We start from the raw sequence: 55,154 nt of genomic DNA, 5'->3' as shown, positions 1-55,154 counted from the left end.
GTGTCCCGAGCTCGAACTTTCCATTCCGGTCGGCAAGGATTCGCTGTCGATGAACACCATCTGGCAGCAGGACGGGCAGGAGCAGAACATGATCGCTCCGGTGTCGCTGATTGTTTCCGGCTTTGCGCCGGTCAGCGACGTGCGCCGCCACGTCACGCCCGAGCTGCGTGCCGAGCCGGACAGCCGCTTGCTGCTGCTCGATCTGGGGCGCGGCCGTCTGGGGGGCTCGGCGCTGGCGCAGGTGTTCTCGCGCCAGCTCGGCGAGGTGCCGGATGTCGACGACCCGGCTCGGCTGCGCGCCGCGTTCCTTGCGGTACAGCGTCTGGTCGCGGCGGGGCTGGTCCTGGCCTGTCATGATCGCTCTGACGGCGGGCTGTTCACTGCCGTGCTGGAGATGGCGCTGGCCGGTCGCTGCGGCGTGGCGCTGGACCTGGGGTCGAGTGCGGTTGATCCGCTGGCGGCGTTGTTCAACGAGGAGCTGGGTCTGGTACTGCAGGTGAGCGCCGATCAGCTGGCTGCCGTGCAGGCACAGCTGGAAGCGGCCGGGCTGGCCGACTGCGTTTCGGTAGCGGGCCGTGTTGTCGACGAGCCGCGCTTGAGCGTGCGTGCCGGCGAGCGCGAGCTGTGCCGTCGCGAGCTGGCCGACCTGGCCCGGCGCTGGGGTGAAACCAGCTACCGCATGCAGCGCCTGCGTGATCATCCCGAATGTGCCGATGAGGAGTTCGCTTCCCTTGCCGATTTCTCGCGTCCGGGCCTGGTCTCGGAGCTGACCTTCACGCCGCCGGAGCCGGTGCACATCAACGGCGGTGCCAGGCCGCGCGTGGCCATTCTGCGCGAGCAGGGCGTCAACGGTCAGCGCGAGATGGCGCGGGCCTTCATGTCGGCCGGCTTCGAGGCCGTTGACGTTCACATGAGCGACCTGGCTTCCGGCCGCCAATCTCTGGCAGACTTTCACGGCCTGGCTGCCTGCGGCGGTTTCTCCTTTGGTGACGTGCTCGGGGCAGGGCAGGGCTGGGCGCGCTCGATTCTTTTCAACCAGCAGCTGCGCGACGCCTTTCAGGCGTTTTTCGAAGATCCGGCGCGCTTTGCGCTGGGCGTGTGCAACGGCTGTCAGATGCTCTCGGCGCTGCGCGAGATCATCCCCGGCAGCGAGCACTGGCCGCATTTTGTGGTCAACCGTTCGCGCCAGTTCGAGGCCCGGCTCAGTCAGGTGGCCATCGAAGACAGCCCGTCGCTGTTCCTGCAGGGCATGGCAGGCTCGCGGCTGCCGGTGGTGGCTGCGCACGGAGAGGGGCGGGCGCAGTTTGCCGCCGGGGCGAGTGCGCGCGCCGCCGTGGCGCTGCGCTTTGTCACTGCCGAAGGCGCGCCGACGGAGCGTTATCCCGGCAACCCCAACGGCTCGCCGGGCGGCATTACCGGCCTGAGCAGCAGCACCGGCCGAGTGACGATCATGATGCCGCACCCCGAGCGTTTGCTGCGGCGGGTGAACTACTCCTGGGCGCCGAAAGACTGGGGAGACCTTTCACCCTGGATGAAGATGTTTCACAATGCGCGGCTGTGGCTGGAATGAATTCGACACCATGAGCAGGACCGATCAACAGCAAGGCGAAAGCGAAACCGGCGGCAGCGAGTCTTTCGTGAACCCGGTCAGGGAGATGTTCTTCCTGGCCCTGCTGTATCTGCCGCTGGGGTTCTTCCTGTGGTTCTTTGCCGCCAGCCTGCTCATGTTTCCGACCCGGCTGATTCTGCAAACGCTTCTGGGCGTGCTGCACGGAGACGTGTTCGAGAAGATCTTTCAGGCCGGTTTTACCTTCGAGATTCAAACCGGCATAGTCGTTGACCATCAGCAAAGCGGCCAGAAGATGCCGCTGATCTGGGACGTCAATCCGATGATTTATGCTTGGGGCATGGCGCTGCTGTTCGGGCTGATCATGGCCACGCCGCTGAGCCTGTGGCGGCGGCTGATGCAGCTGGCTGCGGGGTTTGTTCTGGTCAGCCTGGTCACGGTGTGGGCCACCTACTGGGAAATCTGGCGCGACCTGGCCTTTCAGTTCAGCCAGCAGTTTCAGGGGCCGGTGGCCACGGTGGTTGCCAACAGCGGTTTGTCGCCTACGGCCATCGCCCTGTGCTACCAGCTGGGCTACCTGATGTTTCCCGGCGTGATCCCGATTGCGGCCTGGATTCTGATGAATCGCCCCTTCATCGAAAAGCTGGTGCAGAGTCGGCGGCGCTGAACCGACTCGGGGCCGGACTGTCTGTTTGAGGTATGAGTATGGAAACGGAAGCCCTGACTGCCACTGACGAAAGCGAGCTGCTGCCCAGCGTCAGCGATCATCTCGAGGATCGCGCCGCCGAGCTGTGCAAGCTGATGATCGAGCAGGAGCGCCTGCGCGAGGAAGATCTGCAGCGCGCCAAGGCTTATCGTGAGCAGCACGGCGGCAACCTGCTGACGCTGCTGGTTCGGCTGGGGCTGGTTTCCGAGCGCGACCTGGCGCGTGCCCAATCCGAGCTGCTCGATATCCCCATGGTCTCGGAAAAGGACTACCCCGAGTCGGCACCACAGATCGACTCGATTTCGGTGCGCTACATGAAACAGCAGCATCTGGTGCCGGTGGGCGTCGACGACGACACGCTCGAAGTGGTCATGGCCGACCCCTGCGACGAGTTCGCCCTGCGTGCGCTGGGCATGGCCACCGGACGCGAAGTGCTGCCGCGCGTCGGCGTGACCTCTGAAATCGACAACACCATCGAGCGCTATTTCGGCGGCGGCAAGTCCGCCATGGGCCAGATTGCCGAACATCTGGGCGGCGAAGGCGGTGCCGGTGAAGACGAGGAAGACGTCGAACACCTGCGTGACCTGGCATCCGAGGCGCCGGTCATCCGCGTTGTCAACCTGATTCTCCAGCGCGCGGTCGAGTCGCGCGCTTCCGATATTCACATCGAGCCGTTCGAGAATCGTCTGAAGGTGCGCTATCGCATCGACGGCGTGCTGCAGGAGGTCGAGGCGCCGCCGGCGCGCTCGACCGCGGCGGTCATCTCGCGCGTGAAGATCATGGCCCGGCTCAACATCGCCGAGCGCCGCTTGCCGCAGGATGGGCGCATCATGCATCGCGTCGGCGGCAAGGAGCTCGATCTGCGTGTCTCGACGGTGCCCACGGCGCACGGCGAGTCGGTCGTGATGCGTATTCTCGACCGCGAAGCCGTGGTGCTGGATTTTTCCAGCCTGGGCTTCGAGCCCGGGCTGCAGGAGCGCTTCGAGCACGAGCTGGATGTGCCGCACGGCATCATTCTCGTCACCGGCCCGACCGGCTCGGGCAAGACCACGACGCTGTATACCGCGCTGTCGAAGCTCAATACGCCCGAGCGCAAGATCATCACGGTGGAAGATCCCATCGAGTATCAGCTCGAGGGCGTCAACCAGATTCAGGCCAAGTCTTCCATCGGGCTGGATTTTGCCCGCGCGCTGCGCTCGATCGTGCGCCAGGACCCGGACGTGATCATGATCGGTGAAATGCGTGACCTGGAAACGGCCAAGATTGCCATCCAGTCGGCGCTGACCGGCCACCTGGTGCTGTCGACCCTGCATACCAACGACGCCGCCGGTGGCGTGACCCGAATGATCGACATGGGGGTGGAAGACTATCTGCTGACCTCCACGGTCAACGCCATCATGGCCCAGCGCCTGGTACGCCGGCTCGATCCGGAGACCATGCAGGCCTACGAGGTGCTGCCGGAAATGATCGATGAACTCGGTCTCGACAAACTCAGTGATGAGCGGCCGCTGCGTCTGTATCGGCCCGGCAGCTCCGAGGCCAGCCCCACCGGCTATCGCGGCCGTACCGGCATTCACGAGCTGTTGGTGCTGTCGGAAGAAATTCGCCGGTTGGTGATGAAGCACGCGACCGCGACCGAGATCGAAAAGCAGGCACGCGCCGAAGGCATGCTGACCATGTACGAAGACGGCCTGATGAAGGCGCTCGACGGCGTGACTTCCGCAGAGGAAGTGCTGCGAGTCACGCAGGACGCCTAGGTCGATGCCGCTTTTTGAATACAAGGCCGTCACCCCCAGCGGTGAGACCACCACCGGCGAGATGGACGCCCCCAGCAAGGAGCTGGTGATTGCGCACCTTCAGGAGTCGGGCAATATTCCGGTTTCGGCCAGGGAGGTGGGCTCGGGCTTTCGTTTGTCCGCGCTGCTGCGCGGGCGTCGTGGGCTCAAGCAGGCTGAAATCGGCGATCTCACCCAGCAGCTGGCCACGCTGCTGAGCGCCGGGCTGCCGCTGGACCGGTCGCTGGGCATCCTCGCCGAGCTGGCCGAGAACGAGCGCGTTCAGGAGACGGTCGAGACCATCCGCAATCGCGTCCGCGAGGGCGGCGCGTTGTCTGAAGCCCTGGAAGAGCGGCACGGCGTGTTTTCGCGCTTTTACATCAACATGGTGCGCGCCGGCGAGATCGGCGGTTCGCTTGATCACACGCTCTCGCGCATGGCCGAGTACCTCGAGCGTTCCAAGGAGCTCAAGGATTCAGTTGTCTCGGCCATGGTCTATCCGGCGCTGCTGGTGGTGCTGGCGATTGGTTCGCTGATTCTGCTGATGGGCTACGTGATTCCGCAGTTCACGCCCATGTTCGAGGAGTTTGGCGGCGAGCTGCCCTTCCTGACCCAGATCGTCATGGCCGTCGGCTCGGCGCTGCAGAACTACTGGTGGGCGATGATCGCGGTGGTGCTTGTCGTCGCGCTGTGGTTTCGCGGGCAAATGCGGCGGCCGGCGTCGCGGCGTCGCTGGGACGGTCGTTTCTTGCGCCTGAAAGGCGTGGGTGATGTCATCGGCAAGATCGAGACCGCCCGCCTGGCGCGCACGGCGGGCACCCTGCTGGTCAACGGCGTGCCGCTGCTTTCGGCACTTTCCATTGCCAAGAATGTCATGAGCAATACCGTGCTCTCCGATGATGTGGGCGAGGCGGCCAGTCAGGTCAAGACGGGCACCCCCATGGCCACTGCGCTGGCGGCCAACGACAACTTTCCGCGCCTGGCGCTGCAGATGGTCAACGTGGGTGAGGAGACCGGCAAGCTCGACGAGATGCTGCTCAAGGTGGCCGACACTTATGATCGCGAGGTCAGGACCACCATTGACCGTTTGATGGCGCTGCTGGTGCCGGCGCTGACGCTGGGCCTGGCCGTGCTGATTGGTGTCATCGTCATGTCGGTGCTGATGGCTATTCTCAGTATCAACGAGCTGGTGGCCTGACGGCCTGGATGACTCGGAAATTGAATCAACGCATGCCCCAACGGGCCGGAGGAGAAGGAATGTACAAGGCTGGAAACAGTTCAGGTTTTTCTTTGATCGAGCTGCTGGTGGTGCTCATTATTCTGGGCCTGATTGCCGGCCTGGTGGTGCCCAATATCATGCAGCGCGGCGAGGACGCCAAGCTGCGCGCCGCCGATGCCGAGGTGCAGCGCCTGTCGATGGCCGTCGACGAGTACTACCTCGACAACGGGCGTGCACCCCGCGAATTGCGCGAGCTGGTCGAAAAGCCCGGGAATGCCAGCAACTGGAACGGCCCTTACGTCAACGAATCCAACCTGAAGGATCCGTGGGACAACGCTTACCAGTACCGCTATCCCGGCGAGCATCGGTCTTTCGATATCTGGTCGAACGGTGCCGACGGCTCGCCTGGTGGTGAGGGTCCCAACGCGGAAATAACCAACTGGGACTGACTTGCGCGCGCTGATCGGTATTCGTCGCCTGCCAGTCCGAACCCGCGATGGCGGGTTTTCGCTGTTCGAGCTGATGGTGGTGATGGTGCTGGTCTCGCTGCTGTTTGCCGTCATCGGCGTGTCGGTCAGCCGCTCGGTGCGGGGCGCTGAAATCCGCAACGCCTCGCGCGAGATCGTTGCCGGCATTCGTCATACGCGTGGCCAGGCCATCATTCAGCGCCAGCAGCAGGTCTTCCGCGCCGATGCCGATGCGCGCACCTGGACGGCGGCCGGGCGCGAGCCGGTAGAGCTGCCGGAGGGGCTCGAGATCATTCTCGAAACCGCGCGTTCGGAAATGACCGGTGAGAACGCCGGCGGCATCCGCTTCTACCCCGATGGCGCCTCGACCGGCGGCAGCGTCGAGCTGCTGGCCGGCGAGCGCAGCTGGGCGATCGAGGTCTCCTGGCTGACCGGTGAAGTGAGCATCAACCGGGACGCGGATGATGCGTGAGTGGCCAGCCATGCACAAGGGGCGAGGCCAAGTCGCTGTGCAGCACTTGCGGCGGCGTCCGCCAGGCCTTGGATCGGGATTCCTCTCCAGTAGGCGTCTGGAGACCGGTCGGGCAGGTCCCGGATCGGGGTCCGGGACGCCCTGTCGGCGTGGCCGACAGGGCGGCTTCACCCTGATCGAGGTGATGGTCGCCTTCATGGTCTTTGCGCTGCTGTTCGGCGTGGTGCTGCAGATTCTGTCCACCTCGGTCGGCAACACGCGCCTGTCGGGCGACTACACCCAGGCGGCGCTGTGGGCGCAGTCCCGGCTCGACACCCTGGGAATCGAGCGCATGATCGAGCCGGGCGTTACCCAGGGCCGCTTCAATGAGGAGTTCTCCTGGGTCATGGAGGTGAGCGAGACCGAGGTCATCGACGAACGCGCTCTCGACATGACCCAGGAGCTGCCGATCGCGCTGTATCACGTACGCTTGACCGTCGAGTGGGCCAACGGCCGGCGCCAAGCTGTTTTCGACACCCTGCGCTCGGTCGATGTGCATTGGGAAGAGCGGCAGATGCAGATGGGCGGCGGGCCGCGACCGTGACGGCCTTCCTGCCCTTAGGTTCAGGTTCGCAACTTCGTCGGGGAGGTCCCGGATCGGGGTTGCCCTCCGGTTCAAGCTTGCAGCTTCATCAGGGAGGTCCCGGATCGGGGTTGCCCTTCGGTTCAAGCTTGCAGCTTCATCAGGGAGGTCCCGGATCGGGGTCCGGGACGCCTTCGCGCGCGCCAGGCGCGCGCGAAGGCGGCTTTACTCTGATCGAGGTGCTGCTGGCCATCGCGCTGGTGTCGATCATCATGGCCATGGCCTACGGCGGCTTTCGCGCCAGCGTGCGCGCGACCAGTTCCGGCGAGGCCGTCATTGAACAAACCAATCGTCTGCGCGTGGTGCAGCAATTCATGCGCCGTCAGCTGATGCAGGCGCGCGCGCTCATCATCGAAGAGTTCGAAGACGGCGAGATCGTCCGCTTTGAGGGCGAGCGCCAGCGCCTGCGTCTGGTTTCGCCCATGCCGGGTTATCTCAGCTACGGCGGCCCGTATGTTCAGGAGTTTCGGCTCGAGCGCGGCAACGACGGGCTCGAGCTGGTCTATTACTACGCCATGCTCAACGGCTACGAACCCGGTGATCTCGAGCGCACCAGCGACGGCCGCGTGCTGATGAAGGATCTTGACGGCGGCGAGTTCATCTTTCTGGGCGAGGATCCCGAAACCGGCGAGACGTTCTGGACCGACTTCTGGGAAGAGCCCGAGCGCCTGCCGCTGGGCGTCGGTGTGCTGCTGGATCTGGGTTCGTCGCGCGGACTGGTCTGGCCGGATCTGATCGTGCCGGTGATGGTTGACTCCAGCGATCACAGGCGCACCCGCACCATTCAGCGCGCCAGCGACATGCTTCGGCCTCGGCAGGGGCGGGGTGCCAACCGATGACGGCCGGCATGGCAAGGCAGGGCGGTATCGCGCTGATTGTCGTCCTGTGGGTGCTGGTGCTGATGACCATCATCGTGGGCACCTATGCCGTGCTGGCCCGCACCGAGAGCCTGCAGTCGCGCTTTCTGTTCGACACCACCCGCGCGCGCTATGCCGCCGAGGCCGGTATTCATCGGGCAGCCTACGAAATGCGCAATCCTGATTTCGAAACCCGCTGGGTGCCTGACGGGCGCCCGTACGTCATCGGGTTCGGGGCCGCCGAGGTCGAGATCCGGGTCACCGACGAGTCCGGCAAGATCGATCTCAACAGCGCGGATCCGGAACTTCTGTCCAATCTGTTCATCTCACGAGGGATGGAAGAGACCGAGGCGTGGTATCTGGCCGATGCCATTGCCGACTGGCGCGACGAGGACGATCTGCCCCGGCTCTACGGCGCCGAGCTGGCCGAATACGAGTCAGCCGGGTATCCTTACGGCCCGGCCAACGAGCCCTTTGGCTCGGTTGACGAGCTGCAGCAGGTCATCGGCATGAGCTGGGATCTGTTCAAGGAGCTCGAGCCGATGCTGACCGTGGATTCCAGCGGGCGTTTCAACCCGGCCTTTGCCTCGGCCGAAGTGTTGGCGGCTGACCCCGAGATCGGCGTCGAGGAGGCCAATGCCTTTGTCGAAGAGCGCTGGCAGGTTCATCCGCGCGATCAGCAGGCGCTGTTGATGCCCGACGGCACGATGGTCAACTTGCAAGGGGGTGGGCGGACCTTTAGCATTCGCTCGCGGGCGGTGCTGGATTCCGGAACCTGGAGTGAAGTGCAGGCCACCATCGAGCTGGGTGGCAACCGGCGCGGCCGTCCCTTTAAAGTGCTGCGCTGGCGAGACAACGTCGAGGACCGATGAATCAGAGTGCCATCAACGACTACTGGGGCAGCCTGCTTGCCCGCTACCGGGCCGGGCCCCTGCCGGGCTTTCTGGCCTGGTGGCGCAGCGAGTTGGGCAGCCTGCTGCCGCGCAGCCTGCGCCGCCGGATGATTCCGCCGCGCCCCGAGCTGTGGCTCGAGCCGCAGCCCGACAGTCGGGGGCTGACCATCTGGGTGGGTGGCGACGAGCCGGCGCAGCGCGATTCGTTTGGCCATACCGAAGATGTGGGTCTGCTGCGTGACCGCTGGCAGGAAGTGTTCGCCGGCTTTGACGATGGGCCGCCGGAAATCCGTCTGTGCCTGCCGGAAAGTGATGTGCTGCGCTGCCCGGTCGAGCTGCCGCTGGCGGTGGAATCCAATCTGGACGAATCGCTGCGCTACCAGCTTGACCAGCTCACGCCCTTCAGTGCCGATCAGGTTTATTTCGACTACACCATCGTCGAGCGCGACGCCGAATACGGCCGCCTCAAGCTGGAACTGCGCCTGGCGCTGCGCTCGCGCGTGGATGAGTTGATCGAGCGCCTGCACGCCATCGGCATTCGTCCGCACGCCATTGACTGCCTGGCGCGCGACGCCGCCGCGCCGGCCTGCGAGGGCTTCAACATGCTGCCGCTGGCCGAGCGGCCCCGCTACATCTATCGACGGGCCCGCATCAACTGGCTGCTGGCCGGTGCCCTGGTGCTGGTGCTGGCCGTGGTGATGTTCGAGTCGCTTTACATGCATCAGCGCACCGTCGATCGCCTTGAAACCGAAGTGGAGGCGCTGCGCGGCGAGGCCGATCAGGTCATGGCGCTTCAGCGCGAGCTGCAGGACGCTCTTGCGGCCGCCAACTTTCTGGCCGAGCGCCGCCGCCAGCAGCCGGTCAGCGTCCAGGTGCTCGATGAGCTCACCCGCATCCTGCCCAATGATATCTGGCTGATGCAGCTGCAGATGCGCGGCAATGAGCTGCAGCTGCAGGGCCTGGCCGACCAGTCGCAGCGCCTGATCGAGCTGATCAACGAATCGGAGCTGCTCGCCGATGCCGAATTCCGCGGCCCGGTCAACATTGACAAAAGGAGCGGGCGTGAGCGCTTCAATGCGCGCGCGCGGATCACAAGCGGAGGAGGCGAGCATGCAGCTGCTGCCGGATCTGGAGAATAATCGCCCGCTGGCCATCGCCCTGCTGGTGATCGTGCTGATCGTGGTCTACTTCATCGGGTTTCACTGGTTCGTGGTGCGGCATCTGGAGGCGGCCGAGGAGGTTGATGCACTTGAAGAGCATGCGGCGCGCTTCAAGGCTGCCGTGGCCCGTCGGCCCGATCTGGAGGAGCGGCTCGACGAGCTTCAGGCCGAGCGCCTGGACAGCGCCCTGTTTCTGCCGGAGTCGAATTTCAACGTCGCGGCCGCCGGGCTCACGCGCCGGCTTCGGGATATCATCCAGCGCGAGGCCGACGATACTGACTTGTGCCGTATCGTTTCGACCACCAATCGCAGCGGCGACGGTGATGATGAGCGGTTCGAACAGGTCACGCTCAACGTGCGCCTGAACTGTCCGCTGCCGGATCTCACCCGCATTCTCTACCAGCTGGAAGACAACGTGCCGCTGATTTTTGTCGACAACATGATCATCAATCAGCGCACGCCCGCCGATCGTGCGGGGCGGCGCGGCAGCGACGGCTACGGCCAGCTTGACGCGCGCTTCGATATCTACGGCTTTTTGTCCGAGCAGGCCGAGGGCTGAGCATGTTCGATCTGCAGCGTAATCTGCTCACCACCCTGCTGGGCGCCGGCATCGGCACGCTCGCGTTTGCCGGCGTGGCCATTGCGCTGCTGATGGGCCGGCCCGATGTTGCAGCCATCCAGCCCAGGGGCGACACTTCGGCCCCCCAGGGGCAGGTTGACGCGCCCGAGACCGGCCTGAAGGAGTTTTCTGCCTACTCGGCCATCATCGAGCGGCCGGTGTTCTTCTCCGACCGTCAACTGCCGGTGGTCGAGGCGCCGTCCGAGCCGGAGCAGCTGGCCGAGCAGGAAGACGAGGCCGAGGAGATCTCGGACCTCGAGGCTGCGGTTGCAGGTATCGTGATCACGCCCGAGATGAAGCTGGCCATGATCACCGACGAGCAGGCCGGCAAGACCCTGGTGCTGCGCGAAGGCATGAGCCTGGAGGGCGAGCAGGCGGCCTGGAAGCTGGACGCCATTGAGCCGCGGCAGGTCAGCTTTGTTTCCGTCGACGGCCGACGCAGCGAACTTGAACTGAAGGTCAATACCAGCGGTCTCAAGGCCCCGGTGGTGGCGCAACAGTCCCGGGAGCGGGCCGCGGCCGAGCAGTCCGCCGCGGCCGAGGAAGAGGCCGAGCCCGTCAACCGCCAGCCCGAGGCCAGCGAAGAAGCGCGTGCCCGGGCCGAGGAAATCCGCCGTCGCGTCGCCGAACGCCGCGCCCAGCTGCGGGCCGAGGCCGAACGGCGCGCGCGTCAGAACGAGCAAAAACAGGACAATGATGGCTGAGCAAACCCGATATCCAGTGACCCGTTTCCGGCCCGCGCTGACGGCCCTGCTGCTTGCCAGCCTGGCGCTTGGCGGCTGCGCCGCCATGGGCGAGCGCAGCGACGACGCCGACCGCACCCGCCTCAAGCCCGGTCAGAGCGCCGTTGAGCCGCAGAATCGCCCGCCTGATCGCGAGGGCATTCAGCTCGGCATGGACGAGCAGCCGAGTGACGAGGAGGGCACGTTCGAGGCCACCGAGGTCTATCCCGGCGACGGCGTGTTCATCAACGAAAGCGCTGTCAGCCCGCGCGCCGAGCCGCCCGGGGCGGACGGTGAGATCACGCTGAACTTCGAAGGGCAGGGCATCCAGGAGGTCGTTCAGGCGATTCTGGGCCACATGTTCGAGGAAAATTACATCATCGCGCCGGGCGTCAGCGGCGAGGTCACTTTTTCCACCGCCAAGCCGATCAAGCGCGACCAGGTCATGCCCATCCTTGAAATGCTGCTGCGCTGGAACGGCGCCACGCTGATCTGGCGCGAGGGCAGCTACCACGTCGTGCCGATCTCGCAGGCGGTGGCCGGCAACCTGGTGCCGCGCTTCGACTCGGCCAGCCGGGCACGGGGTTACGAAGTGCTGGCGGTGCCGCTGGAATTCATTTCGGCCGGCAAGATGGCCGAGCTGCTGGAGCCCTGGGTCAAGGAAGACGCCGTCTTCAACGCCGACAATGCCCGCAACCTGCTGTTTCTGGCCGGCACCCGTTTCGAGCTCAGCAACTACCTGCAGATTGTCCAGACCTTCGACGTCGACTGGCTCGAAGGCATGTCCGTGGGCATTTTCAACCTCGAGCGTCTTGAGGTCGATGAGCTGCTGCCCGAGCTCGAGGGCGTGTTCGGCGAAGAGGGTGAGACCCCGCTGGCCGGCATGTTCCGTTTCATGCCGCTGGAACGCCTCAACGCCATCATGGTGATTACGCCCAGCGAACATTATCTGGATGAGGCCGAGAAGTGGATCAAGCGCCTCGATCGCTCCAGCGCTCAGGGCGGTGCGCGGCTCTACGTCTACCGCGTCAAGAACCTCGAGGCCGACGTGCTGGCCGGCTATTTGGGCGACCTGTTTGGCACGAGCGGGGGCGGCGGCCGGCGCTCGCGTGAATCCGGGGGCTCACTCGCGCCCGGCCTGGAGCGGGCGCAGGCGTCCAGCATCAGCGATTTTCAGCAGTCGCGTGCCGGTGGTCGCGACAACAACAGCCAGAGCAGCAGCCGGTCCAGCGCCGGCGGTATGTCGTTGGGCGAAGACGGCGACGTGCGCGTCACCGCGGTGCAAGAAACCAACTCTCTGCTGATCCAGGCCTCGCCCAGCGACTACGATGGCATCCTTTCGGCCATCGAGCGCCTCGACGAGGAGCCTCTGCAGGTGCTGATCGAGGCGCAGGTGCTCATCGTCGAACTCAACGATCGCCTGCGCTACGGCGTCAACTGGTTTCTTTCCGGTGAGCACCCCGATGGCGAAAACGGACCCAGCCTGCCGGACGGCTTTGCCGAGTCGCGCGACAAGAACTTCCTCCAGCTTGGCGGCCAGGAAACATCGGATGTGCTGGGGACCATTACCCGCCGCGGAGTCGGCCGCACCTTCGTTGCCGCCACTATTGATGCTCTTGAATCAGTCTCGAACGTGCGCACGATCTCTTCGCCCAGCCTGGTGGTGCGCAACAATTCCGACGCCACCATCAACGTCGGCGAGCAGGTGCCCGTCCAGTCGACCAGCTTTATCGGCGGCTCGGGCGATGGCAGCCGCTTCGGCAGCGTTCAGTATCTCAATACCGGCACCATTCTCGAGGTGACCCCGCGCGTCAATCCGGGTGGCCTGGTCTATCTGAGCCTCAGCCAGGAAGTGTCTTCACCGGGTGAGCGCCCTGCCGAAGGCAGCAACACCAATCCGCCGGTCAATACCCGCAATCTGCAGACCGAGGTCGCGATCCAGTCGGGCCAGACCATCATGCTGGGCGGAATGATTCGCGAAGAGACCAGCGACAGCCGCAGCGGCGTGCCGGGTCTGCAGCGCATTCCGTTTCTGGGCAGCCTGTTCCGAAGCACCCGGCGTGAAAGCATTCGCACTGAAACCCTGGTGCTGATCACCCCTACAGTGGTCGAGTCGACCAACCAGCTCAAGCGCGTCTCCGACGACGTGCGGAGCCAGTTCGAGGCGCTGCGCCCGTTACGTAACCTGCAGGGCCCCACGTCCGATGCCAACTGATCGTCGATCATGTCATACAAGCCAACCACCCAACGGGAGATCCTCAGCACCATGTCTTGTGCCGTCAAACGCAGTTATCGCGCGCCGCTGGCGCTTGTTGCCACCCTTGCTGCCCTGCTGCTCATCGCTTGCCAGCCCGAAGCGCCGGAGCCCGAGCTCAGCGACGAAGAAGTCGTCAGCCAGCGCGCCCAGGCCTGGTGGCAGGCCATGGTCGAGCGCGATTTCGAGCGCGCCTGGGAATACACCACCCCCGGCTTTCGCCAGGAAACCCCGAGCGAGCGCTACGCAGCCAGTCGCTCCAGTCGTCGCTTGCAATACCTTGACGCCCGTGTGGCCAGTGCCGAATGTGAGGGTGATCGTTGTGAGGTCGCCGTCGAGGTCACCTATCGCCCCGCCGGCGCGCCCGGTCCATTGTCGAATGCGAAGATGAAGACCACTAGCAAAGAACAATGGATTCGCATCGACAAGCAGTGGTGGCGGGTGATTTCGGGATAGGTTACAATCGCGAACGAGCGCCGGATGAGTGCGCGTCGAGGTTTTTCGTCGCGAAAGTCGCCTCCGGCATTGCTTTACATGAGGGCATCGTTTAGCATAAAATCCGAACTGTCCGGGTTCATGTCCGTAAACGGTCAGGCTCGGGCGTAAGTTCGCACAGAGCCCTGTGTCCAACAACTTTAGGAGTGTTGTAATGAAAAGAAATACCTTGACGACTGCAGTGCTTGCAGGTCTGACGGGCGTGGCGGGGATGGCCAGCGTAGCCAGCGCCGTCAACGTCAATCCCGATGGCCTGGGTCAAGTTCTGCTCTACCCGTACTACACCGCCCGCGCGGAAAATGACACCATGATCTCGGTGGTCAACACGACCAACTCGGTCAAGGCGGTCAAGGTGCGCTTCCTTGAAGCGCTGAACTCGCGCGAAGTCCTTGACTTCAACCTGTACCTGTCGCCCTACGACGTCTGGACGGCCGGGGTTACCGACCTGGGCGGCGGAACGCCGGGTATCCGTACCTTCGATACCTCTTGCACCGTGCCCTACTTCCAGGGCGGCACCCCTGGCGATGCCGGCGAACAGGAGTTTCTTGACTTCCAGTACACCGGTCCCAATGCTGATGGGGCTACCGGTGCCATTGAGCGTGCAGCTTCCGGCTACATCGAGCTGATCGAGATGGGTACGGTTGTTGACCCTGTCCTGGCTGCTGCAGCCACCCACGACTCCGCAGGTGTGCCGGCGGGTTGCGCTGGGCTCTCGGCGGCATGGAGCAGTGGCGGTGAGTGGGCAGGCGACTCCACCTACGGTATGGACGGCGCCAATGGCGGCCTGTTTGGTGCAGGCTCGATCATCAATGTTGATGAAGGCACGATGATCAGCTACAACGCTACGGCTTTGGATGCCTTCTGGGAACTGGGTGCGTTCAACCACACTGACCCGGGCAACCTCGCGCCTGACCTCAACTCCGGCACTCCCCAGAGCACCATCTTCTATGCCGGCGGTGCCGACACGCAGATCTGGTCCGCTGGTGGTTACGCCGTTGACGCTGCTCTCAGCTACGATCTGATGTACAACGAGTTTGTTGCGGATCCGGACGTGGGTGCCAACTCAGAGTGGGTCCTCACCTTCCCGACGAAGCGTTTTCACGTCGACAAGGCCCCCGGCAACCCCGCGCAGCTGGGTGACGTTGAGCCGTTCACCGACACCTGGACCAAGGATGCTCCGGGAGGCTGTGAAGTCTTCGCCTTTGACTTCTGGGATCGCGAGGAAGGTCAGCTTGCCCCAGGCGGCCCGATCGTATCTCCGCGCCCCCCCACTCCGCAGGGCTTCCAGCTTTGCCGTGAGGCCAACGTGATCCGCTTCGGTCATTCGGACGGGCCGGACAACACCGAGATCCTCAAGGAAGTGCAGCGTTCAGGTGCCTTGGGTTACGTCAACTTTGACCTGCCTGAAGGCTTTGATGAGGGCTGGGTGCGCTTCAATCTCGGCTACGACGACAGTAGCGGCGGCGATCGCCTGAGCGTGCCCGCGGCAAGTGGTGACCAGTATCGTGGTCTGCCCGCCATTGGTTTCTGGGCCAATACCGTCCAGAACGGCGAGCTCGCGGCTGGTGTGCTGAGCAACTACGGTGCGGCCTATCAGCACCGCGGCAGCCGCCACATCGTCACCTCGTAAGCAAGCGGCAACCTGTTGACCCCAAGTTGGGGGTCAATGATGCCAAGAAAGTCAAGGGCCACCCACCGGGTGGCCCTTTTCTTTCGCGGAACCAACAACCTGTATCCCGGTCTTAACATTGATTATGCTGTTTTCTAACGCAGCAGTTTGATAGACTTCAGCCTGAGCTTACAACCTAGCCGTCGGATCAGAAGCCATGAGAAACGCCCGCAAACGAGATCAGTACTGCAACATCGCCCTGAGGTCTTCCGGTGACCCCGATTGGCGCCTCGGTCGCTTGGCCGTCGCTGGAGCTCTCCTTTTATTCGCCGGACTTGCGTTCGCGCCGGCCGCTGCCCAACAGCTCATCGTCAACGGCGAGCCCGTCTGTCATTTCTCCGAACAGGGCACGGCTCATATCGACGGGGATCGCAACCTGGTTATCAACGATAGCGAGTGCGAGATTGAGCAGGGTGAGGCACCGTCGAAGCCTACGCTCACCGTCTCCCCCAGCAGCGTCAACCCCGGCGGTAGCGTAACCGTGGAATGGGGGTCGACCGACGCGAATAGTTGCCAGGCTGGGGGTGACTTGCCGGGCTGGGCCAGCGGCTCGCGCTCCGCTTCCGGCACTAAGATAGTGTCCGTTGCCGGCTCGACCGCGGCAGGCAGCTATGCGGTCAAGCTGCGCTGCAGCAATGCTCACGGCACATCTTCCTGGGCCAGCAAAGCTGTTACCGTAGTGGACCCCGGCGGCAGTCCGCCCGCCGAGTGCAGCAGTCGCAGCGCGCACCCCACTCTCGAGCGTCAATACGACGTCGAGTTTCAGAGCTCCACCCACCATACCTTCGACAGCCTGTTCGGAGAATGGCCGGGTACCATGAATACTAGGGAGCTCTACGTGCGCCGCGGCCATTACGGTGCGCTGGAATTCAATGCAGGCAACTTCAGTCCCAGTGACGGTACATACGTGATGTTTCAGGGGTTTTCGACTCAGTTTGGCGGCTATTCGATGGGTCAGGCCAACATGTTGGTAACCGTCTCCACTTGCCCCGGAGATTTCAACAAGCAGGCGATTGAAAATGATCCGAAGCTCGAAGGTAACTGCTTCTGGACGCCCGGTGAGAGTACTTCTGCCAGGGTATACGCAAAGCCTTACCCTTTCCAATGTGCCATCCAGCCAAATCAGACTTATTACTATAATTTTGTATCGATTCCGGACGAGGGCGCGGGCAGCAATCCGACGGAAAACGACGATCTGATCTGGGGATGTCCTGAAGAGAAAGACGCCTGTGGTGCCAGAATGCAGATCAATAGAGCTGGCGTGTGGTAAGGCAACTTATCGTGTTGATGGTTAAAATACTGCGCTCGCACTTCCGGTTGCGGGCCGGGACAAATTCCACCGGCCTGCGGCCGTTGCGCCGGTGGCCGGCCGCTATCGCTGCCTTGACGGCAGTGCCGATGCTGGCCGCCGCTCAGATCCAGCCCGGGCAGTCCATCGGTGAGATCAGGGTGCCCGACTCACCGGTGTTTGCCACTCTGGGCGAGGTGACGCTGACTCAAGCGGACGTCGATGCATTCATCCGCCAGCGCATTCCCGAGGCGGAGCGCACCGGTGTGCTGCGGGACCCCGAGCGTATCGCTCGACTAGTCGAGCAACAGTTTCTCGTGCTTTTGCTGGCCGAACAAGCCTTGCAACAGAACGTTATCGAGACCCCGGAAACGGAAGCCGATCTTTACCATTTGACCACCCGCTATCTGGCTGAGCGGGAGCAAGAGCGCTACATGGCTGCCAACCGGCTTGACAGCTACGAAGCCCAGGCGAAAGAGCTGCAAATCATGGAGCCTGATCTGGTGGGGCCGGACGAACGCGTCGATTTTGATCACTTCCTGATTTCGTCCGGTCGCGACCGCTCGGTAATGGAAACCACCCTCCTGGCTGCGGATCTGTATGAAAAGCTCGAGACGGGAAAATTGAGCCTTGATGAGCTTATCAAGGAGCATTCGGAAGACCCCGGGGCGGATGACAATCAGGGCCATTATCGGGACATTGACCCCGGTACCCTTGAGGATGCTGTTGCCGAGAAGCTCGAGGAGCTTGAAATCGGCGAGATCTCCCAACCTTTCAGTTCCCGCTACGGCTGGCACGTTGTTCGACTGATTGAGCGCAAGGAAGTACCCCTGAGCAAGGCTGATCGTCAAGAACGCTATGCCCGGATTGCGGAACAGCGCCATCTCAGCCGCCTGCGGGAGAACTACATGCGCAGCCTCCTGGATCAGCCCTTCGACATAGAACCCGGTGCCGTGCGCGACCTGATGGCTCGTTATGGCGCAGAAGTCGAGGACGTGGAAGCCTACAGTGAGCAGCTGGCGCCGGCAGACAGTCAGGCCAAGAGCGCAGGTGACAACGAGCGCTAGATCGGCATCCAGCGGCGTCCGCTCCGCGTCCAGTCTGCTTTCGCCCGACCTGTTCTTCTCGCTCACCGCGCGTGAGCTGCGGTCGCGATTCATCGGCAGCGCCAGCGGCTGGATCTGGCTGATTCTCAACCCGCTGCTGCTGTTGGCGGTTTATTCCTTCGTTTTCGGCGTGATTTTCCAGGCCCGGGTACCGCCGGGCCTGGATGTTCCTTTCGTTGCCTGGCTGGCCGTTGCGCTCTGGCCGTGGCTGATGTTTTCAGAAGGGGTGCTCACGGGTGCCAAAGCCATTCGTGACCATGCCGCGCTGATCTCGAAGGTCGCGCTTCCCAGAGAGTTGCTGGTGCTGGCATCGGTGTCAGCTGTTTTCGTGCTGCACCTCACTGGCTATCTGGCCGTGTTCGTGGTGCTCGCGCTTTTGGGCATCGAGCTGCACTGGTTGGGGCTTCCGAGGCTGCTGTTGGCGCTACTCAGTCTGTATGTGCTGACCACCGGGCTTGCCCTGGGGCTTTCGGCTATTCAGATTTATGTTCGTGACCTCGAGCAGGCGCTACCGACGCTGTTCATGTTCTGGTTCTTTCTGACGCCGATTCTGTACGCGCCATCGCTGCTGCCGGCAGAATATGCCGGCTGGCTGAACTACAATCCGATGACCTGGTTCATGGCGGAGATTCGCGCAGGCGTTCTTCATGGTCAGGCTGTGCCCGGCGGGCCCGCACTGATTCTGTTGGCGGGTGGGCTGCTGGTGGTCTGGCTGGGTCGGCAGGTCTTTCGCCGCCTGAGTCCGCACTTCGAGGACTTTCTGTGACTCGACCGCTCTTGCGCCTAGATAACGTTTCCAAGCACTATCCACCGACGGTCAATTCCGGCGAGCGCTTGAAGGCTTTCTGGCAGCTGCTGTGGCGCGGCCAGGCCGAAGGCGGTACCTGCGTTCTCGAAGACATCAGTTTCGCGATTCAACCGGGTGAGTCCATGGCGTTGATCGGCGCGAACGGAGCCGGAAAGTCCACCCTGCTCAAAATCATTTCCAGCGTGCTGGCGCCGACCAGCGGCCGCATCGAAAAAAATGGGAGCGTTGCCGCGCTGTTAGAGCTTGGCGCCGGGTTCGACCCCGAATACACCGGGCTGGACAACTTGCGCATGAACGCAGCCTTTCTCGGTTTGACGGCAAAACAGGTTGACGAGCGTCTAGACGATATATTGGCGTTTGCCGATATTGGCGAGTCGATTCACGAACCGATCAAGCACTATTCCTCTGGCATGGTTGTGCGACTGGGTTTTGCCGTGGTCGCTTCAGTCAAGCCCGATCTGCTGATCACCGACGAGGTGCTGGCGGTGGGTGACGAATCGTTTCAGAAAAAGTGCATTCGCTGGATCGAGAGCTATCTGGCCGACGGCGGCACCATGCTGATGGTCTCGCACAGCATGTATCAGGTGCAGAAGCTGTGCCGGCACGCGTTATGGCTCGACCGGGGGCGGGTGGCAATGTACGGTGATGTATTCGACGTGAGCCAGTCTTACCTGGCCTGGCACGAGCGCAAGGATGCTCAGGAAGCCGAACACGGCCGCAACACCAGCGCCGTCTACCGGATCCGGAAGATTGAACTGGGGACGGGTGACATACGTGAGCCGTCGCTTGCCGCCGGCGACACGCTGGACGTTCACTTGCAGCTGACAGCGCCCGACGGCCGCGCGCCTGAGGTGCTGGTCGGGATTGTTCGCGCCGACGGCACCCCGGTCTACGGTGTGGCCACCGACCACGATGAATTTCAGGTCGAAGTCACGGCTGATCAGGAGGTGAGCCTGCAGCTGCGCTTTCCGGATCTGGCGCTATTGCCCGGCGGCTACGCGGTGCGGGCGCATACCCTGGACCCCGAGGGCCTGCGCATACACGACACTCAGGAAAACCTGTTTACCGTGACCGGCCGCACCCGCGAGCTTGGCCTGGTGCGGCTGGCCCATCAGTGGCGGCAACCATGACCACCATCGTGGTTCCCGTATTCAACGCGCCCGAAGCCACGCGCCGCTGTCTGAAGGCCCTGGAGGAGACGGTGCCGGCCGCGCAGCCGGTCATCGTCATTGATGACGCCTCTGATCAGCCCGCCACCCGCGAAGTAATGGAGGATCTGCCGGAGCAATGGACACGGGTGCGCAACCAGCGCAATCTCGGCTTTGTTGCCACGGCCAATCTGGGAATGACGCTGGCATCCGGCCGCGACGTGGTGCTGCTCAACGCCGACACCGAGGTGACCCCCGGCTGGCTCGAGGCGATCGAGCGCTGCGCTGAATTCGACTCCACCATTGCCAGCATCACGCCGCTGACCAATAACGGCGAAATCGCCTCGATTCCGGAGTTTTGCCGGAACAATCCGTGGCCGCGAAAGCCGTACCGCTGGGCCGCGGCGTGCCGCCAGGCCGGGCCACCCGAGTACCCGGAAGTGCCAACCGGTGTCGGTTTCTGTCTGTATCTGCGCCGCCGGGCGATCGAGGAAGTGGGCCTGTTCGACGAGCCGGCCTTCGGGCGCGGCTATGGTGAAGAAAATGACTGGTGCATGCGCGCCATACAGGCCGGCTGGCGCCACGTGATCTGCGACGACGCCTTTGTCGCCCACGAGGGCGGTGCCAGCTTCAGCCCGCTGGGCATCGCGCCCGGCGCAGAAGCGATGGATGCGCTGCTGGCGCGCCATCCTGACTACATGGATCACGTGCGCGCCTTCATCGACGCCGACCCGATGGCCGCGCGCCGCGAGCGAATCATCCAGGCCTATCGCGCCGCAGAGGCCTGATATCAACCCGGCATTAAAGTAGATTGCATTCAGCCGGAGGCGGGCCTTGCCGATGAGCATGACTTGCGATCGACCCGACAACGCTGCGCCGATTCCTGCGCCAGCGGTTAAACTGGGCTGTGAACATCATCAACTCTTGAGCCATGTCCCAGCCATCCCTTGAATTCACTGGTGAGCGTTTCACCCCCGAATGCGTGCGTGAAATGGCCTATGAGCACTGGCACCGCTATGCCTGGGCCGCCGGGCTGGTAGACGGCCTCGAGGTGCTTGATGCGGCCTGTGGAGAGGGCTATGGCAGTTCCCTGCTGGCCGCCCGGGCGGCCGCGGTAGTCGGCCTCGATATCGGCGCAGACGCGGTGGCTCACGCCCGTGAACGCTACCCGCACGGCAACCTGCAGTTTGACCACGGTGATGCCACGCAGCTGCCCTATGCGGACCGCTGTTTTGATGCCGTCGTGTCGTTTGAAACGCTCGAGCATCTCGAGGCTCAGGAAACGCTGCTGGCGGAGTTCCGACGCGTGCTGCGTCCGGACGGATTTCTGATCATTTCCTCGCCAGACCGCAAGACCTATAGCGACCAGACCGGCTACAACAATCCCTATCACGTCCGCGAGCTCTACCGCGGAGAGCTCGAGGCTCTGTTATCCAGCGTGTTCCCGAGCTACCGTCTCTATGGTCAGAAGCTGATGTTTGCCTCGGCCATGTGGGATTTGAATGCCGGCCAGGGCAGCCAGTTTCTGCTCAACGACGACAGCGTCATCGAGCGCAGTGAGCTCCCCAGCCTGCCGCCGCTCTACTACATTGCCGTGGCGGCGCAGAACGAAGCCTCGCTGCCTGCCGCACCCGCGTTGTCGCTTTACGGCGACCGCGAGGAATCAGTCTACAGCCATTACAACGACGAAGTCGCCAGGCACATTCGTGCTGGTCACCTGCTGGCCGAGCGCGAAGCCGAGATCCAGCGCCTGAGAGCGCAGCTCGAACGCCCCTGGTGGCGGCGCCTGCTTGGCGGCTCATGAACGGCAAGACAGAGGCAATCGCACGCGTTACCGCGGTGATCGTCAACTACAACTCCGGCCGTTGGCTAGCACGCTGTATCGAAAGCCTGCGGGGGCCGGGTCGTTCGGCGCCGAGCGTGGTCGTGATCGACAACGCCTCGACCGACGGCAGCATCGATATCCTCGACGCCGCCGACGGTCTCACGGTGCGCCGGGCGCATCGCAATCTGGGCTTCGGTCGAGGCGTCAACCAGGCGTTGCGCAAGATCGATACGGAGTATCTTCTGATCATCAATCCGGACTGCCTGCTCACCCCCCACTCGCTGGCACGGCTGATCGATGAGCTCGATCATCACCCTGACGCCGCGCTGGCTTCGGGCCGGGTGTTCGACATGAGCGGGCGCGAGCAGCGGGGCAGCCGGCGACGCCTGCCCACCCGTCAGCAGATCCTTTCGGAGGTGATGCCGTTCAGCCAGGTCAACGGCATCGATCTGACGCACGAGCCCGTACCCGATCAGCCGGTGGATGTCGACGCCGTCTCCGGCGCCTGCATGCTGATGCGCACCAGTGCGCTGAAGAAGATCGGTGGTTTTGATCCCCGCTTCCACATGCATTTCGAGGATCTTGACGTCATGGCCCGTCTGCATGCCGCGGGCTGGCGCATCCGCCTGGTGCCCTCGGTTTTCGTCTCCCACGCCGGCGGCGTGTCGTCCCGGCGCCGTCCGCTGGCGGTGCTCTGGGCCAAGCATCAGAGTCTCTGGCGCTACCTCAACAAGCACTGCAGCGAAGACTGGAGCGGGTTCAGCCGCGCCCTGTGGTGGTTGTTCATCCAGCTGCACGCCATCGTGATGACGCCGGTCAGTATGATTACGCGAACATGAGTGACGCCGCAATCATCCTGCTGCTGGGCGCGAGCGGGTCCGTAGGGCAGTACTTTCTCGGCCGCACGGCCGATCAGAGCGTGCACACCATTGCCGTATCTCGGCAAGACCCGACTCGCTCTTGGCCGCATGTGACCTGGCTACAGCATGATCTGGAGCGAAATCCCGCCGACGCCAGGGCCGGCACGCTGGTCAGCTTCGGCCCGCTGGCGCATGCGCTGACCCAGGTGAGCCAGAGCATAGGCCTGGGCCGCGTGATCGCGCTGAGCTCGGCGAGCACCCTGTTCAAGAAAGGCTCGCCCGATCGCGGTGAGCGCCGCCAGATACAGGCACTGATTCAGTGTGAAGAGGCGCTGAAAAAAGTCTGTGGCGAGCGCGATATCGTGCTCACCTTGCTCAAGCCCACCATGATCTACGGCGGGCAGGATGCAAACGTCAGCCGCATCGCCGGCCTGATGTCCAGGCTGCCTTTTGTGCCTTACGCCGGACGTGGCCTGCGCGCGCCGGTCCACGCCGACGACCTGGCCCGGCTGGCCGTCGAATGCGCCATCTCCGGATCCAGAAGTGCTGGTACCTGGCTTCTGGGCGGCGGCGAGACCTTGACCTATCCCGCCATGCTCGGACGCGTTGCCGCCGCGGAGGGCCGCAATCAGCGCCTGTTGCGCCTGCCGACGGCCTTGATGAACGTGGTGATCCGCCTGGCGCACCGGACTGGCCGCATGACCGACATCAAACCTGCCATGATCGAACGCCAGCGCATGGATCTGGTGGTCGACGACACACCGGCGCGCGAGCAGCTCGGGTGGAATCCCAGGCCGTTTCGGCCCTAGGCGGGATTTGAACGTGGCGCAGGTCGGGGTGTTCTACGCGCCGGGTCGTGGGCGAGGCTGATGGCGCTCGGCACATTGTGGGTCTCGAGAATTCATAAAGTCAGAATTCAAAGTCAAAGGCGTTTCGCCCGCCTGCTTCGCAGGCTGATGGCGAGTGACTTTTTTCCAGAGCCAAAAAAGTAACCAAAAATCGCTCTTTAAGTTCAACGTCAAGATCCCACGCTTTGTTGTCTTGAGGATTTGCATTATGTGCGGGCTGGCCCCTCGGTGCAGGGGCTTTGCTATGGCCCGGCTGGTCGCGTGGTGCCCAGGCTATTTCTCGAAAGTGGCCATGGGAAGAATCAAGGGCTTTCGTTCCAGGCAGCAACCGCGCCTTGCGAGCCACCGGCACAACCTTGGCGCCAGCACCTGTAGGAGCGGTCTCCAGACCGCGATACGGCGCTGATCGAAGCCGGGTCGCCCTCTTGCGGGCTTCGTCCTATCCCGGCTATCGCCACCAGATCCACCGACCGAGCCCTCGCGAAGCCCGCTCCCCGAAGGGGCCAGCCACCTCCCGGTGCAAGTCCTGAAACCCCGAAACGTGGGATCTTGAAGTTGACTTTAAAGCGCGCTTTTTCGTGCCTTTTTTCGCGCAGGAAAAAAGGTACCCGCCCAAAGAGCTTGCGAAGCAAGCCGGGCGGAACGCCTTTGACGTGTCGAAGTCACCAAAGCAACCGGTGGCACCAACCTCTCAGCCAACCAACTCAGACCCCGCAGCCCCGGACTCGATCCGGGGCATTCTGGACGCTGGCGCCACTGGCAGGAAGATCCCGGCTCGCAGGCCGCGAATGCGGCAGCAAACTCCCAGCCAACCAGGGCCCGACTAACCTTTCAGCCGTTTGTATTTCATCCTGCGCGGGCCGGCCTGATCGCCGTGACGACGCTTGTAGTCTTTTTCGTACTCGCTGAAGTTGCCCTCGAACCATTCGACGTGGCTGTCGCCTTCGAAGGCAAGCACGTGGGTGGCGATGCGGTCGAGGAACCAGCGGTCGTGCGAGGTCACCAGTACGCAGCCGGGGAAGGCAAGCAGCGCTTCTTCCAGCGCGCGCAGGGTCTCGACGTCGAGGTCGTTGGTGGGTTCGTCGAGCATCAGCACGTTGGAGCCCGACTGCAGCACTTTCGCCAGGTGCACGCGGTTGCGTTCGCCGCCGGAAAGCTGGCCGATGCGCTTTTGCTGCTCCGAGCCCCTGAAGTTGAAGCGGCTGGCGTAGGCGCGGGCCGGAATGCGGTAGTTGCCGACGTGGATTTCGTCGGCACCGTCGGAGATTTCTTCCCAGACCTGGCGGTCGTCCTGCAGGCTGTCGCGCTTCTGGTCGACATAGCCCAGCTGCACCGTGTCGCCAACTTCAATGCTGCCGCTATCGGGCTGCTCCTGACCGGAGATCATGCGAAACAGCGTGGTCTTGCCGGCGCCGTTGCCGCCGATGATGCCGACGATGGCGCCCGGCGGCACCTTGAAGCTCAGGTCTTCGATCAGCAGGCGGTCGTCATAGCCTTTGTACAGGCCGTTGACCTCGATGACCTTGTCGCCCAAGCGCGGGCCCGGCGGAATATAGATCTGCTGGGTTTCATTGCGCTTCTGAACTTCTTTGGAATTGAGTTCTTCGAACTGCCTCAGGCGCGCCTTGGATTTGGCCTGGCGGCCCTTCTGGTTGGAGCGTACCCATTCCAGCTCGTGTTTGATTTCCTTCTGGCGTGCCTGCTCCTGCTTTTCTTCCACGGCCAGGCGGGCTTCCTTCTGCTCCAGCCACGAGGTGTAGTTACCTTCGAAGGGAATGCCGTGGCCGCGGTCCATTTCCAGGATCCAGCCGGCAACGTTGTCGAGAAAGTAGCGGTCATGCGTCACCGCCATCACGGTGCCGGGAAACTCGTCGAGGAAGCGTTCCAGCCAGGCTACCGACTCGGCGTCGAGGTGGTTGGTGGGCTCGTCGAGCAGCAGCATGTCGGGCTTGGAAAGCAGCAGGCGGCACAGCGCAACGCGGCGGCGCTCGCCACCGGACAGGACCTTGATCTTCGAATCCCATTCGGGCAGGCGCAGCGCGTCGGCAGCGACCTCCAGGGTGCGCTCGATCTCCCAGCCGCCGGCCGAATCGATCTTGTCCTGCAGCTCGGCCTGCTCGGCCAGCAGCTCGGTCATTTCTTCGTCGTCCATCGGCTCGGCGAATTTCTCGGCAATGTCCTCGAAGCGCTCGAGCATGTCGCGGAGTTCGCCGACGCCGTCCATGACCGCCTCGCGTACCGTCTGGTCTTCGGGCAACTCGGGTTCCTGCGGCAGGTAGCCGATGCGGATACCGGGCTGCGGCCGGGCTTCACCGTCGAATTCCTTGTCAACGCCGGCCATGATGCGCAGCACCGTGGACTTGCCCGCGCCGTTGAGCCCCAGCACGCCGATCTTGGCGCCGGGAAAGAACGACAGGGACACATCCTTGATCAGCGTGCGGTTGGGCGGCACCACCTTGGAAACGCGGTGCATGGTGTAGACGTACTGGCTCATTGTGCTCTGGGCTGGTTGGGTGCCAATTGAGGGATGTGGGGGCGAGTCGCTGGGAATGCCAGATGGTTATCGAGTGTAAAGTGCTCAGTGTGAAGTGTGAAGGAAACCCGAAACCCGCGTTACTTCATACTTCACACTTTACACTTCACACTCGGAGCATGTCCTTGATGCGAGTTCTGGTCACCGGCGGCGGCGGTTTTCTCGGGCGCGCGATCGTTCGCCAGCTTCTCGAGCGCGGCGATAGTGTCTCGTCCATCAGTCGTTCCGACTATCCGGAGCTGGCTGAGCTTGGCGTGATCTGCCATCGCGGCGACATGGCCGATCGCGAGGCGGTGATGGCGGCCGTTGACGGCGTCGAGGCGGTGATACACGTGGCCGCCAAGGCCGGCCCCGGCCTGTATTGCCCGGACTTTTTCGCGGCCAATGTCGACGGCACCCGGAACGTCATCGACGCCTGTCGGCACCACGGTGTGCGTTATCTGGTGCACACCTCCTCGCCCAGCGTGGTGCACGCCGGCGGCGATATCGAAGGCGGTGACGAGTCGTTGCCGTATCCGCCGGAGTTTCCGGCGCCGTACCCGGCCACCAAGGCCGAGGCCGAGCACCTGGCGCTGGCCGCCAACGGTGGTGACCTGAAGACCTGCGCCCTGCGACCGCACCTGGTCTGGGGGCCGGGTGACAACAATCTGCTGCCGCGCCTGGCCGAAAGAAACCGCACCGGAAGGCTGAAGCTGCCCGCGCCGGACAGGCTGATCGATACCGTCTACATCGACAACGCTGCTGAGGCGCATCTGCTGGCGCTCGACAATCTGACCGGTGCGGCCACGGCCGCGGGCAAGGCTTATTTCATTACCAACGGCGAGCCACTGGCCGTGGGTGAATGGCTCGAGCGACTGCTCGCCGCCAGCGGCGAGACGCCGCGACTGGGGAGAATCTCACCGCGCCTGGCCATGGCTGCGGCTACCCTGGTCGAAGGGGTCTGGCGGGGGCTGCGGCTCAAACGCGATCCGCCGCTGTCGCGCTTTGTCGTCGAGCAGCTGGCCACGGCGCATTGGTTCGATATCACTGCCGCGCGGCGCGACCTCGGTTACGCGCCGCGGGTGAGCATTGACGAGGGCATGCGACGTTTGGGCGACGCGTCATAACCCCCGCCGCCGCGCCCAGCGATTGATGCGCTCGATACGGGTGCGCCGTACCAGATGGCGGTCGAGTTTGTCGACCCGGTCGTAGCTGCCGTACTTGAGTTTGACCCAGCCGTTGAGGTCGATCTGGCGCAGGTAGTTGAACAGTCGACGGTTGAGGGGACGCCAGCCGGATCGTTGAACCACCGATGTGCCCAGATCAATGATGACCGGGCGACCATCGGCGGAAATCATCACGTTCTTGCGGCTTTTGAGGTCGCCATGGGCAACGCCACGGGCATGCATGGCCGCAAGAATCTGCTGCATTTCGTCGAAGAAGGTTTCCGGATCTGCGGGTGCCGCGTGCCGGAGCAGCGGGCCGTCGATGTACTCGAGCGCCAGGTAACACTGTCGGAACAGACCATGACAGCGCGGAAACCCGGCCAGCCCTTGAACATGGCGGTAGGCGTTGAATTCGCGCAACAAGGAAAACTGACGAGCGCGCCATACCAGGCCGCGGCCGCGCGGGGTTTTCACTGCCAGGTCAAGGCCGTTGCCGGTGACGCGCACCACTCGGCCCTGGTTGCTTTGCGCGACCAACGGCCAGTCTTCGGGGTTGAAATCCTCGAAAAGGCGCGCGAGCGCTGCGGATTCGGAGGCGGCCAACGACATGCGGCCATCATAGCCGAACCGCCGCCGCCTTCCGCGTGGATGGGCTGTCAGGCAGTTTGGCTCCCGGGGGCTCGAAAAGCAGCCGGAGGGGCCCCATTATACGCAGCATCAAAGTTGCCTCACTAGGGATTGATAGCAATGCCGATTTATGAATACCGCTGCCAGTCGTGCGGCCATGAACTCGAAGAACTGCAGAAGATGTCCGACCCGCCCCTGGTTGACTGCCCTGAATGCGATCAACCGGAATTGACCAAGCTGATCTCCGCAGCCGCGTTCCGCCTCAAGGGCAGCGGCTGGTACGAAACCGATTTCAAGAAGGACAATCGCCGCAACCTTGCCGGCGACGGCAAGCCCGAGACGAAGAAGTCCGACGGCGCGTCCGCTTCGAAATCCGGCGGCCAGCCGACAAAGCCCGGCGACAGTGGCGGTGCCGGCGCGCCGGCCGGACAGGCGACCTGACCGATGCGCTCTCACCTTTGTGGACAAGTCAACGAGACGCTCGACGGCCAGACGGCGACCGTCTGCGGCTGGGTCAACCGCGCGCGCAACCTGGGCGGCCTGGTCTTTGTCGGCCTGCGCGACCACGCCGGCGTGTTGCAGGTGGTGGTCGAACCCGACAACGAGCCGGCTTTTGCCGAAGCCGAGAAGCTCAGGAACGAGTTCTGCGTGCGTATCACCGGACGTGTGCGCATGCGGCCGGAAAGCCAGTGGAACGCCGACATGCCCACCGGCAAGGTCGAGATGGTGGCCGACTCGGTCGAGATCATCAGCGCGGCAGCGCCGCTGCCGCTGTTGATGACCGACGAAGACGGCGAGGAAGTGCGGCTCAAATATCGCTACCTGGATTTGCGCCGACCGCGGCTGCAGCGCAATCTCAGGCTGCGCTCGCAGCTTGTCGGTGCGATCCGGCAATTCCTCGATGCGCGCGATTTCATTGATGCCGAAACCCCGATCCTGACCCGCGCCACGCCCGAGGGCGCGCGCGACTATCTGGTGCCCAGCCGCGTGCAGACCGGCAGCTTCTACGCGCTGCCGCAGTCGCCGCAGTTGTTCAAGCAGCTCCTGATGATGGCCGGACTCGATCGCTACTACCAGATCGCGCGCTGCTTTCGTGACGAGGATCTTCGCGCCGACCGCCAGCCCGAGTTCACCCAGCTCGATATGGAGATGGCCTTTGTCGACGAGGCCGAAGTGCAGAACACGGCCGAAGCGCTGATCCGGCAGGTATTCAGGCAGGTGCTCGAGGTCGAGCTGCCCGACCCGTTCCCGCGCATGTCATACGCTGAGGCGATGTCGCGCTACGGCTCCGACAAGCCGGACCTGCGGGTCGATATGGAGCTGATCACCATCTGCAAGCAGGTCCGTCACGTCGAGTTCAAGGTCTTTTCCGGGCCGGCCAGCGATCCGGCCTCACGGGTGGCTGCCTTGCGCGTGCCCGGCGGTGCCAGGCTCACCCGCAAGCAGATTGACGGCTATACCGAATTTGTCGGCCGCTACGGCGCCAAGGGCCTGGCGTGGATGAAGGTCAACGATGCCACCGCAGGTCTTGAAGGCGTGCAGTCGCCAATCGCCAAGTTCCTAGACGAGCAGGCCGTCACCGGCATTCTTGAGGCCACCGGCGCTGCCGATGGCGACATCCTGTTCTTCGGGGCTGGTGAGAAGCCGGTGGTCAACAGCTTCCTGGGCGCGCTGCGGCTTGAGGTGGCCAAAGATCTCGAGCTGTACAACGAGGGCTGGAAGCCGCTGTGGGTCGTCGATTTTCCGATGTTCGAGTATGACGCCGAAGACGGTCGCCATTACGCCCTGCACCATCCCTTTACCGCCCCGGCGGTGGCCGACGGCGAGGCGCTGAAAGCCGAACCGGTCGAAGCGCTGTCGCGTGCCTATGACATGGTGCTCAACGGCTCGGAGATCGGCGGCGGCTCGATTCGTATCCACGATCCGAAGCTGCAGCAGGCGGCCTTCGACGTGCTTGGCATCGACGAGACAGAAGCAAAGGCCCGCTTCGGCTTTTTGCTCGAAGCGCTCAGATACGGCTGCCCGCCGCACGGCGGCATTGCCTTTGGTATCGACCGCATCGCCGCACTCATGGCTGGCGAAGACTCGATCCGCGAAGTGATCGCCTTCCCCAAGACCACCAACGCGTCGTGTTTGATGACGGGGGCGCCGGCGGCGGTGGAGGCAGAGCAGCTCAAGGAGTTGAAGCTGAAATTGCAGCCTTCCAAGACATGAACACCTTGGAAACGCAAAGCAGCGAAGCAGTAATGGGCGCTAAGTGAAATTCAATAATTTCTTTGCGTCCTTTGCTGCTTTGCGTCTTTGCGTTTTAAGGGTTTTGACTCTTGTTTGCGGAGATCCGGTTTCCGTTACCAAGCCGGAGGCGCCATGACGAGATCGGTGATACTCGTCCACGGCCTCTGGTGGGGTGCCTGGAGCATGGGGCTGCTCGGGCGCCGGCTCGAGCGGCGGGGCTTCTCGACGCGGGGATTTTCCTATCCGACCATGCGCCAGACCCTGGCGGCCAATGCGGCGGCGCTGCGTGAGTTCGTTGCCGGGCTGGAAATCGATCGGGTCGATCTGGTCGGTCACTCCCTCGGCGGGCTGGTGATCCTGCGTATGCTCGATGAGTACGCCGACCTGCCGCCCGGTCGCGTTGTGCTGCTGGGGTCTCCCGTCAACGGCTCGGCGGCCGGCCGGCGCGTGGCCGACAAACGCCTGCTCCGGCCGCTGGTGGGCCAGGCCCGCAGCGCCCTGGAGCAGGGTTTTTCGCACGCCCCTGCCGGGCGCGAAGTCGGCGTGATCGCCGGCAGCCGATCGGTCGGCGTCGGGCGAGTTTTCGGGTCGATGGCGCGCCCCAATGACGGCACGGTCACGGTCGCCGAATGCCGCCTTGAAGGCGCTGAAGAGTGCGTTCTGCCGGTGACGCATACGGGGCTGGTGACGGCGCCGTCGGTTTCGATGGCCGCAGCAGATTTTCTGGATTCAGGAAGCTTCGGGCAGTAGCGGGCTTTCAAATTCGAAGCGCCAACAGCAAATCCGAAACAGGGGCTTCGATAGTCGGTCAGGGATGGCAGCATTCGCTTCGGTTCGACGCGGTGGCGAGGCCTTCAGCGAACCCGCCCATCCCTGGCCGACCTGGCCGTGCCGTTGCGTTCAACCAGTCAACAAGCCAACCAGCATGCTCACTGCCACGGATTGCAGTCATACCCCGCAATCCGGATCAGCCGATCGGCCTCGAAGGATCCGGCGCCGAGGCCGCCTTCGTGGAAGTTGTAGCCCACCAGCAGCGTGTTGCAGTCCAGCGCCTCGATGGTCATGGTGCCGACCGAATACATGTCGACATCGTCCTCATCGTAGCTCCCCGGGGGGGCGGAGATGAACTCGCCCCCGTAAACCTCGAGCATATCGAGCGTAACGATGTCAAAGCCCGGATCCTCCTGGGCCAGCGAGCCGATCAACCAGAAGGGTTGGCCGTCAATGTAGGTAAACAGCAGCGCCGTGATCGAGTTGGTGTCGTCGCCGTGCGGGTTGAACTCCTCGCCGATCTGCAGCACCAGGCCGTTGTAGGGCATGCCCTCGATGGTGTATTGCCCGGACATGCGGCCGTGCAGGACGGGGTAATCGGACTGCGGCGGGTCGAGCTGAGGCGCATATTCGGGAATCCTCAACAGCAGATAGTCCCGGTCGGTGGCGCCGCTATAGTCGCCCCAGAACATTTCCAGCGTGAACTCATCGTTGTAGTCTGCCGGCCCGAAAGGACGCTCGCTGGCGGAGCCGGTAGCGTAGGGATCGACGGCGAGCATGTAGGTGGTGCCCTGTTCGGTGATTTCATCGGCCGAGGCGTCGACGCTGCCGACGGCCGGGTACTGGATCAGCCGGGCGACGTGCTCCGGCAAATCCACCACGCCCGAGTCGGCGAACACGCGCGGGGTCAGAACCCGCCCGCCACCGGTTTTTTTCAGACGCACCATGACCACCGAATAGCCCTCGTCGTGACAGCCGGTACGCCAGATCTGGACGCTAAGACGTGCTGCGGCAAAGCCCGGGTCCACCGACGGCACATGGATATTGCTCTCGTTGAACAAGTATTCGCCGCCGGGCGGCGGCGCCTGCGGCAGGGATACGGCCACGCAGCCCGGCGGGAAGGGCGAGTTCAGGTCGGTCAGCACGTTGATCTTGCCGGTGGCCGAGGCCTGGCCGACGAACGCAAAAGTCAGAGCAAGCAGCAGGTAACGCATGATTCGGCGGGTTCTTTGAGGTATGGCAGTTATTCTAGCGCCGGATTCTGAGCGGCGGCTGAATGGAACCGAAGCGAATGCCCGCGTCTTTTTTCGAAAGTGGCCATGGGAGGGATCCGGCGGCTTGCGCTCGCGATGGCTCCACCGCGCCTTGCGCGCCATCGGCGGGGCGTTGACGCCAGCACGTGTGGAAGGAAAGCGACTCGCATTGGGGGTGGGAGCGATCTCCAGATCGCGATACGGCGCTGATCGGAGCCTGCGGTCCGGCCGCCTGCTCACGGTCTGATACCCGTCTTTCAGCTTTTAAGCCGAGCAATTTCGTGCGGGCTTCGACCTTGATTTTGACGTGTCGACACCGCCGCAGCGCCCGGTAGCACCAGTCTTACCGACGCGGCTTGGCGCAAAAAATCGCGGCCTGGAGCCCCTTCCACAGCTCTTGCGCCAATCCAACCCATGCTGCAACGCGTGAAGCACCGCGAGATCAGAGGCGCCACTCGAAAAGGCAATACGTGCTGCAACCGGGTGATGGCATTCCGGGCGGCCGCAGGTCGAGGAGGCGCCCCGACGTGCGCGATCATCGATCGACCTGGGGCAGCCTTCGGTTAATATGACAGGTTGGTCATCACAACGGAGGTATGCCACTCATGGCCGGCCATAGCAAATGGGCCAATATTCAGCACCGCAAGAAGGCGCAGGACGCCAAGCGGGGCAAGATCTTTACGCGACTGGTGCGCGAAATTTCGGTCGCTGCGCGCGAGGGCGGCGGTGACCCCGACAGCAATCCGCGGCTGCGGCTGGCCATCGACAAGGCCAACGGCGCGAACGTGCCCAAGGACAACATCGAGCGCGCCATCAAGAAAGCCACCGGCGACCTTGAAGGCGCCTCCTACGAGGAGCTGCGCTACGAAGGCTATGCCCCCGGCGGCGTGGCGGTGATGGTCGACTGTCTGACCGACAATCGCAACCGCACGGTCTCGGAGGTGCGCCACGCCTTCACCAAGCACGGCGGCAACCTGGGCACCGAAGGCTCGGTGGCCTTTCAGTTCGAGCGCAAGGGCGTGATCACTTTCGCTCCCGGTACCAGCGAGGAGCAGGTGATGGAGGCCGCGCTGGAGGCCGGCGCCGAAGACATCGTCAACCACGACGACGGCGCGATCGAGGTATTGACCGAGCCGGAAGATTTCGAGGGCGTGCGCGACGGTTTCCGCAGCGCCGGGCTGGAGTTCGAGGAAGCCGAGGTCACCGAGCGTGCCAACAACCTGATCGAAGTCGATACCGACACCGGCAAGGCGGTGATCGCCTTCATCGACGTCCTCGAAGATCTCGACGATACCCAGAACGTGTGGTCGAACGCGGATATTCCCGCTGCGGCCTATGAGTGAGTTCAGCGGGTTGCCCGAGGGCCGGGTTCGCGCATGAGGATTCTCGGGCTCGATCCCGGCTCGCGCCGGACCGGTGTAGGCATCATCGAGGGGGAGAAGTTGATTCATGCCGAAACCCTGCGCCTGGGCGGCGGGCCCATGCCCGAGCGGCTGGGGCAGATCTTTTCCGACCTGAGCCGCTTGATTGGCGAGTATCGACCGCAGTTTGCCGCCGTGGAAACGGTGTTCATGAGCCGCAACGCCCAGTCGGCCATCAAGCTGGGCCAGGCGCGGGGCGTGGCCATCTGCGCGGCGGTGGAGGCGGGGCTGGAGGTGCATGAATACGCCCCCCGGGCCATCAAGCTGGCCATCGTCGGCCGCGGTGGCGCGGGCAAGGAACAGGTACAGCACATGGTCCGCGCGCTGATGAAGGTCGACGCCGACCTGGGCGAGGACGCCTACGATGCACTGGCCGCAGCGCTGTGCCATCATCACACCGCACAAACAGCCAGGCGACTGCCCAGTGGAGTGGTATTGCGATGATCGTTCGACTTGCCGGAACCCTTGTTTCCCGTCAGCCGCCGTCGCTGACGGTGGACGTGAGTGGCGTCGGCTACGAGGTCGAGGTGCCGCTCAATACGTTCGACCGCTTGCCCGCAGACGGCGAGGAGCTGGCGATCCTGACCCATCTGGTGGTCAGGGACGACGCCCACACGCTCTATGGCTTTCTTGCTGAAGCCGATCGCAAACTGTTTCGCGAGTTGCTCAAGGTGACCGGCATTGGCCCGCGCCTGGCTCTGGCCATCCTGTCGGGGGTCAGCAGCGACGATTTCGCGCTGATGGTCGAGGCCGGCGATACCAAATCGCTGACCCGGCTGCCGGGCATCGGCAAGAAGACCGCCGAGCGGCTGATTCTGGAAATGCGCGGCAAGGTCTCCGATCTGGGCAGCGGGGCCGATGCCGCGGGTGGCAGCGCGCTGAGCGCCGAAGGCGAGGCCCGCGAGGCGCTGACCGCGCTGGGCTATTCCTCGTCGGAGGCCCTGAAGATGATCCGTGCGGTGGCCACGCCGGACCAGTCGGCCGAGGCCCTGATCCGTGACGCGCTGAAGAAGAAGATGCAGGGCTAGTGCACCCCGCCGCCGATTCTGTAACATTCAGAGCGCGCCTGAGCCAAGAGTGCAGGGCGCTACCTGCAGTGAATGGTGCGCCCATTGCACGGGGCGCAACGCCGCAATGTCGGCTCTGGCGCGCTCCCGCAGAGCGAGCCGGAAAGCATTCATCTGCGGCGTTATGTTTCTTGACAAGGATGCTGCCATTGCCTGCGAAACATGCCTTGCAGCCAAATGCTTTCCGACTCGCTGAAGCTTGCAGAATCGGCGGCGGGGTGCACTGATGAGCGAAGAAAGACTGGTGACCGGAGAAGTGGATCAGGACGAGGCCCGCATCGAGGCCAGCCTGCGTCCCGGCCGCCTGGACGAGTACATCGGCCAGCCGGAAATGAAAGAGCGCCTGGGCATTTATCTGGAATCGGCCCGCGCGCGCCACGAAGCCCTCGACCACGTCCTGATTTTCGGTCCGCCCGGCCTGGGCAAGACCACGCTGGCCTACGTCATCGCCCACGAGATGGACGTCAACGTCCGCCAGACCTCCGGCCCGGTGCTTGAGCGCGCCGGTGATCTGGCCGCGCTGCTGACCAACCTCGAGCCCGGCGACGTGCTCTTCGTCGACGAGATCCACCGCTTGAGCCCTGTCGTTGAAGAAGTGCTCTACCCGGCGATGGAAGACTATCGCATCGACATCATCATCGGCGAAGGCCCGGCGGCGCGCTCGATTCAGCTCGATCTGCCGCGCTTTACCCTGGTGGGTGCGACCACTCGCGCCGGCCTTCTGACCTCGCCGCTGCGCGATCGCTTCGGCATTGTCGAGCGCCTGGAGTTCTATGCCCCCGGCGAGCTGGCCGAGATCGTGATCCGCTCGGCCGGCATCCTCGGCATCGAGGCCGACCGCGAAGGCGCGCTGGAAATCGCCCGCAGATCGCGCGGCACCCCCAGGATCGCCAACCGCCTGCTGCGGCGGGTGCGCGATTTTGCCCAGGTGCGCGCGGACGGGCGCATCAGCGAATCGGTGGCCGCCGACGCCCTGGAGATGATGCAGGTCGACGCACGCGGCTTCGACGCCATGGATCGCAAGCTGCTGAAAAAACTGGTCGAGGACTTCAGCGGCGGGCCGGTGGGCGTGGAAAGTCTGGCCGCGGCGCTGTCGGAAGAGCGCGGCACCATCGAGGACGTCATCGAACCCTATCTGATTCAGCAGGGCTTTCTCATGCGCACCGCCCGCGGCCGCATGGCCACCACCGCCACCTGGCACCATTTCGGCCTCAATCCGCCCGACCGGCCCGACGATCTGTTCGACAATCGTTCCGAGACATGACCGATACCGCTGTTGACTTTGCCGGCTTTTGGCGTGCAGGTTGCTGGAAGGGTCGATGATCAGATCCCCAAAAAATCCAGGCCCGGCATCCACGGAACACACGGAATACACGGAAGGTGATTGGAAAGCCGTCAACAGCGATGACTGCAGCGCCTCGGTCGGGGTGGGCAAGAGGCCATCCGCGCATTCCGCGGCTGCAGTGGTCTGCGGTTCTGGAGAGTCCAGCATGGCATGGCGGCACTCATGAGTGATCTGCCAGGGCAAGTGGAGAGTCCCTTCCGCTACCGCGTCTACTGGGAAGACACGGACGCCGGTGGCGTGGTCTATCACGCGCGCTATCTGGCGTTTTTCGAGCGCGCCCGGTCCGACTGGCTGCTGGCGATGGGCTTTCCCCAGGTGCCCATGCGCCGTGAGCAGAATCGCCTGTTCGTGGTGCGCCGGGTCGACACCCGCTATATCATGCCGGCCCGGCTCGAAGATGAACTCGAGATCACGATCGGCGTCGAACACCTGCGAGCGGCCTCGCTGACGTTCAGCCAGCGCATGGTGCGCGCCCGTGATGGCGAGCTGCTGGCTACAGCGCGGGTGGACGCCGCCTGCCTGGCCGCCGACCGTTTTGTTCCGGCGCGCATGCCCGAGGCGCTGCGTGCGGCCATTCAACGACAACAATACAAACAGGAAGCGCAATGAACGGCGAGTTGCAAGTCTGGGAACTCATCCATGGAGCCAGTCTGCTGGTGCAGGGCGTGATGGCCCTGTTGTTGGCGGCCTCGGTCGCCTCCTGGGTGATCATTTTCCGCAAGCGTCAGATGCTGTCGCGGGCCGAATCGCGGGCAAAGAAGTTCGAGGAGAAATTCTGGTCGGGCGCTGATCTCAATCAGCTCTATGATGCCGTTGCCGGGGGGCGGGAGCCGCGCGACGGAATGGAAAGCGTGTTCGAAGCCGGCTTTCGCGAGTTCAAGCGCCAGCGCGAAGAGCGCCAGCTCGATCCCGAGTCGATCACCGACGGTGCCCAGCGCGCCATGCGCGTGACGCTGACCCGCGAGCTCGATCGCCAGGAGCATCGGCTGAGCTTTCTGGCTACGGTCGGCTCGGTCAGCCCCTACGTCGGCCTGTTCGGCACGGTCTGGGGCATCATGAACTCCTTCCGTGGTCTGGCCGGATCGCAGCAGGCGACCATTGCCATGGTCGCGCCGGGTATCTCCGAGGCGCTGATTGCCACCGCCATGGGCTTGTTCGCCGCCATTCCGGCAGTGGTTGCCTACAACCGCTTCTCCAACCAGGTCGAACGCCTGGCGATCCGCTACGACAACTTCAAGGAAGAGTTCGCCTCCATTCTTCTCCGACAGGCGCGTCGGCTGCAGGAGAAGGGGTAGCCCGCCCATGTCCGACTCACCGTATATTCGCCGGCGCCGCAGGCACATGTCGGAAATCAACGTCGTGCCCTATATCGACGTCATGCTGGTGTTGCTGATCATCTTCATGGTTACCGCCCCCCTGATGAACCTGGGCGTCGAAGTCGAGCTGCCCAGCGGTTCGGCCGATCCGATCAGCGATCAGGGCGATCCGCTGATGGTGACGGTTACCGAATCGGGCGACATGTATCTGGATACCGGGGACGCGCCCGAGCTGATCGATGGCGAAACCCTGGTCGATACGGTCGGCGCCATCGTGGCCCGCAATCCGCAGCTGCAGGTCACCGTCAGCGGCGATCGCCGGGTCGATTATCAGCACATCTACCGCGCCATGGTGCTGCTCCAGCGCGCCGGCGTCGCCTCGGTGGGCATGATCGGCGATCCGGAGCCGGACAATCCGGACCAGAACTGACTCCGCCGGTCGCAAGGGCGCCCGTGTTGATTGCTGATTCTGAAATGCACCACGAAGGACACGAAGAATTCATGAATCCTTTTCTTTCCCTGTCACTTCTTCGTGATCTTCGCGCCCTGCGGGATTCGAAATGTGCTTGCCGACGGCTTCGGGTTGACAGGTAATCGTGCTCTCCTTGCAGCGAAAGCAGGCAATCAAGGACTTTCTGTCCGCCCTCGGGCTGGCGGTGGCTGTGCACCTGGGGTTCGTGCTGATCCTGATTGTGGGGACCTGGGACTGGAAGCCGTTCGAGCACCGGCCGGTGCCGGTACGCGTGACCCTGGTCGATCAGGGCGCGGTCGCCGAGCCCGATCGGGCGCAGGAGCAGGCCGCCCAGCAAGAAGCCGAGCGCCAGCGCCAGGCCGAGCTTGAACGCCAGCAGCAGGCGGAGCGGGCCGAGCGTGAGCGTCAGGCCGAACTCGAGCGCCAACGGGAGGCAGAGGCCGAACGCCAGCGCCAGGAAGAACAGCAGCAGGCCGAAGAAGCTGAAAGACGACGCCAGGAGCAGCTTGAGCAGCAGCGTCGCGAAGAAAAGCGCCGCCGCGAAGAAGAGGCCGAGCGCCGCCGCCAGGAAGACGAAAAGGCGCGTCAGGAGGCCGAGCGTGAGCGTCGTCGCCTTGAGCAGCAGCGGCGCGAGCGCGAGGAGGCCCGCCAGCGCGAGCTCGAAGAACTGCGGCGGCAGCGCGAAGAGGCTCAGCGCCAGCGCGAGGAACAGGAGCGTCGCCTGCAGGCGCTGGCCGACGAGCGCGAGCGTGAACGCCAGCAGGAACAAGCCGAGGAGGAGGCCGAGCGCCTCCGCCTGGCCGATGAGCGGGCCGCCGCCGATGCCCGGCGCGCCACGCTCAGAGAGGAATACGTGGGTACCATTCGTGAATTGGTGCGGCGCAACTGGATTCGACCGCCAACGGCCAATCCGGGCGTAGAATGCTCGGTTCGAGTCGTTCAGATTCCCGGCGGTGAAATCATTGATGCAAGCATTGTTTCTCCCTGCAACGCCGACCAGGCCACGCGCCGCTCGATCACCGCGGCGGTGATGCGGGTCGGCCAACTGCCCTACCAAGGATATGAAGATGTATTCGAGCGCCAGATCACATTTGTTTTTGTTTACGACGGTTAAGGGCTTTCTGAGAGGAATCCCCGGCATCGTGCTGCTGCTGTTGCTGGCCAGTTCGCCGGCGGCAGCGGATTTGCGCATCGAGATCGTCGACGGCGTCGAGGGTGCCATGCCGATTGCGGTCGCGCCGTTTGCCTGGAACGCCGAGATGCCCGAGCCCGAAGACGGCGTGGCCGCCATCGTCAGCGCCGACCTTCATCGTTCGGGGCTGTTCGACCCGATGGACGAGGCGGAAATGGTCAACCGCCCCTCCCGACCCACGGAAGTGCGGTTTGGCACCTGGCGCCTGCTCAAGGTCGATCATCTGGTGGTCGGTTCGGTGCGCGAGACCCACGACGGCATGGGCTATGAGATCGAATACCACCTGCTTGACGTGCACAGCGGCAGCGTCCTGTTTTCCAGGGCCATGACCGTGGGCCTGGGTGATTTGCGCTTTGGCGCCCACCGCGTGGCCGATGCCGTCTACGAAGCCCTGCTGGGCGTGCCCGGCGCCTTTGCCACGCGCATTGCCTACGTTGCCGTGCGCGAGGACGATGCCGGCAGCGAGTTGTTCGAGCTGGTCGTTGCCGATGCGGACGGCCACAGCCCCCAGACGGTGGTACGCAACAGCGAACCGATCCTGTCGCCGACCTGGTCACCGGACGCACGCAAGCTCGCTTATGTTTCTTTTGCCACGGGGCGCTCGCAGATCGTCGTGCAGGATCTTTATACCGGACAAAACCGAGTGGTCAGCGCCGATCGCGGCATCAACGGTGCGCCGGCATTCTCCCCCGATGGCCGCAAGCTGGCGGTCAGCCTGTCGCGCACCGGCAGCCCGGAAATCTGGGTGATCGACCTGGAAACCGGCCGCAGCGAGCAGATGACGCATCATTGGTCGATCAATACCGAGCCGGTCTGGTCGCCTGACGGCCAGCGTATCTATTTCACCTCCGACCGTGCTGGCCGCCCGCAGATCTATGCCATGGATGCCGCCGGCGGTGACCCCGAGCGGGTGACCTGGGAAGGGCGCTACAACGCCCACGCCAGCATGGGGCTGGAGGAACGCTACCTGGCGGTTATCTACAGCGAGGGTAACAATGACTACCGCATCGCAATCCATGATCGCGAAACGGAGCGTTTGCGTGTATTATCTGATGGTCGGCTGGACGAGTCGCCGAGTTTTGCGCCGAACGGCAGCATGGTTCTGTATTCTGCCCGCCGAAACGGCAGAAACGAACTGGCCGCCGTTTCGGCCGATGGTCGGGTTCGTCAGAGGCTGGTTCTGAGCGAGGGTGATGATGTTCGAGAGCCGGCCTGGTCGCCAATGATTCAATAAAAAGACTGAAGTTTGCCCCAACAAAATGCCTGTTTGATCCCCCAGGAGGTAGCATGAAGACTGCACTGCGTTTTATCGCCCTTGTCATGCTGGCTGCCATTTTGGCCGCCTGCGCGAGGGAAACGGTGGAAGAACCCGAAACCCCCGAACCGCCGCCGCCGGCCGAGCCAGCGCCCGAGCCGGAAACCCAGCGCCTTGATCCGCGTGACTTTTCCGACCCGCGCAACCTCGACAATGCCGACAGCTTGTTGAGCCAGCGCGTTGTCTATTTCGAGTTTGACCGCTCCAACGTGCGCTCGCAGTTTCGCCCCATCATCGAAGCACACGCTGAGTACCTGCGTTCCAACTCTTCGGCGCGGGTGATTCTCGAAGGCCATGCCGACGAGCGCGGCTCACGCGAGTACAACCTTGGCCTGGGCGAGCGCCGCGGCAATTCCGTACAGGATCTGCTGCGTGCCAACAACGTCTCTTCAAGCCAGATCGAGGTTGTTAGCTACGGTGAAGAGCGCCCGGTCTGCCGCGAAAGCAGTGAAGATTGCTGGCAGCGCAACCGCCGGGTGGAGATCGTCTACACGGCCCGGTAATGGCGTTGAAGACCTTCACCACAGCAGCAATGATCGCGGCGGTCGGCCTGGTGCCGACCGCCGTCACCGCGCCGGCCCAGGCGCAGGATGCCAGCGACACGGTCTATCAGGTTCAGGAGCTGCTCGAGGAAGTGCGTGAGCTCCGGGGCCAGACCGAGTCTCAGCAGCGCGAAATCGAGAACCTTCGACGCCGCCAGCGCGATCAGTATCTGGACCTCGACCGTCGTCTGCAGGCGCTGGAAAAGGGGGACAGGGCGCCTGCCCGCGACGACCGCAGCGAGCGCCCGGCAGACGAGTCCGGCAGCGCTTCCAGAGCGCCGGTGGCACCGGCCAGCGAGTCCGTGCCGCCGCAGCGGCCGGCCCGTGATGAGCCCGAGGTGCGGGCACCGATTGACGCTCAGCCCGAGGTCACCCCGCTGGCGAAGCCGTCATCCGGCCCGTCCCGCGATCTCGCTTCGGTGAGCGCAGAAGAAAAGAGCGCTTACGATCGCGCCTTCCGCGCCCTGCGCGAAACGCGTTACGCTGATGCTGCCGAAGGTTTTTCGAGCTTCCTCGACCGCTATCCCGACTCGTCCTACGCGCCCAACGCGCTGTACTGGCTGGCCGAGACCTACTACGTCACGCGCGATTTCCAGACCGCGCTGAGCTATTTCGAAGAGCTGCTGGAGCAATTTCCTGACAGCGGCAAGCAGGGCGATGCGCTGCTCAAGATCGGCTTCAGCCATTACGAGCTCGAACGCTGGAACGAGGCCCGCGCCGCGCTCGAGCAGGTGCGCAGCCAGCACCCCGGCACAACGCTCTCACGGCTGGCCGAAGGCCGCCTGCGCGACATGCGCCTGGCCGGACATTACTGATCGGCGGTTGGCGCGTTAGTTAATTGGTCAACTGGTTAGCTGGTTCGGTATCTGCCGATACTTGCGGAGTAGCTTCACCGCGATGCCATCCGAGCGCCTCCAGCGTTGCGGCCTGGTGAGGTTGATGCTGCCGGGCGCCAGGGTGGCCTCGACAAGTCAAAGGCGTTCCGCCCGGCTTGCTTCGCAAGCACTTTGGGCGGGTACCTTTTTTCCAGCGCGAAAAAAGGCACGAAAAAGCGCGCTTGAAGGTCAATATCCCACGCTCGGTTATCTCAGAAGATTGATGACTGCGGGGGGCTGGCCCCTTCGGTGGGCGGGCTTCGCGAATACCCGGCTGGTCGCGCGTTGGCCTGGATGGCTTCCGAAAGTGGCCATGGGAGAAATCATGGGCTTACGCCCGAAATCAGTTACATCGCGCGCACAGCGCGCGCCATCTGCGGGGAGCCGAGGCAGTAGAGCTGGAAGCTTGCCGCAGATCGCGAAGCGGACGTCCTCGAAACCAGCAAGCCAAGCGCGACCGCCGTGCAATCCAATGCCAAGGGATCGAAGCCGGGCCGTTTTGATGTCGGCATCGCCCCATTCCTGCTAGCGCCACCAGATCCTCCGACGGAGTATTCGCGAAGGTATCGTCGCGAAGGGGCCAGCCCGCACAGCAGGTAAGTCCTGAAACAATCGAACGTGGGACGTTGACTTTGAAGAGCAATTTTTGGTTACTTTTTTGCTCTGGAAAAAAGTTACCCGCCATCAGCCTGCGCAGCAGGCGGGCGGAACGCCTTTGACTTGTCGAGGCCACCCTAGCGCCCGGCAGCATCAACCTCACCAGACTGCAACGCACAAAGCGCCCGGACGGCATCGCGGCGCAGCCGCCCCGCCAACCCGTACGCGCCGAACCAGCCAACCAGCCAACCAGCCAACCAGTCAGGCAACATTATTGTCCTGCCCCTGATCCGGGATGGGCTACCATGGCCGTTTTGTGGCAACCTGGGGCACATCCACCATGATCGAAACCGTCGTCTTCCCCGTCGCCGGCCTCGGCACGCGGTTTTTGCCCGCCACCAAGGCCATCCCCAAGGAGATGCTGCCGGTGGTGGACAAGCCGCTGATTCAGTACGCGGTAGAGGAAGCCGTGGCGGCCGGCGCCCGCCGGCTGGTGTTTGTCACCGGGCGGACCAAGAGCGCCATCGCCGATCATTTCGATACCGCATTCGAGCTCGAAACCGAGCTTGAGCAGCGCGACAAGCACGAACTGCTGGCTCTGGCGCAGGCCACCGTGCCTGAAGGCGTCGAGTGCCTGTATGTCCGACAGCGCCAGGCGCTGGGTCTGGGCCATGCCGTGCTGTGCGCCCGATCCCTGGTGCCGGGCGCCGCATTCGGGCTGATCCTCCCCGATGATCTGATCGACAACGGCAATGATCCGGTGCTGGCCCAGCTTGCCCGCCACCACGCCGAGACGGGCGCGTCGGTGGTCAGCGTCGAGGAAGTGGAGCGCGAGAAGACCCGCGCCTATGGCGTGGTCGCTACCGAGCCCTTTACCGGCCGCAGCGGCCGCATTCACGGCATGGTGGAAAAGCCCGAGCCGGCGGATGCGCCCTCGAACCTGGCCATTGTCGGGCGTTATGTTCTCCACTCGCGCATTTTCGAGCTGCTGGAGCATACCGCCCCGGATCATCGCGGCGAGATCCAGATCACCGATGCCATTGCCGCGCTGCTTGAAGAGCGGGCAGTCGACGCCTACCAGTTCGAGGGCCGGCACTACGACTGCGGCTCCAAGCTGGGCTTCTTGCAGGCCACCGTCGATCTGGGCCGCAAACACCCCGAGCTTGGAGACAGCTTTTCCGCCTGGCTCGATGACCGTTGAAACGCAAAGCAGCGAAGCGGCAAAGGACGCAAGGAAAGCGCCAAGTTAGAATGGAAAACATCAAAACCACGGAAGACACGGAATCACACGGAACGAGATGGAAAAAAAGGCCGATCCTTATCTGAAACAGCTCTTTTATTCCGTGCCATCCCTTGTCTTTCGCGGTGAGCGGTCTTTATCTTTTTTCGTCGCGGTCTCTGCTGCTTTGCGTTTTGAAGATTTTGCCCGGGCTTTCCCTGCACTCAATCAAGCGACTATTCGAGAAAATTATGCAACTGAATGAAATGCTGCCTCGCGTGCGCGAGGCCGTGGCCGAAGCCGGCAAGGCGGTCATGGCCGTCTATGACGACCCGGCTGCAATCGAGGTCATCGCCAAGGACGACAAGAGTCCGCTGACCGAAGCCGACCTAGCTGCCAATCGCATCCTCGTCGAGCACTTGCAGAAGATTGCGCCCGATACGCCGATTCTGTCGGAGGAGCTGACTCAGGCGCCATGGTCCGAGCGCCGGCACTGGCAGGAGTTGTGGGTCGTCGATCCGCTCGACGGCACGCGTGAATTCATCAAGCGCAACGGCGAGTTCACCGTCAACGTGGCGCTGGTGCGCAACCATCAGCCGGTGCTCGGTGTTGTCTACGCTCCGGCGCTGGATCGCTGGTACTTCGCGTCCGTTGACGACGGCGCCTGGCGCCAGGACGATGATCGCGAGCCGGTTGCGATCGCGGCCGGGCAGAAACAGTACGACCGCCCCTGGCAGGTTGTGGGCAGTCGTTCGCACAAGACCCGCGAGGTGGAGGACTTCGTCGCCCGCCTGGGCGCCGCCGAGTTCGTGGCCATGGGCAGCTCGCTCAAGCTGTGCCTGGTGGCCGACGGCGCGGCCGACATCTATCCGCGGTTGGGCCCGACCTGCGAATGGGATACCTGTGCTGCCCAGGCGGTGGTCGAAGCCGCCGGCGCGCAGGTGGTCAACGCCGAAACCGGCGAGCCGCTTACCTATAACGCCCGCGAAGAACTGCTCAACCCCTGGTTCATCGTCTGTCGTGAGCCGCGCGAAGAGTGGTTCGCGCCAAGGGCCTGACAGCGACTGCGCGAGCGCCAGGCGGCGTCCGATGGCGCTTGATACCCATGCAAAGCCGGGAAGAGCCGGACATCAGCCTGCGGTTGATTTGACGCTTTTATCAAGCGTGCGGGCCAGGCCGGCGACCACGCCGCCGATGTCCGACAGCTCGGCCGGCAGGATCAGCGTGTTGGTTTCTCGCGCCAGGTTGCCGAACTCCTCGACGTATTGTTCGGCGATGCGCAGGCTGACCGCCTCGCTGCCGCCGGGCTGGTTGATCGCCGTGGCGATGCGCTCCAGGCCGGTGGCGGTGGCCTCGGCAATCAGCCGGATCTCCTCCGAGCGCCCCCGGGCTTCGTTGATCTGTTTCTGCATGTCGCCCTCGGAGACGTTGATGGTCTCCTGTTTCATGCCCTGGGAGACGTTGATCTTGGCCTCGCGCGCGCCTTCGGACTCTGCCACCACCGCACGCCGTTCGCGCTCGGCGCGCATCTGCTTTTCCAGTGCGTCGCGGATGGTTTCGGGCAGGGTGATGTCGGCTACCTCATAGCGCAACACCTTGATGCCCCAGGGCTCGGAGGCTTCAGACAGTACCTCGACCACCTTTTCATTGATGATCACGCGCTCCTCGAAGCTCTTGTCGAGTTCGGTCTGCCCGATCACCGAGCGCAGCGTGGTCTGCGCAAGCTGAATGGCAGCATAGCGGTAATCCTCGATGCCGTAGGAGGCCAGGCGCGGGTCGATCACCTGCATGTAGACCACACCGTCGACGTGGATCTGGATGTTGTCGCGGGTCACGCAGGCCTGCTGCGGCACGTCGATCGCCTCTTCCTTGAGCGTGTGCTTGTAGGCGACCTTGTCGATGAATGGAATCATCAGATGAAAGCCGGCATCGAGCACGCTGTGGAAGCGGCCCAGGCGTTCGACCACGTAGGCCGAGCGTTGTGGCACGATCTGGGCGGTCTTGACCACCGCGATGATGACGATCAGCAGTATGATCAGGGAAAGAACGGTGGCGAAGTCCATTGTGGGTCCCTCTGCAATGGGGTTTGCGGGAAGCCGATCAGCTCGCTGTCTGATCGTGTGGATATTCAGGGCGGCTGGCCGATACCAGCAGCGTGATGCCGCGATGGCCGATGATCCAGGCGGTGTCTCCCTCCTGCAACTGGCCGTCCTCGCATTCAGCCTTCCAGTCGGCGCCGCTGAGCCGAACCCGGCCCACGCCGTTGGCAAAGCTTCGCGTGACCGTGACGCGCTCGCCGCGCGATGCGATCAGGTCCTGGTCGCCGTCCCAGCGATCGGACACGTTGCCGCGAAACCACACCTTGATGCGCTCGCGGGCGAACAGCAGGCTGCCCACCGACAGCACCGCGAAAGTAATCACCTGCTCGGGCAGGCTGGCGAGCAGGCCCAGGGCCGTGGCGATGCCGACAAGCATGGCGCCGGCGCCGAAAAAGATGGCGACAATGCCGGTCATGAAGAATTCGGACAGGACCAGCAGGGCCCCCAGAATCAGCCAGAACCAGGACTGCTCGATCATGTGGTGCTCCCTCTCGCCGGTAACGCCCGCCCCGGGGCGACACCGGATTATAGCCTGAACTCCGATCACAGGCCCCGACGCGCCTGTTCTGTGGCCGCCGGGATTATCCGCTCACGCAGCGGCGCGGATATTCCTTACAATCATTGTTTCCCTTGATGCTTGGGCCGCCAGGCCCGATCCCCCATGCCCCTGATTTCAATCCGCAAGCTCGATTTCAGCATCGGTGGCCCGCTGCTGCTGGAAAATGTGGCGTTCGATATCGAACCGAACGAGCGCATCGCTCTGGTGGGCCGCAACGGCGCGGGAAAATCCACGCTGCTCAAGCTGATTGCCGGCACCATCGAGCCCGATGACGGCGAGGTCATCGTCGCCGATGGCGCGCGCGTGGCAGCCTTGCAGCAGGATGTGCCCGATCAAGCCGAAGGCAGCGTCTTCGACCAGGTGGCCCAGGGGCTCGGGGATATCGGCGATCTGCTGGCCGAATTCCACCGTATCAGCCGCGGCGATTTCAACCCGGACGCGCTGGCGCGCGTGCAGGCGCGGCTCGATGCCACCGGGGGCTGGGACATGGACGGGCGGGTCGAGCGCGTGCTGGACCAGCTCGGGCTCGATGGCGGGGCTGCATTTGCACAGCTGTCGGGCGGCATGAAGCGTCGTGTGCTGCTGGGCCGTGCGCTGGTGCAGCGGCCCGACGTGCTGTTGCTCGACGAGCCCACCAACCATCTCGATATCGAATCGATCGAGTGGCTGGAAACGTTTCTGAGGGAATTCCCCGGCAGCGTGGTCTTCGTCACCCATGATCGCCGCTTCCTGCAGACGCTGGCTACTCGCATCGTGGAAATCGATCGCGGTCAGGTCACCTCGTGGCCGGGCGACTGGCGGAATTACCTGCGACGGGCGGACGAGCGCGCTCATGCCGAAGCGCTGGAAAACCAGCGCTTCGACAAGAAGCTGGCCGAGGAAGAGGTCTGGATACGTCAGGGCATCAAGGCGCGCCGCACGCGCAACGAGGGCCGCGTGCGCGCGCTGGAAAAGATGCGCCGCGAGCGGTTGCAGCGCCGCGAGCGCCAGGGAAGCATCCAGATGCAGGCCGCCAGCGCGGGCCAGTCCGGGCGCAAGGTCATCGAGGCCAAAGGCGTTTCGTTTGCCTGGGAGGGCCGACCGATGGTTCGCGAGTTTTCGACGACCGTGTTCCGCGGTGATCGCATCGGCCTGATCGGGCCCAACGGCAGCGGCAAGTCGACCCTGCTCAAGCTGCTTCTCGGTCAGCTCGAGCCCCACTCGGGCAGCGTCACCCACGGCACCAATCTGGAAATTGCGTACTTCGATCAGCACCGTTCAGTGCTGCGCGACGACTGGTCGGCGGCCGAAAACGTGGCCGACGGCCGCGAGTTTGTCGAAATCAACGGCCGGCAGAAGCACGTCATCGGGTATCTGCAGGACTTCCTGTTCACGCCCGAGCGGGCGCGCTCGCCGATCAGCAAGCTGTCCGGAGGCGAGCGCAACCGCTTGCTGCTGGCCCGCCTGTTCGCCCGTCCGTCGAATCTGCTGGTCATGGACGAGCCGACCAATGACCTCGACGCCGAGACCCTCGAGCTGCTCGAAGAGCTGGTCGCCGACTATACCGGCACGCTGCTGCTGGTCAGCCATGACCGTGAATTTCTCGACAACGTGGTGACCGCCACTTTCGTGCTGGAAGGCGCCGGCCGGGTGGGCGAGTATGTCGGCGGCTACAGCGACTGGCTCAGACAGCGGCGCCCCGAACCGACAACGACTGCGCAGGACAAGCCAGCCCCGCCGGCCGTAGCCAGGCCGGAGCCGAAAAAGAGCAAGCCGGCCAGGCTCAGCTACAAGCTGGCTCGCGAACTCGAGCACTTGCCGGAGAAGGTCGAATCGCTGGAAGCGCGGATGGCCGACCTGACCGAGCGCATGAATGACCCTGAATTCTATCGCCAGGACGCCGAGGCCATCACTGGCCATACCGCTGAGGTGGAAGCGGTGCAGGCCGAGCTGGATGCCGCCTACAGCCGCTGGGAGGAGCTGGAAAGCCGGGCCGGATGATCTGCGTTACCGGCCCGGATCATGGTGAGCGTCCCGCCGGTTCAGATGCCGAAAATGCCGACGATGCCGATCACGATCAGATAGATTGCCACGATCAGATTGAGCAGCTTGGGCACGATCAGGATGGCAATGCCGGCGACCAGCGACAGGACGGGGATCAGTTCAAGGTGGATGGTCATGGCAGGAAAACCTTTGCTTTGAATTTGTTCACCGAGCCTATCAGAACCGGGCCGGCAATGACGGGCGGCTGCGGGGCACCGCGTTCGCCAGCTCAGCCGCGCAGGGCGCTGACGCGCTGTTCCAGATCGAAGACGTGCTCGTCCTGTTCGCCGAGCTCTCTGAGTGCGTGGGCCAGCTGCAGCAGGTACTCGAGATTGTCGCCGCTGGGGCCGCGCGCGCCGAGGATATGTGCCGCCATCTTTTCCGGCTCGTCGGGGCCGAGAAAAGCCGGGTTGTCATCGGCGGCGACGTAGAGGTTGCCGGCCACTGTTCGCGCGCTGTCGAGCAGGCTGATCTCCACGCGGTGACGCTCGTAGCCGTTCTTCTCGCGATGATCGAGATGCTCGAAGACCCGGTGTTCAACGCGGTAGGCCATGCCGCGGCAGATCTCGCCGGCAGCCGGCACCAGAGTTACTACCCGGCCCGGCGCGTCGGGCGTTCCCCGGTGGTCGTGCGAGCCTTGCCAGAAGCGTCGGGTCCATCCCGAGATTTCTGCCGGCTGGCGCTCCAGCCAGGGAAAATCCACCTTGTAGATCAGCGAACCGTAGCCAAAAACCCAGTCCGTCATGGCGAATCTCCGGTCGAGTCCATGCTGTCAGCAGCGATACCCCCAAGCCTGTGCCGGGCGACGGTTCGCGCAGGCGGCTCGAGCATGATTGACGAGTCCATCAATGGTTCGGCAGGGTGTTGATCAGCGTTTGCACCATGCAAGAGTATAGCGGAGAGGTGCGATGCAGTTGCCGTAACCGCTGTGCACACGGCGCTGCAGTGCGCTGCGTTTTGATCGTATGATGGCCTTTTCCACAAAGAAGAACCGTCATCATGCCGTCTTTCGATATCGTCTCCGAGGTTGATCATCACGAGCTGGCCAATGCCGTTGACCAGGCCAACCGTGAAGTTGCCACCCGCTTTGATTTCAAGGGCACGGATTCGGTGTTCGAACTCGACGGCAATCGGGTCACGCTCAAGACCGAGTCCGAGCTGCAGCTTGGCCAGATGCTCGACATGCTCTACGCAAAGCTTTCCAGGCGAGGCATCGATCTGGATGGTGTCGAGGCCGACGAGCCGGAAATCGGTGCGAAGAGTGCGAGCCGTCACGTGACCCTCGTCGAGGGCATCGATACGGCAATGGCAAAGAAGATGGTCAAACTCGTCAAACAGTCGAAGCTCAAGGTGCAAACGAGCATTCAGGGTGACCAGCTTCGCGTGACCGGCAAGAAGCGGGATGATCTGCAGGCGGTGATGACGCTGCTGCGCGAGGCCGAGCTCGGCCTGCCGCTGCAGTTCAAGAACCTGCGCGATTGAGCGTTTGCGCGCTCACTCCTCTTCGTCCCAGCCATAGTCGAAGGTGATCTCTTCATCGGCTTCGATGGTCTTGAGCGCATAGAGCTCATCGCCCCACCAGTCGGCGTTGGGTTCGGCGGCATGGTTGAGAAAGCGCATTTCATTGACGCCGTCGATGCCTTCCCAGTCGTTGCTGTCCTCATTCCAGACCCAGAGCACGTGCATGCCGTTATCGCGGGTGGCTGGGCCGACGTAGGTGCCGATGTATTCGTCTGCGTCGATGCGCCGACGCGCGAACAGCCCGTGACCGTGAATCGGTGAGGGCGCCACATAGGCCAGGCGATTGTTGTCGTAATTGTTGTCGTAATCGTCGTTGTATTCTTTTGTACTCATTCGCTGGCGGGTCGCAGGCGACCGTTCTCCGGGTCGAAGTGGATTTGCTGCTGTTGATCGAAGCGCGGCAGACCGCGTGCTGTCATGTCTTGCCTGATGCGTTCGGCCGCCTGCGGTCGCAGGGGGTAGATGTGCATCATGCGGCCGTCCTCGACCACGGTCCAGGCCAGCAGGCCGATATCGGGGTGCCGGTGGGCGGTGATGCCGTCGGGGTGCTGGCTGGGGCCGGCCGACTCGATCATGCTGGGGCCGTCGGGGTCGAACACCACCGGTGCTTCGGCCATGGCGCGCCAGTCGACGCCATGGGTGTCGAGCAGCGTGGTGAGGGTGCGCAACGAGCGCAGCCACAGGGTGTAGTCGCTGAGCTCGCCGGCGTACTGATCGAAGCTGATGAAGGTGATGTTCACGCTGGCAGATTCCGGCTCCCAGCGGGCTTCGAGTTCGGCCGGCAGCGTGTGGGCCTTTGCCCGGGTGTCGTCGACCAGAATCTGCTCGACCACCGGCCAGAAGCCGCCCAGTCCGACGCTGTCGAGCTGGACATGCTGCAGCGCAATCAGGTCGGCCAGGGTCAGTAGCTGGCCGTGCACGGTTTCCACGCCGCAGGCCTCGCTGAGTAGCGCGCGCGCCGGCGGATCGATGCCGGCGCGCTCGAACAGCTCCGCCTCCAGCGCGTTGCGCAGCTCCTGCGCATCGTCTTCGCTGCAGATCAGGGTCATGGGCAGGACAAGGAATTGTCCCTGAGGTGGCTGGCCCGGGGGCTGCAGTGCGGTGTGTGGCATCCTGCCCCGATAGGCGCCGATGGCGAGAATACGCGGCTCGAAGCCGCGTTCGCGCAGCGTCGTCGCGGCCAGTTCTTCCAGCGCCTGCCAGACGGGAAAGCCGGGCCGGATCACCTCGAATGGTTCGAACAGGCTGCCGCCGAGCACCAGCATTGCCCGGTCGACGGCGGCGACCACGCTTTGCAGGTCGGCGGCGAGGTGGCCGGCCAGCAGTTCGGCCTGGTGGCGCTCCAGGTATCGCTGCATGCCGCTGCCCGGTTTGATTTCCAGTCCGGCCAGCAGGCGGATATGATGCACGCTTTCACTCATGACGGAATGGCCTCTGGCGATGAATGACGAAATCGTGTGGCGGACCGAAGCCTTTGACGAGCTGGCGCTGAGCCGGATGTATACCATTCTGGCCGCGCGCATGGCGGTTTTCGTGGTCGAGCAGGACTGCCCCTATCAGGACATCGACGGGCTTGACGCGGCCGGTGTACATGTCAGCGCCTGGTCAGGTGACTCGATTCTGGCCTATGCTCGCGTGCTGCCGCCGGGCAAGCCGTTCGCCGAGCCGTCGATCGGGCGTGTTCTGACGATGCTCTCGGCGCGGCGCAGTGGTCTGGGCCGCGACCTGATGCGGCGCTGTCTCGAATTGACCGATCGCCGTTTTCGTGGGCAGGCCGTGCGAATTGCCGCCCAGCACTATCTGGAGGCGTTCTATTCCGGGCTGGGATTCGAAACCGTCAGCGCCCCTTATCTCGAGGACGGCATTCCCCACATTGAAATGCTTCGCCGCCCCGGCTCAGAACAGCGAGAAGGGTGATCTGTGGCCGCCACCGCCGCCACTGCGCCGCCGGCGTCGGCGCATGCGTGCCAGCAGGGCCTGCTCGCGCGCCTGCAGATAGTCGCCGCGATTGAGCTCGTCGGGGTCCATGCCGCGGCGCTCCGACTCGGAGGTTCGATAGGCCACAAAGTCACGGTAGGCGTCGATCTCCGGCTTGAGCTCGCGGGTCATCAGCTCGATCATGATGGCGTCGTCGAGAAAGCCCAGGCCGGGAATGTTGTCGGGAATCAGATCCTTGGGGTTGTTGAAGTAGCTCAGAGCGGCCAGCACGCGCTGGCGGCCCACTTCTTTCATGCCCCAGCCTTCGTCTTCGATCATGTCGATGAGAAGCCGCAGCGTGTCCAGGCGGCTGCGAACGAATTCACTGCTCTGCCCCTGGCTCGAGGCTTCGTCCAGAAGTTGGCGCGCGGCAGCAATGATCTGTTCAGGTTTCGTTGCTCGCGTGTTTTCCACGGCCTTGTTGGCCATATCGCGAAAGCGTTCGAGGTCCTTTTCGGAAAAATCGAGAGTGATTCTGAGGCTCATGGGGGGTCCCTAAGATTCCTTGCGACAGCGGTGGGCCGAACGCCATAGCCTAGAGCGCGCGGTGCTTGCAGTCAATGGCAACCGCGCTTCGGCGGGCTTCAAATTGCGGCAATGAACAGGCCGATGCAGCACAGCATGCCGCCCAGCCACATCAACGAACGCGCCAGGTGGATGTCGGCCAGGTAGCAAATGGCGTAGGCCAGTCGGAATGCGATGAAACCCACCGCCAGCGCATCGATCACCGCCTGGGTGCCATTGGCCAGGTGGGCGATCAGCACCGCGGCGGCAAACAGCGGTAACGCCTCATGCGTATTCTGCTGCGCCCACCAGGCACGTTTTCTGTAGCCGGTGGTGTTCTGATACCAGTCGCGCGGGCGGCGGTTGTTGAAGGACCGGTCACCGGCCTTGGCGACGCCGGCGAGCACCAGCGGCATCAGGCCGGCAATGAGTACGCACCAGAAGGCTATGGTCATGATCGGGCTCCCGAGATTGTGCTTCAGTCTACATGAACCGCCGTGGCGGTATCGTCGTCGAGGCCGTTGAGGCTGTCGTATTACCGCGTCGAGATTCGCTTGATTCTGTTCGGCCGTTCACGCCACTGCACTCGGGCGGCCATTTGCGGGGTCAGCTCGACGCTGCCGTCGGCCTTGATTCGCATCACCCGATCGATCCCGAGGGCCGCGGCAATTTCGCGCCATTCTCCATTGCCGGCCACCGCCAGCGCGGTGGCCGCCGCATCGGCCAGGCCGCCGTCTTCGGCAATCAGGCTGACCGAACTGACGGCATCGGCCGGGTAACCATCACGCGGATCGATGATATGGCCGTGGCGAATGCCGGCACCCTGGCGGTAGCGGCGATAGTTGCCGGAGGTGAACACGAACTCGCCGTCATGGACTTCCAGCACGGCAGCATGGTGGCCGCTGTGGCCGTCGGGGTGCTGCACCGCCGCTTGCCATGAGCGTCGACCACGTCGCCCGATGACGCCGAGGTCGCCGCCGGCGTTGACGATGGCGTGCTCGAGGCCGGATTCGGCCAGCAGCTTGAGCGCGCGCTCGACGGCGACGCCCTTGATATAGCCGCCGAAATCGAGCTGCACCGCACGATTGTCGCTGCACAGGCGGCCGTCGCGAATGTGCAGCTGGCGCATGCTCGGTGCGCGCGATACCAGGTCGGCAATGTCTGCTTCTGCCGGCGGCGGGCCGCGGGGCAGTTCGCTGGCATGGAACCCCCACAGTTCGAGCAGTCGACCGATTGCCGGGTTGAACAGGCCGCGGGAGCGACGCTCGAGCTCGCCGGCCCTCTTGATCACCGCGGCGACGTCTTCGGGCAGGTCGGCGCAGCGGCCCGCGGCAATGGCCTGATTGATCTGCACGAGCTGCCCGGGCTCCCAGGCGTGCCAGTCGCGATGCATGCGCTGTAGCTCACGATCCACACGGGCGACGGCCGGCCCGGAGTCCTGATCTGCCGGGAGCGTTATGCTGACCTCGGTGCCGAAAACCGCCAGGTGATGCTGCACCAGCTCGGGTGGTCGGCTGCATGCCAGCAGCAGGCCGGCCAACGTCAGCAGGGCAAGAGCGGTGCGCAACGGAGTTACCGGCGCTAGCGGAACCGCCCGGGCTGCCCGGGCACGCGATGCAGCCAGCCTGTCGTCATGGTCTTGTGCTCGCGCGCGTCGACGAAAAACAGTGTGGCTTCCAGCGACCACGGCAGCTGTTGCACTTCGCCGGCGGCCAGCTGCTCGAGCCGCTCCAGGCCGGCTCGGGTGGCGGTCATGGGAAGGTGCAGCACTTCGCGCCCGCGCGCTGAAACGTGCAGAGGGATTTCGTGCCGGCCGCGGGCCAGAGGGTCTTCATCGAGCAGAACCTTCAGCGAGACCGCGCTCAGCTCGAATGATTGGTCGTTGAGGTTGCGGATCGCCAGGTCGAGCGTGAGGCGTTCGGCTTGCAGCTCGAGCCGGCCGAGTGACACCAGCGGCGCTTCGCCCTTGATTTCGCGCACCCCGCCGGTACAGGCGCACACAATCAGGGAAAGCAGTGCCAGCTGCAGGCCGCGTAGATATGGCGTCCTGTGCGGTGCGGGTGCTTGCAATGGTCGGCTCATGGATGTCCCTTAGCGATGATGGTCCCTGGCGTGTCCGCGCAGCCGCTTGTCCGGTCTGTGTCGCTGTTTCGGATCCAGTGTCTGTTCAAACCGGTCGACCAGGCGGTTGACCGACCCGACCAGGAGGAACAGCGCCACTGAGGCGGCAATGAAATTCATGTAATGGCCGGCCAGGATCTCCTGGGAAGCCTCCGCAATCATGATGCCCCAGCTGATGTGATCCTGCAGCCCCAGACCGAGAAAACTGAGTACCACTTCGGCCTTGATGGCGGCAACGAAGACCAGGGACAGCTGCACCAGCAGCAGCGGCGTCAGGTGGGGCAGCACGTGCCGGAACAGTACTCGGGCAGGCCTGAGCCCGCTTGCCCGTGCGGCCAGAACGAATTCGCGCTGCCGCAGTCTGCGGGTTTCGGTGCGCACCAGGCGGGCTGTCAACGTCCAGAAACTCATCACCATGGCCAGATACACGGCGCCGGGCCAGCCTTGCATGGCATGGGCCATGGCGACAACGAACAGGTAGAAGGGCACCGCATCGACGGTGCCGATCAGCCAGGTCACCGCCTCGTCGATCAGGCGGCTGCGGGCGTATCCGGCCAGGCCACCGAGCACCGCACCTGAGGTGACGCTGACGATCGCCACCGAGATACCGACCCGGAATGCGGTCGCTGCACCGGCGAGCAGGCGTTCGAGCAGGTCCTGGCCCAGCCGGTTGGTGCCCAGCCAGTGCTGCGCAGAAGGCGGCTCGTACATGTTGCCGCTGATGGCGGCCCAATTGCCGCCCCACAACCCCAGCCATACGCCGGCAGCAAGCAGCAGGTAGCCGGTGACAATGACGAGAGCAACAGCAACGGCAAGGCGCTCGCCGCTTATTGGGTTGCGCGTCATGCTGCGCACGGCGTTCATGCTGCCCGAACCCTTGGGTCGAGCAGGCCGGTCAGCGTATCGGTGGCTACCAGAGCCAGCACAAACAGAATTGCCGACAGGCTGACCACGGCCATGAGCACTGGCTGGTCACCCGACATCATCGCTTTCCAGGTCAGGCTCCCAAGGCCTGGTATGCCGAAGTGAGTCTCGATGATCAGGCT

Annotated in this window: 59 protein-coding genes (2 of these 59 cut by a window edge); 44 read left to right on the top strand and 15 right to left on the bottom strand. The window is 63.7% G+C overall.

All coding sequences use genetic code 11. The annotated features are described in order from the left end of the window. The 23 genes from purL to ACEWQZ_RS06575 form a co-directional block, all read left to right on the top strand. Positions 1-1,570: the 3' portion of a phosphoribosylformylglycinamidine synthase gene (gene purL, locus ACEWQZ_RS06685; RefSeq protein WP_476482301.1), read on the top strand. 2,267 nt of this gene lie to the left of the window's left edge; 1,570 of the gene's 3,837 nt are visible here — the last part of the coding sequence; the start codon falls outside the window, past its left edge; its stop codon occupies positions 1,568-1,570. Positions 1,571-1,580: 10 nt separating this feature from the next. Further along, positions 1,581-2,234: an exosortase H-associated membrane protein gene (locus tag ACEWQZ_RS06680; protein ID WP_476482300.1), complete on the top strand. Its 654-nt coding sequence runs from the start codon at positions 1,581-1,583 to the stop codon at positions 2,232-2,234. 32 nt (positions 2,235-2,266) lie between these two features. Further along, positions 2,267-4,030 (top strand): type II secretion system ATPase GspE, encoded by a 1,764-nt coding sequence (gene gspE, locus ACEWQZ_RS06675; protein ID WP_476482299.1) that lies wholly within the window; start codon positions 2,267-2,269, stop codon positions 4,028-4,030. A gap of 4 nt (positions 4,031-4,034) precedes the next feature. Further along, complete coding sequence (locus tag ACEWQZ_RS06670; protein WP_476482298.1) at positions 4,035-5,246, top strand: type II secretion system F family protein; 1,212 nt, start codon at positions 4,035-4,037, stop codon at positions 5,244-5,246. Between the two features lie 59 nt (positions 5,247-5,305). Continuing rightward, positions 5,306-5,716, top strand: a complete 411-nt coding sequence (gene gspG / locus ACEWQZ_RS06665; RefSeq protein ID WP_476482297.1) for a type II secretion system major pseudopilin GspG — start codon at positions 5,306-5,308, stop codon at positions 5,714-5,716. 1 nt (position 5,717) lies between these two features. After that, on the top strand, positions 5,718-6,206 hold the full coding sequence (locus ACEWQZ_RS06660) for a GspH/FimT family pseudopilin (RefSeq protein WP_476482296.1): 489 nt from the start codon (positions 5,718-5,720) through the stop codon (positions 6,204-6,206). Continuing rightward, positions 6,196-6,789 (top strand): type IV pilus modification PilV family protein, encoded by a 594-nt coding sequence (locus ACEWQZ_RS06655; protein ID WP_476482295.1) that lies wholly within the window; start codon positions 6,196-6,198, stop codon positions 6,787-6,789. Before ACEWQZ_RS06660 ends, ACEWQZ_RS06655 begins: the two co-directional genes overlap by 11 nt. Positions 6,790-6,917: 128 nt before the next feature. Beyond that, complete coding sequence (locus ACEWQZ_RS06650; protein ID WP_476482294.1) at positions 6,918-7,667, top strand: prepilin-type N-terminal cleavage/methylation domain-containing protein; 750 nt, start codon at positions 6,918-6,920, stop codon at positions 7,665-7,667. Continuing rightward, positions 7,664-8,557: a type II secretion system minor pseudopilin gene (locus ACEWQZ_RS06645; RefSeq protein ID WP_476482293.1), complete on the top strand. Its 894-nt coding sequence runs from the start codon at positions 7,664-7,666 to the stop codon at positions 8,555-8,557. Before ACEWQZ_RS06650 ends, ACEWQZ_RS06645 begins: the two co-directional genes overlap by 4 nt. Next, positions 8,554-9,717 (top strand): PilN domain-containing protein, encoded by a 1,164-nt coding sequence (locus tag ACEWQZ_RS06640; RefSeq protein ID WP_476482292.1) that lies wholly within the window; start codon positions 8,554-8,556, stop codon positions 9,715-9,717. Before ACEWQZ_RS06645 ends, ACEWQZ_RS06640 begins: the two co-directional genes overlap by 4 nt. Then, complete coding sequence (gspM, locus tag ACEWQZ_RS06635) at positions 9,689-10,297, top strand: type II secretion system protein GspM (protein WP_476482291.1); 609 nt, start codon at positions 9,689-9,691, stop codon at positions 10,295-10,297. Before ACEWQZ_RS06640 ends, gspM begins: the two co-directional genes overlap by 29 nt. A gap of 2 nt (positions 10,298-10,299) precedes the next feature. Continuing rightward, positions 10,300-11,061, top strand: a complete 762-nt coding sequence (locus tag ACEWQZ_RS06630; RefSeq protein ID WP_476482290.1) for a hypothetical protein — start codon at positions 10,300-10,302, stop codon at positions 11,059-11,061. Then, a complete protein-coding gene (gene gspD / locus ACEWQZ_RS06625) occupies positions 11,051-13,294 on the top strand; it encodes a type II secretion system secretin GspD (protein ID WP_476482289.1) in 2,244 nt (747 codons plus the stop codon). Before ACEWQZ_RS06630 ends, gspD begins: the two co-directional genes overlap by 11 nt. Before the next feature lie 9 nt (positions 13,295-13,303). Continuing rightward, positions 13,304-13,789: a hypothetical protein gene (locus tag ACEWQZ_RS06620; RefSeq protein ID WP_476482288.1), complete on the top strand. Its 486-nt coding sequence runs from the start codon at positions 13,304-13,306 to the stop codon at positions 13,787-13,789. A 193-nt stretch (positions 13,790-13,982) separates the two neighbouring features. Then, complete coding sequence (locus ACEWQZ_RS06615; protein ID WP_476482287.1) at positions 13,983-15,458, top strand: hypothetical protein; 1,476 nt, start codon at positions 13,983-13,985, stop codon at positions 15,456-15,458. 196 nt (positions 15,459-15,654) lie between these two features. After that, entirely contained in the window at positions 15,655-16,767 is a 1,113-nt protein-coding gene (locus ACEWQZ_RS06610) for a hypothetical protein (protein WP_476482286.1), read from the top strand. Positions 16,768-16,895: 128 nt separating this feature from the next. Further along, positions 16,896-17,852 (top strand): peptidylprolyl isomerase, encoded by a 957-nt coding sequence (locus tag ACEWQZ_RS06605; protein WP_476482285.1) that lies wholly within the window; start codon positions 16,896-16,898, stop codon positions 17,850-17,852. After that, complete coding sequence (locus ACEWQZ_RS06600) at positions 17,836-18,657, top strand: ABC transporter permease (RefSeq protein ID WP_476482284.1); 822 nt, start codon at positions 17,836-17,838, stop codon at positions 18,655-18,657. Before ACEWQZ_RS06605 ends, ACEWQZ_RS06600 begins: the two co-directional genes overlap by 17 nt. Further along, positions 18,654-19,829, top strand: coding sequence for an ABC transporter ATP-binding protein (locus tag ACEWQZ_RS06595; protein WP_476482283.1), 1,176 nt, complete (start codon positions 18,654-18,656; stop codon positions 19,827-19,829). Before ACEWQZ_RS06600 ends, ACEWQZ_RS06595 begins: the two co-directional genes overlap by 4 nt. After that, positions 19,826-20,635, top strand: coding sequence for a glycosyltransferase family 2 protein (locus ACEWQZ_RS06590; RefSeq protein WP_476482282.1), 810 nt, complete (start codon positions 19,826-19,828; stop codon positions 20,633-20,635). Before ACEWQZ_RS06595 ends, ACEWQZ_RS06590 begins: the two co-directional genes overlap by 4 nt. A gap of 143 nt (positions 20,636-20,778) precedes the next feature. Next, positions 20,779-21,651, top strand: a complete 873-nt coding sequence (locus ACEWQZ_RS06585) for a class I SAM-dependent methyltransferase (RefSeq protein ID WP_476482281.1) — start codon at positions 20,779-20,781, stop codon at positions 21,649-21,651. Beyond that, entirely contained in the window at positions 21,648-22,511 is an 864-nt protein-coding gene (locus ACEWQZ_RS06580) for a glycosyltransferase family 2 protein (protein ID WP_476482280.1), read from the top strand. Before ACEWQZ_RS06585 ends, ACEWQZ_RS06580 begins: the two co-directional genes overlap by 4 nt. Beyond that, a complete protein-coding gene (locus ACEWQZ_RS06575) occupies positions 22,508-23,341 on the top strand; it encodes a Rossmann-fold NAD(P)-binding domain-containing protein (RefSeq protein ID WP_476482279.1) in 834 nt (277 codons plus the stop codon). Before ACEWQZ_RS06580 ends, ACEWQZ_RS06575 begins: the two co-directional genes overlap by 4 nt. Before the next feature lie 862 nt (positions 23,342-24,203). Here the strand turns inward: ACEWQZ_RS06575 and ettA are convergent. Continuing rightward, positions 24,204-25,874, bottom strand: coding sequence for an energy-dependent translational throttle protein EttA (gene ettA / locus ACEWQZ_RS06570; protein ID WP_476482278.1), 1,671 nt, complete (start codon positions 25,872-25,874; stop codon positions 24,204-24,206). 167 nt (positions 25,875-26,041) lie between these two features. Between ettA and ACEWQZ_RS06565 the strand changes: the two genes are divergently transcribed. Beyond that, positions 26,042-27,019: an NAD-dependent epimerase/dehydratase family protein gene (locus ACEWQZ_RS06565; protein WP_476482306.1), complete on the top strand. Its 978-nt coding sequence runs from the start codon at positions 26,042-26,044 to the stop codon at positions 27,017-27,019. On the opposite strand, the gene ACEWQZ_RS06560 is transcribed toward ACEWQZ_RS06565, so the two are convergent. Beyond that, complete coding sequence (locus tag ACEWQZ_RS06560) at positions 27,014-27,667, bottom strand: RIO1 family regulatory kinase/ATPase domain-containing protein (RefSeq protein WP_476482277.1); 654 nt, start codon at positions 27,665-27,667, stop codon at positions 27,014-27,016. The genes ACEWQZ_RS06565 and ACEWQZ_RS06560 overlap by 6 nt on opposite strands. 138 nt (positions 27,668-27,805) lie before the next feature. Here ACEWQZ_RS06560 and ACEWQZ_RS06555 point away from each other — a divergent pair, with 138 nt between their 5' ends. The 3 genes from ACEWQZ_RS06555 (at position 27,806) to ACEWQZ_RS06545 (ending at position 30,670) form a co-directional block, all read left to right on the top strand. Next, a complete protein-coding gene (locus tag ACEWQZ_RS06555) occupies positions 27,806-28,126 on the top strand; it encodes an FmdB family zinc ribbon protein (RefSeq protein ID WP_476482276.1) in 321 nt (106 codons plus the stop codon). A 3-nt stretch (positions 28,127-28,129) separates the two neighbouring features. After that, positions 28,130-29,899, top strand: a complete 1,770-nt coding sequence (aspS, locus tag ACEWQZ_RS06550) for an aspartate--tRNA ligase (RefSeq protein WP_476482275.1) — start codon at positions 28,130-28,132, stop codon at positions 29,897-29,899. 153 nt (positions 29,900-30,052) lie between these two features. Beyond that, positions 30,053-30,670: an alpha/beta fold hydrolase gene (locus tag ACEWQZ_RS06545; RefSeq protein ID WP_476482274.1), complete on the top strand. Its 618-nt coding sequence runs from the start codon at positions 30,053-30,055 to the stop codon at positions 30,668-30,670. A gap of 179 nt (positions 30,671-30,849) precedes the next feature. On the opposite strand, the gene ACEWQZ_RS06540 is transcribed toward ACEWQZ_RS06545, so the two are convergent. Then, positions 30,850-31,905, bottom strand: a complete 1,056-nt coding sequence (locus ACEWQZ_RS06540; RefSeq protein ID WP_476482273.1) for a hypothetical protein — start codon at positions 31,903-31,905, stop codon at positions 30,850-30,852. Between the two features lie 644 nt (positions 31,906-32,549). Here ACEWQZ_RS06540 and ACEWQZ_RS06535 point away from each other — a divergent pair. The 14 genes from ACEWQZ_RS06535 (at position 32,550) to cysQ (ending at position 44,363) form a co-directional block, all read left to right on the top strand. Then, complete coding sequence (locus ACEWQZ_RS06535; protein ID WP_476482272.1) at positions 32,550-33,287, top strand: YebC/PmpR family DNA-binding transcriptional regulator; 738 nt, start codon at positions 32,550-32,552, stop codon at positions 33,285-33,287. Between the two features lie 33 nt (positions 33,288-33,320). After that, positions 33,321-33,809: a crossover junction endodeoxyribonuclease RuvC gene (gene ruvC / locus ACEWQZ_RS06530; RefSeq protein ID WP_476482271.1), complete on the top strand. Its 489-nt coding sequence runs from the start codon at positions 33,321-33,323 to the stop codon at positions 33,807-33,809. Beyond that, a complete protein-coding gene (gene ruvA, locus ACEWQZ_RS06525) occupies positions 33,806-34,393 on the top strand; it encodes a Holliday junction branch migration protein RuvA (RefSeq protein ID WP_476482270.1) in 588 nt (195 codons plus the stop codon). Before ruvC ends, ruvA begins: the two co-directional genes overlap by 4 nt. Before the next feature lie 265 nt (positions 34,394-34,658). After that, a complete protein-coding gene (gene ruvB, locus ACEWQZ_RS06520; protein WP_476482269.1) occupies positions 34,659-35,696 on the top strand; it encodes a Holliday junction branch migration DNA helicase RuvB in 1,038 nt (345 codons plus the stop codon). A 243-nt stretch (positions 35,697-35,939) separates the two neighbouring features. Beyond that, a complete protein-coding gene (gene ybgC, locus ACEWQZ_RS06515) occupies positions 35,940-36,386 on the top strand; it encodes a tol-pal system-associated acyl-CoA thioesterase (RefSeq protein WP_476482268.1) in 447 nt (148 codons plus the stop codon). Beyond that, on the top strand, positions 36,383-37,072 hold the full coding sequence (gene tolQ, locus ACEWQZ_RS06510; protein ID WP_476482267.1) for a protein TolQ: 690 nt from the start codon (positions 36,383-36,385) through the stop codon (positions 37,070-37,072). The genes ybgC and tolQ overlap by 4 nt, the downstream gene beginning before the upstream one ends. A gap of 7 nt (positions 37,073-37,079) precedes the next feature. Then, positions 37,080-37,523 (top strand): protein TolR, encoded by a 444-nt coding sequence (gene tolR / locus ACEWQZ_RS06505; RefSeq protein WP_476482266.1) that lies wholly within the window; start codon positions 37,080-37,082, stop codon positions 37,521-37,523. Positions 37,524-37,698: 175 nt separating this feature from the next. Then, the gene (gene tolA, locus ACEWQZ_RS06500) at positions 37,699-38,679 is read left to right on the top strand and encodes a cell envelope integrity protein TolA (RefSeq protein WP_476482265.1); all 981 of its coding nucleotides are present in this window, start codon (positions 37,699-37,701) and stop codon (positions 38,677-38,679) included. A 28-nt stretch (positions 38,680-38,707) separates the two neighbouring features. Further along, positions 38,708-39,991 carry a Tol-Pal system beta propeller repeat protein TolB gene (gene tolB, locus ACEWQZ_RS06495; protein ID WP_476482264.1) on the top strand — a complete coding sequence of 428 codons (1,284 nt, stop codon included), beginning with the start codon at positions 38,708-38,710 and terminating at the stop codon, positions 39,989-39,991. A gap of 53 nt (positions 39,992-40,044) precedes the next feature. Continuing rightward, positions 40,045-40,575, top strand: a complete 531-nt coding sequence (pal, locus tag ACEWQZ_RS06490; protein WP_476482263.1) for a peptidoglycan-associated lipoprotein Pal — start codon at positions 40,045-40,047, stop codon at positions 40,573-40,575. A 5-nt stretch (positions 40,576-40,580) separates the two neighbouring features. Then, positions 40,581-41,429, top strand: coding sequence for a tol-pal system protein YbgF (gene ybgF / locus ACEWQZ_RS06485; protein ID WP_476482262.1), 849 nt, complete (start codon positions 40,581-40,583; stop codon positions 41,427-41,429). A 997-nt stretch (positions 41,430-42,426) separates the two neighbouring features. After that, positions 42,427-43,287 (top strand): UTP--glucose-1-phosphate uridylyltransferase GalU, encoded by an 861-nt coding sequence (galU, locus tag ACEWQZ_RS06480; protein WP_476482261.1) that lies wholly within the window; start codon positions 42,427-42,429, stop codon positions 43,285-43,287. Between the two features lie 97 nt (positions 43,288-43,384). Beyond that, entirely contained in the window at positions 43,385-43,570 is a 186-nt protein-coding gene (locus ACEWQZ_RS06475) for a hypothetical protein (RefSeq protein ID WP_476482260.1), read from the top strand. Then, positions 43,557-44,363, top strand: a complete 807-nt coding sequence (gene cysQ, locus ACEWQZ_RS06470) for a 3'(2'),5'-bisphosphate nucleotidase CysQ (RefSeq protein ID WP_476482259.1) — start codon at positions 43,557-43,559, stop codon at positions 44,361-44,363. The genes ACEWQZ_RS06475 and cysQ overlap by 14 nt, the downstream gene beginning before the upstream one ends. Before the next feature lie 72 nt (positions 44,364-44,435). Here cysQ and ACEWQZ_RS06465 read toward each other — a convergent pair whose 3' ends face one another. Then, positions 44,436-45,368 carry an SPFH domain-containing protein gene (locus tag ACEWQZ_RS06465; RefSeq protein WP_476482258.1) on the bottom strand — a complete coding sequence of 311 codons (933 nt, stop codon included), beginning with the start codon at positions 45,366-45,368 and terminating at the stop codon, positions 44,436-44,438. A 37-nt stretch (positions 45,369-45,405) separates the two neighbouring features. Further along, a complete protein-coding gene (locus ACEWQZ_RS06460; protein ID WP_476482257.1) occupies positions 45,406-45,882 on the bottom strand; it encodes an NfeD family protein in 477 nt (158 codons plus the stop codon). 183 nt (positions 45,883-46,065) lie between these two features. On the opposite strand from ACEWQZ_RS06460, the gene ACEWQZ_RS06455 reads away from it, so the two are divergent. Next, positions 46,066-47,943, top strand: coding sequence for an ATP-binding cassette domain-containing protein (locus ACEWQZ_RS06455; RefSeq protein WP_476482256.1), 1,878 nt, complete (start codon positions 46,066-46,068; stop codon positions 47,941-47,943). Positions 47,944-47,984: 41 nt separating this feature from the next. Here the strand turns inward: ACEWQZ_RS06455 and ACEWQZ_RS06450 are convergent, their stop codons facing one another. Both ACEWQZ_RS06450 and ACEWQZ_RS06445 read right to left on the bottom strand, forming a co-directional pair. Continuing rightward, positions 47,985-48,122, bottom strand: coding sequence for a DUF3096 domain-containing protein (locus ACEWQZ_RS06450; protein ID WP_476482255.1), 138 nt, complete (start codon positions 48,120-48,122; stop codon positions 47,985-47,987). A gap of 92 nt (positions 48,123-48,214) precedes the next feature. Next, positions 48,215-48,730, bottom strand: coding sequence for a gamma-glutamylcyclotransferase (locus tag ACEWQZ_RS06445; RefSeq protein ID WP_476482254.1), 516 nt, complete (start codon positions 48,728-48,730; stop codon positions 48,215-48,217). 254 nt (positions 48,731-48,984) lie between these two features. On the opposite strand from ACEWQZ_RS06445, the gene ACEWQZ_RS06440 reads away from it, so the two are divergent. Continuing rightward, complete coding sequence (locus tag ACEWQZ_RS06440) at positions 48,985-49,467, top strand: YajQ family cyclic di-GMP-binding protein (protein ID WP_476482253.1); 483 nt, start codon at positions 48,985-48,987, stop codon at positions 49,465-49,467. Between the two features lie 12 nt (positions 49,468-49,479). Here ACEWQZ_RS06440 and ACEWQZ_RS06435 read toward each other — a convergent pair whose 3' ends face one another. Together ACEWQZ_RS06435 and ACEWQZ_RS06430 are read right to left on the bottom strand one after the other, a co-directional pair. Further along, a complete protein-coding gene (locus ACEWQZ_RS06435; protein WP_476482252.1) occupies positions 49,480-49,839 on the bottom strand; it encodes an SET domain-containing protein in 360 nt (119 codons plus the stop codon). Then, on the bottom strand, positions 49,836-50,927 hold the full coding sequence (locus ACEWQZ_RS06430) for a hypothetical protein (protein ID WP_476482251.1): 1,092 nt from the start codon (positions 50,925-50,927) through the stop codon (positions 49,836-49,838). The genes ACEWQZ_RS06435 and ACEWQZ_RS06430 overlap by 4 nt, the downstream gene beginning before the upstream one ends. Between ACEWQZ_RS06430 and ACEWQZ_RS06425 the strand changes: the two genes are divergently transcribed. Beyond that, entirely contained in the window at positions 50,926-51,423 is a 498-nt protein-coding gene (locus ACEWQZ_RS06425; RefSeq protein ID WP_476482250.1) for a GNAT family N-acetyltransferase, read from the top strand. The two genes, ACEWQZ_RS06430 and ACEWQZ_RS06425, sit on opposite strands and share 2 nt — an antisense overlap. On the opposite strand, the gene ACEWQZ_RS06420 is transcribed toward ACEWQZ_RS06425, so the two are convergent. The 6 genes from ACEWQZ_RS06420 to ACEWQZ_RS06395 form a co-directional block, all read right to left on the bottom strand. Further along, positions 51,403-51,969, bottom strand: coding sequence for a YkvA family protein (locus tag ACEWQZ_RS06420; protein WP_476482249.1), 567 nt, complete (start codon positions 51,967-51,969; stop codon positions 51,403-51,405). The two genes, ACEWQZ_RS06425 and ACEWQZ_RS06420, sit on opposite strands and share 21 nt — an antisense overlap. A gap of 98 nt (positions 51,970-52,067) precedes the next feature. Further along, positions 52,068-52,442 carry an MAPEG family protein gene (locus ACEWQZ_RS06415; protein WP_476482248.1) on the bottom strand — a complete coding sequence of 125 codons (375 nt, stop codon included), beginning with the start codon at positions 52,440-52,442 and terminating at the stop codon, positions 52,068-52,070. Positions 52,443-52,522: 80 nt separating this feature from the next. Continuing rightward, on the bottom strand, positions 52,523-53,554 hold the full coding sequence (locus tag ACEWQZ_RS06410) for an FAD:protein FMN transferase (protein WP_476482247.1): 1,032 nt from the start codon (positions 53,552-53,554) through the stop codon (positions 52,523-52,525). A 14-nt stretch (positions 53,555-53,568) separates the two neighbouring features. Further along, positions 53,569-54,069, bottom strand: a complete 501-nt coding sequence (locus ACEWQZ_RS06405; RefSeq protein WP_476482246.1) for a hypothetical protein — start codon at positions 54,067-54,069, stop codon at positions 53,569-53,571. A gap of 9 nt (positions 54,070-54,078) precedes the next feature. Beyond that, positions 54,079-54,972 (bottom strand): ABC transporter permease, encoded by an 894-nt coding sequence (locus ACEWQZ_RS06400; RefSeq protein ID WP_476482245.1) that lies wholly within the window; start codon positions 54,970-54,972, stop codon positions 54,079-54,081. Beyond that, on the bottom strand, positions 54,969-55,154 hold the 3' portion of the coding sequence (locus ACEWQZ_RS06395) for an ABC transporter permease (RefSeq protein WP_476482244.1). 741 nt of this gene lie beyond the right edge of the window; the window shows 186 of its 927 coding nt (coding positions 742-927); the start codon falls outside the window, past its right edge; it ends in the stop codon at positions 54,969-54,971. Before ACEWQZ_RS06395 ends, ACEWQZ_RS06400 begins: the two co-directional genes overlap by 4 nt.

Source organism: Wenzhouxiangella sp. YN1, assembly GCF_056324145.1.
The sequence above is the reverse complement of the archived record's forward strand: the minus strand, read 5'-3'. Positions and strand labels throughout refer to the sequence as shown.

Excerpts from the sequence above, each read along its gene's own strand:
- ACEWQZ_RS06680 (WP_476482300.1), top strand. The coding sequence starts at position 1,581 with ATGAGCAGGACCGATCAACAGCAAGGCGAAAGCGAAACCGGCGGCAGC.
- gspE (WP_476482299.1), top strand. The coding sequence starts at position 2,267 with ATGAGTATGGAAACGGAAGCCCTGACTGCCACTGACGAAAGCGAGCTG.
- ACEWQZ_RS06670 (WP_476482298.1), top strand. The coding sequence starts at position 4,035 with ATGCCGCTTTTTGAATACAAGGCCGTCACCCCCAGCGGTGAGACCACC.
- gspG (WP_476482297.1), top strand. The coding sequence starts at position 5,306 with ATGTACAAGGCTGGAAACAGTTCAGGTTTTTCTTTGATCGAGCTGCTG.
- ACEWQZ_RS06655 (WP_476482295.1), top strand. The coding sequence starts at position 6,196 with ATGATGCGTGAGTGGCCAGCCATGCACAAGGGGCGAGGCCAAGTCGCT.
- ACEWQZ_RS06645 (WP_476482293.1), top strand. The coding sequence starts at position 7,664 with ATGACGGCCGGCATGGCAAGGCAGGGCGGTATCGCGCTGATTGTCGTC.
- ACEWQZ_RS06640 (WP_476482292.1), top strand. The coding sequence starts at position 8,554 with ATGAATCAGAGTGCCATCAACGACTACTGGGGCAGCCTGCTTGCCCGC.
- gspM (WP_476482291.1), top strand. The coding sequence starts at position 9,689 with ATGCAGCTGCTGCCGGATCTGGAGAATAATCGCCCGCTGGCCATCGCC.
- ACEWQZ_RS06630 (WP_476482290.1), top strand. The coding sequence starts at position 10,300 with ATGTTCGATCTGCAGCGTAATCTGCTCACCACCCTGCTGGGCGCCGGC.
- gspD (WP_476482289.1), top strand. The coding sequence starts at position 11,051 with ATGATGGCTGAGCAAACCCGATATCCAGTGACCCGTTTCCGGCCCGCG.
- ACEWQZ_RS06620 (WP_476482288.1), top strand. The coding sequence starts at position 13,304 with ATGTCATACAAGCCAACCACCCAACGGGAGATCCTCAGCACCATGTCT.
- ACEWQZ_RS06615 (WP_476482287.1), top strand. The coding sequence starts at position 13,983 with ATGAAAAGAAATACCTTGACGACTGCAGTGCTTGCAGGTCTGACGGGC.
- ACEWQZ_RS06610 (WP_476482286.1), top strand. The coding sequence starts at position 15,655 with ATGAGAAACGCCCGCAAACGAGATCAGTACTGCAACATCGCCCTGAGG.
- ACEWQZ_RS06605 (WP_476482285.1), top strand. The coding sequence starts at position 16,896 with ATGCTGGCCGCCGCTCAGATCCAGCCCGGGCAGTCCATCGGTGAGATC.
- ACEWQZ_RS06590 (WP_476482282.1), top strand. The coding sequence starts at position 19,826 with ATGACCACCATCGTGGTTCCCGTATTCAACGCGCCCGAAGCCACGCGC.
- ACEWQZ_RS06585 (WP_476482281.1), top strand. The coding sequence starts at position 20,779 with ATGTCCCAGCCATCCCTTGAATTCACTGGTGAGCGTTTCACCCCCGAA.
- ACEWQZ_RS06580 (WP_476482280.1), top strand. The coding sequence starts at position 21,648 with ATGAACGGCAAGACAGAGGCAATCGCACGCGTTACCGCGGTGATCGTC.
- ACEWQZ_RS06575 (WP_476482279.1), top strand. The coding sequence starts at position 22,508 with ATGAGTGACGCCGCAATCATCCTGCTGCTGGGCGCGAGCGGGTCCGTA.
- ettA (WP_476482278.1), bottom strand. The coding sequence starts at position 25,874 with ATGAGCCAGTACGTCTACACCATGCACCGCGTTTCCAAGGTGGTGCCG.
- ACEWQZ_RS06565 (WP_476482306.1), top strand. The coding sequence starts at position 26,042 with ATGCGAGTTCTGGTCACCGGCGGCGGCGGTTTTCTCGGGCGCGCGATC.
- ACEWQZ_RS06560 (WP_476482277.1), bottom strand. The coding sequence starts at position 27,667 with ATGTCGTTGGCCGCCTCCGAATCCGCAGCGCTCGCGCGCCTTTTCGAG.
- ACEWQZ_RS06555 (WP_476482276.1), top strand. The coding sequence starts at position 27,806 with ATGCCGATTTATGAATACCGCTGCCAGTCGTGCGGCCATGAACTCGAA.
- aspS (WP_476482275.1), top strand. The coding sequence starts at position 28,130 with ATGCGCTCTCACCTTTGTGGACAAGTCAACGAGACGCTCGACGGCCAG.
- ACEWQZ_RS06545 (WP_476482274.1), top strand. The coding sequence starts at position 30,053 with ATGACGAGATCGGTGATACTCGTCCACGGCCTCTGGTGGGGTGCCTGG.
- ACEWQZ_RS06540 (WP_476482273.1), bottom strand. The coding sequence starts at position 31,905 with ATGCGTTACCTGCTGCTTGCTCTGACTTTTGCGTTCGTCGGCCAGGCC.
- ACEWQZ_RS06535 (WP_476482272.1), top strand. The coding sequence starts at position 32,550 with ATGGCCGGCCATAGCAAATGGGCCAATATTCAGCACCGCAAGAAGGCG.
- ruvC (WP_476482271.1), top strand. The coding sequence starts at position 33,321 with ATGAGGATTCTCGGGCTCGATCCCGGCTCGCGCCGGACCGGTGTAGGC.
- ruvA (WP_476482270.1), top strand. The coding sequence starts at position 33,806 with ATGATCGTTCGACTTGCCGGAACCCTTGTTTCCCGTCAGCCGCCGTCG.
- ruvB (WP_476482269.1), top strand. The coding sequence starts at position 34,659 with ATGAGCGAAGAAAGACTGGTGACCGGAGAAGTGGATCAGGACGAGGCC.
- ybgC (WP_476482268.1), top strand. The coding sequence starts at position 35,940 with ATGAGTGATCTGCCAGGGCAAGTGGAGAGTCCCTTCCGCTACCGCGTC.
- tolQ (WP_476482267.1), top strand. The coding sequence starts at position 36,383 with ATGAACGGCGAGTTGCAAGTCTGGGAACTCATCCATGGAGCCAGTCTG.
- tolR (WP_476482266.1), top strand. The coding sequence starts at position 37,080 with ATGTCCGACTCACCGTATATTCGCCGGCGCCGCAGGCACATGTCGGAA.
- pal (WP_476482263.1), top strand. The coding sequence starts at position 40,045 with ATGAAGACTGCACTGCGTTTTATCGCCCTTGTCATGCTGGCTGCCATT.
- galU (WP_476482261.1), top strand. The coding sequence starts at position 42,427 with ATGATCGAAACCGTCGTCTTCCCCGTCGCCGGCCTCGGCACGCGGTTT.
- ACEWQZ_RS06475 (WP_476482260.1), top strand. The coding sequence starts at position 43,385 with ATGGAAAAAAAGGCCGATCCTTATCTGAAACAGCTCTTTTATTCCGTG.
- cysQ (WP_476482259.1), top strand. The coding sequence starts at position 43,557 with ATGCAACTGAATGAAATGCTGCCTCGCGTGCGCGAGGCCGTGGCCGAA.
- ACEWQZ_RS06465 (WP_476482258.1), bottom strand. The coding sequence starts at position 45,368 with ATGGACTTCGCCACCGTTCTTTCCCTGATCATACTGCTGATCGTCATC.
- ACEWQZ_RS06460 (WP_476482257.1), bottom strand. The coding sequence starts at position 45,882 with ATGATCGAGCAGTCCTGGTTCTGGCTGATTCTGGGGGCCCTGCTGGTC.
- ACEWQZ_RS06455 (WP_476482256.1), top strand. The coding sequence starts at position 46,066 with ATGCCCCTGATTTCAATCCGCAAGCTCGATTTCAGCATCGGTGGCCCG.
- ACEWQZ_RS06450 (WP_476482255.1), bottom strand. The coding sequence starts at position 48,122 with ATGACCATCCACCTTGAACTGATCCCCGTCCTGTCGCTGGTCGCCGGC.
- ACEWQZ_RS06445 (WP_476482254.1), bottom strand. The coding sequence starts at position 48,730 with ATGACGGACTGGGTTTTTGGCTACGGTTCGCTGATCTACAAGGTGGAT.
- ACEWQZ_RS06440 (WP_476482253.1), top strand. The coding sequence starts at position 48,985 with ATGCCGTCTTTCGATATCGTCTCCGAGGTTGATCATCACGAGCTGGCC.
- ACEWQZ_RS06435 (WP_476482252.1), bottom strand. The coding sequence starts at position 49,839 with ATGAGTACAAAAGAATACAACGACGATTACGACAACAATTACGACAAC.
- ACEWQZ_RS06425 (WP_476482250.1), top strand. The coding sequence starts at position 50,926 with ATGACGGAATGGCCTCTGGCGATGAATGACGAAATCGTGTGGCGGACC.
- ACEWQZ_RS06430 (WP_476482251.1), bottom strand. The coding sequence starts at position 50,927 with ATGAGTGAAAGCGTGCATCATATCCGCCTGCTGGCCGGACTGGAAATC.
- ACEWQZ_RS06420 (WP_476482249.1), bottom strand. The coding sequence starts at position 51,969 with ATGAGCCTCAGAATCACTCTCGATTTTTCCGAAAAGGACCTCGAACGC.
- ACEWQZ_RS06415 (WP_476482248.1), bottom strand. The coding sequence starts at position 52,442 with ATGACCATAGCCTTCTGGTGCGTACTCATTGCCGGCCTGATGCCGCTG.
- ACEWQZ_RS06405 (WP_476482246.1), bottom strand. The coding sequence starts at position 54,069 with ATGAGCCGACCATTGCAAGCACCCGCACCGCACAGGACGCCATATCTA.
- ACEWQZ_RS06400 (WP_476482245.1), bottom strand. The coding sequence starts at position 54,972 with ATGAACGCCGTGCGCAGCATGACGCGCAACCCAATAAGCGGCGAGCGC.